The following is a 56,948-nucleotide window of genomic DNA, read 5'->3' as shown; positions in this document are numbered from 1 at the left end:
TTCCGCGCGTGATTTACCGTTCGTTTACCCGGGTCGCTAAGAGATAGACGGGCACCAGAGAGTCGAAAGAGCGAGGACTGGGTCAGCCGTTGATTCATTTCGAAAACGTTGGTCTGCGCTATGGGATGGGTCCGGAGATCCTGAGGGATATGACCTTCGACATCCCCAAGCGCTCGTTCCAGTTCCTCACGGGCCCATCGGGCGCTGGGAAGACCACACTGTTGCGCCTGCTGTTCATGTCGCTGCACCCCACCCGCGGCATCATCCACATGTTCGGCCGCGACCTGTCGCAGATCCCGCGCGCCGAACTGCCGATGCTGCGCCGCCGGGTCGGCATCGTCTTCCAGGATTTCCGACTGCTCGACCACCTGACTACCTATGAGAACGTCGCGCTGCCGCTGCGCGTGCGCGGCAAGGAGGAGAGCTCCTACCGCAACGACGTGATCGAGCTTCTGAAATGGGTCGGGCTCGGCGAGCGCATCAACGTCCTGCCGGCCGTCCTGTCCGGCGGCGAGAAGCAGCGCGCAGCGATTGCCCGCGCGCTGATGGACCAGCCCGAAATCCTGCTCGCCGACGAGCCGACCGGCAATGTCGATCCGCCGATGGCCCGCAGGCTCCTCAATCTCTTCCTCGAACTCAACCGGCTCGGCACCGCCGTCGTCATCGCCACCCATGATCTGGCCTTGATGGACCAGGTAGACGCACGGCGAATGATCCTCACCGAAGGGCGGCTCGATATTTATGAATGAGCTGAGCCGCCCGAAAGCGACGAAGAGCGTCCAACCGCAAAAGCCAGAGAACGAGCAGCAGCCCTCGCCTGCCGGCCACAAGCAGGCACGCCGCGTCGAGATGCGGGTGCGGCCAACGGCCCCTATCCTGCCGCCCTCCAACATCCAGGGCAATGCGCTGATGGTGGTGATTGCCATCATGGCCTTCCTCGCCTGCCTGACGCTCGGCGCTGTCAGCATGGTGAGGGCGACGGCATCGAGCTGGCAGAGCCAGATTTCCCGCGAGATCACCATCCAGATCAAACCGGACGACGGGCTCGACATGGATGCGGCCTTGAAGAAAGCCCGCGACCTGGCGCTCACCTTCGTCGGCACCCGCGAGGGCACGATCATGGACGAAAGCGCAACCGCAAGGCTTCTCGAACCGTGGCTTGGCACCGGACTGAACCTCGCCGACCTGCCCGTTCCGCGCCTCGTCATCGTCACCATAGACGAGCAGAACCCACCCGATTTCGCCGGGATGCGCGATCTCCTGAAGACCGAAATCCCGCAGGCCTTTCTCGATGATCACCGCACCTGGGTGGATCGCCTGGTGTCGATGGCGCACACGACAGTGCTGATCGGCATGGGCGTCCTCGTTCTCGTCTTCACGGCGATGATCCTGACGGTGATCTTTGCGACCCGCGGGGCGCTGTCCGGCAATCGCCATATCGTCGAGGTCCTGCATTTCGTCGGCGCCGAAAGCTCTTTCGTGGCCGGTGAATTCCAGAAACATTTCCTGAAGATCAGCATCAAGGGATCGGCCGCCGGCGGGGCGCTCGCAGCCGTGATGTTTGCGATCGCCAACATGTGGCAGGCGAATTCGCTGGCGACGCCGGAGAGCGACCAGGCGAGCGCCCTGTTCGGTTCCTTCACCATCGGCGTTGGCGGTTATCTCGGCATCTTCGCGACAATGATCGTGATCGCGCTGCTGACGACGCTGACCGCCCGGTTCACGGTCATGCGCACGATCGACGAAATCGACCTGATCCGCTCCGATCCGGCGCGATCCGACGGATTGTCAGCTTCTTGAAACGGGCCACTTCCCTCTGTAGGTTGGCCCTGTTCTCGCCACGAATCTCCGGCTATGGACAATCATGACACCGGCCCCGACCACACCCGAAAATGGAGCAGACCGCCACCCGCGGCGGTGGCTCGGCGGAGTGTTTTCGCGCAACAGCCGGCTGCGATGGGCCGCGCGTCGCATCATCATGGCCTGCGTGCTCGGATTGGCCCTGCTTTTCGGCGGTTTTTTGTGGTTTGCAAATGCCGTGACCTCGCTGAAGGCGCCTGACGGCATCAAGGCGGATGCGATCGTCGTCCTGACCGGCGGCTATCAGCGCATCGAGCAGGCGCTCGGGCTTCTGCGGGACGGAGCCGGCCAGCGACTGCTGATCTCCGGCGCGCATCCATCCACCAGCCCTACCCAGATCCGCAAGGTCACGCAGGCCTCACCCGACCTCTTCGCCTGTTGCGTCGATATCGGCTACGATGCGATCGACACGATCGGCAATGCCAACGAAATCACCCGCTGGATCCACGACCACGGCTACAAGTCCGTGCTGGTCGTCACCAACAACTATCACATGCTGCGCAGCCTGCACGAACTGCGCCGCGCCGACCCGGTGACGGAGTTCATTCCCTATCCCGTGGTCAGTTCCGATCTCACCCGAAAAGCCTGGTTCGCCGAGCCGGACGTGTTGCGCACCATGCTTTCCGAATACGGCAAGGTCGTGCTGGCCACCGGCCGCGACTGGTTCGGCATCGAGCGCGGCAGCGGACTGCGCAACGATGACCCGCCGAAGACCGCGGCAAAGCCCGCGCCCTGACACTTTTCCCTCCGTATGAGGCCCTGGCGCTTTTTTCGTGGCGCGATCTCGTGTAGGCAACGCCTGTCCAAGAGGAAGCCTTTCATGCTGCTGGTGCGTTCGGTTCTTTTCAATATCGCCTTCTACACAAACCTGATCGTCCGCATGATCGTGCTGAGCCCGATCTATTTTCTGATGCCGCGCAAGGCGGCCTACCGCATCCCAAAAGCCTGGGCCGCCTCCTGCAACTGGCTGATGGCAAAGATCGTCGGCGCCACGTTCGAGATCGAGGGGCTGGAAAACGTGCCCGAAGGCGGCTGCATCTTCGCCCCCAAGCATCAATCCGCCTGGGATACCGTCGCCCTCCTGCCCTGGCAGCGGGACCCGGTCTACATCCTCAAGCGCGAGCTGATGTGGATCCCGCTGTTCGGCTGGTACGCCGCCAAGCAGAAGATGATCCCGGTCAACCGCGGCGCACGCGGCAAGGTCATGGTCGACGTCATGGTCCGCACCAAGGAGGAGATGGCCAACAACCGCCAGCTCATCATCTATCCGGAAGGTACGCGCCGACCGCCGGGCGCCGAGCCGCAATACCGCTACGGCATCGCCCGCATCTATCGCGACGTGGAAGTGCCCGTCGTGCCGATCGTCGCTCATTGGGGCCTGTTCTGGGGCCGCCGCAAGCTCATCAAATATCCCGGCCATTTCAAGGTCCGCATCCTGCCGCCGATCGCACCGGGCATGGATCCGGATGCCTTCTACGCCCTTCTGGTCGAAACGCTGGAACGGGAAAGCGACAAGCTGCTGGTCGAGACCGTGGCCGCCAACCCGCACCTGCCGCTGCCACCCTCGGCGGTGAAGCGACTTACCGAGCTGAAGGCTCAGACGGCGGCCTGAGCTCGCGCTGTCACCGTCGCACCGACGCCTTCCAGCCAGTGATCACGAATGCCCATGTCCTTCAGATGCGCCAGCGTATTGAACAGGTAGGCATCGTTCGGGCCTGACTGGCCGGTCGAACGGTGGACGATCTCGGCAGCCTGCTCGATCTCGAGCGCGCCGGCATATTGGACATGGCTGCGATCGACGATATAGCCGACCGCCCTTACCTGCCGCCCATTGCTGAGCGAGACGGGCAGCATCTTTTCCAGATAGACATTGGTGACGAGTTCGCGCCGGCGCAGATAATCGAGCACGTCCGCCCGGTTCTCCCCGCTCACCCGGAAGGCGACGCCGCGGCATGAACCGCCGCGGTCGAGACCGAGGACCAGGCCCGGATGATCCGGCGTGCCGCGATGCACATGAGACCAGACGCAGAGGGAGCGGCGGAAGCCAAAGGCACGTGCGGTCAGTCTTTCCTCAAACGCAAAACCCGGATTCCACATCAGGGACCCGTAGCCAAACACCCAAAATTCGTCCATATCCCGCGCCACACCATTCCAATCGAAGCGACCCGCCCCAACTTTCCCAGCACCATTGGAGAACATCATGGCAGCGTCAAGCCGAACTGGCGTCAGCGGAAAATTATGGCTCCTCGCCTCCGGGGTGGTGCTGGTGATCGCACTTTACACGGCCGGCTGGTTCTATGGCGCCTCGGTGCTGAAGGAGCGGACGCTGAGCCTGCTGGGCAGCCAGGAAAAGCGCGGCATCTCGGCCGAATGCGCCGACGCTGACTATCGTGGCTACCCGTTCCGGATCGGCCTGTTCTGCTCGAAGGTCTCGGTCGACGACCGCACCAACGGCATTTCCGCAATGTTCGGATCCCTGCGGTCCGCCGCCCAGGTCTACAATCCCGGCCATATCGTCTGGGAACTCGATTCGCCGATCGAGATCCGCACCGGCCACGGACTTTCGGTCTCGACCACCTGGGAGAATTTCCAGTCGAGCCTGACCACCCGGTTTCGCGGGGTGGAGCGCACCTCCACCGTGATCGAGAACGCCAGGACGAACATCCTGTCGTCGGCAACGGGCCAGGCCTTCAATATCAGCGCCGGTCACACCGAGATTCATCTGCGCCAGAACGGCAATGACCTCGACGCGGCCATGACGCTGCAAAACACCGACATAGTGATGAAGGACCTGCCGCAGCTTCTGCCACGGTTCACGGCCAATCTCGACCTGACCCTGACCGGCCGCGCCGGCATGATAGACGGATCCGATCCGAACGGAACCGTTCTTTATGGCACTCAGGGCCAGATGCGCAGCATTTCGGCTGATCTCGGTGATGGCAAGCTGATCACCGTTTCCGGTCCCTTCTCCTTCGACGAGCAGGGCTACCTGTCAGGCAAGCTGAAACTCCGGGTCGAGCAGATCGATGCCTGGCGCGACAGCCTGAGCCAGGCGTTTCCGCAGATCGCACCGACGCTGAAGACCGCCGCCAACATGCTGTCCGCCCTCGGCCGCGGCAAGAGCGCATCGCTGGACCTGACCATCAACCGCGGCAAGGTGTTCGCCGGCGGCTTCATCCAGATCGGCGAAATCCCGCCGATCTGAGCGGGATCACTTCTTGACGTCGAGCGCGTGGCGGCCGAAATCCGGCGCGTCGACGTCCTGGCCGGCCTGGACGATCGAGCGGCGGATGGCGCGGGTGCGGGTGAAGAGTTCGAACAGCTTGTCGCCCTCGCCCCAGCGGATCGCCCGCTGCAGGTAGGCGAGGTCTTCCGAAAACCGCGCCAGCATTTCCAGGATCGCATCCTTGTTGTGCAGGCAGACGTCCCGCCACATGGTGGGATCGGACGCGGCAAGGCGGGTGAAATCGCGAAAACCGGAGGCGGAATATTTGATGACTTCCGCGTCGGTCACCGTCTCGAGATCGTCCGCCGTGCCGACGATATTGTAGGCGATGATGTGCGGCAGGTGGGAGACGATCGCCAACACCTTGTCATGGTGCTGCGGATCCATCTCGTCGATGCGCGAGCCGAGCGCCATCCAGAATGATTTCAGCGTGTCGAGCGCGACCGGATCCGTATCCGGGAGCGGCGTGAAGATGCACCAGCGGTCCCGGAACAGGCCTACGAAGCCGGCATCCGGGCCGGATTTTTCGGTGCCCGCCAGCGGATGGCCCGGGATGAAATGTACGCCTTCCGGCATATGCGGCGCCATCTGCGCGATAACGGACGCCTTGGTGGAACCGACATCGGTGACGATGGCGCCGGGCTTCAGGCTGCCGGCAATCTGCTTTGCAACCGCTTCCGATGCGCCGACCGGCACCGAGACGATGATCAGATCGGCATCCTTCACCGCATCGGCCGCGGACGCGACATAATGCGTGCCGAGCGCCAGCTCCTCGGCGCGTTTCAGGGTTTCGGCACTGCGGCTGGAGATCACCACCTCGCCGGCCAGGCCCAGCTCCTTGACGTCACGGGCGATCGACGAACCGATCAGGCCGATGCCGATCAGCGCGATCTTGTCGAAATGCGGCGTGCTCATGCGCTTTTGCCCATGAATTCGCCGAGCGTCTCGATGACGCCGCGATTGGCCTCTTCCGAGCCGATCGTCATGCGCAACGCGTTCGAGAAACCGTAGCCCCGGACGGCGCGCAGGATGTAGCCGCGGCTGGTGAGGAAGGCATCCGCTTCCGGCGCCCGCTTGCCGTCGACATCCGGGAAATGGATGAGCACGAAATTGGCGACCGACGGCGTCACCTTGAGGCCGATCGCCTCCAGCGCATGGGTGAGCTTGTCCTGCCAGAGAGAATTGTGCTCAACGGCCTTTTCGACGAAGGCCTGGTCGCGGATGGCCGCGGCACCAGCGGCGATCGCCGGAGCGTTCATATTGAACGGGCCACGCACCCGGTTCAGCGCGTCGAGAATGCCGGCCGGGCCGTACATCCAGCCGATGCGCAGTGCCGCAAGGCCGTAGACCTTCGAGAAGGTGCGGGTCATCACCACGTTCTTGTTGGAGGACACCAGTTCAAGGCCGGCCTCGTAGTCGTTCTTGCGCACATATTCCGCGTAAGCAGCGTCGAGCACCAGGATGACGCTCTTCGGCAGGCCGGCATGCAGGCGGCGGATATCAGCGACCGGGACATAGGTGCCGGTCGGATTGCCCGGATTGGCGATGAACACCATCTTCGTCTTGTCGGTGACGGCAGCGAGGATCGCGTCGACATCGACGGTGCAATCCTTCTCCTTCACCTCGACCACCGTGGCGCCGGCGCCCATGATCTGGATCTTGTAGACGAGGAAACCGTGCTCGGTGATGATGGCCTCGTCGCCGGCGCCCAGATAGACGTGGCAGAGCAGGCCCAGCAGCTCGTCGGAACCGTTGCCGCACATGATGTTCGCGATATTGAGGCCATGCACCGAGGCGATCGCCTCGCGCAGCGCTATCGCCTGGCCGTCCGGATAAAGTTCGAGATGGCCGGCCGCCTGCTTGAAGGCCTCGATCGCCCTGGGGCTCGCGCCGAGCGGCGTCTCGTTGGAGGAAAGCTTGAAGACGCGCGCCACACCCGGAGCATGTTCCTTGCCGGGCACATAGGCGGCGATATCCAGGATGCCTGGACGCGGAACGGGCTCACTCGTGACGATGCTCATCGGATCAACCTTTTTGGAAAGCCTGAATGGCGGGTGTGATCCAGTGGGATTAATGCCGAAAAACGCCTTTGTCGAGGGTGTGCTTGACGGGTGCCCCTCACCCTAACCCTCTCCCAGCAAGCGGGGCGAGGGGACTTGCCTCGATCGTCGTCAGAGAGGGACTGGGCGGGCGCGGCATATCCCTTCTCCCCGTCAAAACGGGGAGAAGGTGCCCGGCAGGGCGGATGAGGGGCGCCGGCGAAGCCCGTTCACCGCGTCCGCGTCGTCGGCACGCCCTGCGGCGCCAGCACCGGCACGAAGACGCGCCGGGAAGCACGAGCGGCGACCGGCAGGCCCTGGTAGAGCCGCTTCTGGGCCTCCAGCACGATGACCCCGGAAAAGACCGGCCAGAAGCGACGGCCCAAGCGCTCGAAGGCCTGGCGCAGCTTCAGCACGGCGCGGATCTTGGACGGCGGAAAGAACAGCGCCTCGGCGCTGGCGCCCGGCGTGAAATTGGTCTCGCGCAGCAGCGAGGTGAGCTGGCCGCGCGAATAAGGCCGGCCGGAACCGAACGGCGTGTGTTCCATGCGGGCCCAGACGCCGCGCCGGTTGGGCACGACGATGACCAGCCGCCCGCCGGGCGCCAGCACCCGCCAGAGTTCCTTCAAGGTCTCCCGCGGGTTTTCGGCAAATTCCAGCGAATGCACCATCAGCACGCGGTCGACGGAAGAGTCCGGCAGCGGTAGTTCCTCGTCGAAGACGAGAGCGGTCGAGGAAAGCTCGCTGACCGGCCAGTTCACCGCCCCCTGGCCCGCCGGCATGAAGGCGAAGGTGCGTTCCGTATCGGCGCGGAAACGGTCGAGATAGGGCACCGCATAACCAAGGCCCACCAGCCGCTCTTCCGGCAGCCGCGCCCAGAGCGAAGACAGCGCGAACGTGATCGACTGCTCGGCAAGGTGGCCGAGGGGCGAGTGATAGAATTCGCGGAGATCGACGATATCTGCATGCATGCGTAATTTGGTACCAGACGGCGGTTGGACTTCAAGGGACCAGTCTCTACATTGGGACGCAAAACACTTTCAGCAATGGGGTTATGTTATGAGACCACTGGAACTCGAAGTTTTTTCATGCCGCAGCGATAATTACGGCGTTCTCGTGCACGATCCGGAAAGCGGCCTGACGGCTACGATCGATGCGCCTGAGGAAAAGCCTATCCTCGAAGCGGCGGCCCGCCGCGGCTGGAAGATCACCCATATCTTCACCACCCATCACCATGGCGATCACGTCGAAGCCAACCTCGCGCTCAAGGAAAAATTCGGGCTGGAAATCATTGGCCCGTTCAACGAGGCGATTGCTATCCCCGGCCTCGACAAGACCATGGCGGACGGTGACGAATTCCAGTTTGGCGAGCATCTCGTGCGCGTTATCGAGACGCCTGGCCACACCGCCGGTCATATCTGTTACCACTTCCCCGACGACAAGATCCTGTTTGCGGCAGACACCCTGTTCGCGCTCGGCTGCGGGCGGCTGTTCGAACGCCCGGCTGCCGACATGTGGCATTCGCTGCAGAAACTCGCCGTTCTCCCGGACGAGACGGCCGTCTATTTCGGCCACGAATATACGCTTGCGAATGCCAAGTTCGCGTTGAGCGTCGATCCGGACAACGAACGTCTGCAGGCCCGCGCGAGCGAGATCGAGGCGCAGCGCGCGGCCGGCCGGTTCACCATTCCGACGACGATCGGGCTGGAGAAGGAAACCAATCCCTTCCTGCGCGCATCAGACCCGGCCATCCGCCGAAACCTTTTGATGGAGAGCAAATCCAACGAGGACGTGTTTGCCGAAATCCGCAAGCGCAAGGACAATTTCTGAATGACGCCCAAGGAAATCATCGCCACGCTCGGCATGCAGCGGCATCCGGAGGGCGGCTGGTATGTCGAGACATTTCGGGACGCTGCAGGCGGCACGCGCGGCCATTCGACGGCGATTTATTACCTGCTGGAAGCCGGCGAACGCTCCCATTGGCATCGGGTTCGGGACGCGGCGGAGACCTGGCACTTCTATGCCGGCGATCCGCTGCTGCTGCGGATTTCCAACGGCGAGACGGTCGAAGAGGTGAGGCTCGGAACGGACCTTGCCACAGGAGAACGGCCGCAGGCCGTGGTCCCGGCCGACGCCTGGCAGGCAGCGGAACCGCTTGGCCGCTTCACGCTGGTGGGCTGCACGGTCGCGCCGGGCTTTCAGTTTTCAAGCTTCGAGATGGCGCCGCCCGGCTGGGAGCCGTCAAGCTAGGCCGAGGGAAGCCCGGCAATCGCCAACGCAAAGATCAGCTGTGCCGTGAAGTAAGTGCCCCACACGAACGGCTTCAACCTCGCCGTAACCGGCGCGTCCGGCTTGACCAGGAATTTCTGGATTGCCAGCGCCGTATCGGACATGACGAACAGCGCAGCACCGGCCGCGGGCAGGATCGGCTTCACCGCCAGCGCCGAAAGCGCCATGGCGACGATCGCGATCCCATAGGCGGCAACGGGGATGGCAAGCCGTCCGGCAGGCCGCCACAGCATGAAAAGCGTCATGCCGGTGAGCACCACGAAGATCCACGCCACCGTATAACGCCAAGCGGACGCGACGAGCAGGCCCGGTTCCATCGATGGCCAGAACAGCGCCGCATAGGCAATATGCGAAGCGAGGAAGGCCGCAAGCCCGGCGACGAAGGCTGGCTCTCCCTCGTAGGCGAGGCAGGCGTCTCCGAGTGCACCGAGCGCCAGCGCTGCAACGAGCAGCCCCGGGGCGCCGGAAAGACCGGCGTAGAGCACAAGCAGCAAGACCGGTGCGGTCTTCAGCACCGCGCGAAGATGGCTCGCCGGCCTTTTTAGCCAGCGGAAATAATGGATCGCAAGCGCGATCGAGGCGGCAAGCACCGCCCATGACAACAGATACATCTCTTCCCCCACGTCCCCGACCCTTTCAGGAACGCCTATTCGGCCACGGCTTCCACAATCGGCTTCGGCCGGAACATATCCCGCGCCGCCAGCACCGCCCCTCCGGTGATCAGCAGGCAGGCAAGCAAAATGCGCCAGTCCGGCTCGGCAAAGCCCGATGCGACCAGGATCAGCGTCGACAGCAGCGGCGCCGCATAGCTGGCCGCGCCGATGATCTGGATGTCGCCGTTCTTGACCCCGTAGTCCCAGGCATAGAAGGCCGCGCCGACCGGCAGCAGGCCAAGCCCGACGACCGCCGCCCACTCGCCGCCATCAGCCGGCCAGACGGTCGTCTCGAGCGCCAGATGGCAGATCAGCGAAAGAAGCGAGGTCCCGAGGCAGAAGCCGGTGACCACATCGGTCGAAACCCGGTCGAAGCGCCGGGTGAGCAACGAATAACCCGACCAGGTGAAAGCACAGAGAAAGGCCGCACCGTAACCCAAGAGATAGGCGTCGTCGAAAGCAAGCCCGTTTCGGGAAACGATGGCGATCGTGCCGCAAAGCCCGGCGACCGCGCCGAGCACATGATACCAGCGCAACCTCTCGCCCGGCAGCAGGGCAGAACCCACGACGATGAACAGCGGCCAGAGATAGGCGATCAGCCCGGCCTCGACGGCCGGCGCATTGCGAAGCGCCGTGAAATAGAGAAAATGATAGCCAAACAGGCCGCCGATCCCGGTGATCCAGACCTTGGCCGGCTGTTTCAGGAGGGCGATCCGCTCCGGTTTGACGATGAACAGAACGATGCCCGGCAGGCTGCCGATCGCAAACGTGATCGCATTCATCTGGAAGGGCGGCACCTTTCCGGATGCAGCCGTCATCAGGGCCAGCAACGACCACATCAGGATCGCCGTAAAACCGATCAACGTCCCCCGGATTTTCACCCCTGCCCCCTTGGGCGCCCGACGGGCGCTTTATTCAGCCGCCATATTTGACGGCCGTCACGTAAACCTGCCCCATCCTGGTCGGGATGACGGCATAGACCGGAGCATATACATTTACCGACTGCGCCTTGGCAAACCAGATTTCCATCGGTGTCTTGCGCAGGTATTCGATATCGCTGCGGCCGCGCTTGAAGCCCGATCTCGGAAGGTAGCGGATCGAACAGACGATCGCCTCGCCCTTGAAACCATCCGTGGAAAACGGCCTGGTGCCCTTCGGCGTCAGCACCAGGTCCATGCGCGACTCACCGTCATAGATCGGCAGCCGGCTGGGGCAGACCTTGGCGTCGCCCGGGAAGATAAGGCCGCTCAAGGGATCGAGCACAGCGCGCAGATCCTTGTCGGTCACCGGAATCCAGGTTTCCGGATTGCGGGTAGGCTCGGGTTTGACAGTCGTCTCGGTGACATTGCCGTTGCGGTACTCGACATCATAGATGCGCGTGCGTTTTCCGCTGCTGTAGACGAGGTTGTAGCGGTCCGCCTGCAGTTTGTCGGCCTGCATGCGCCCGCTGACGCTGGTCTCGGCGGAGATGCGGTTGATGATGTTGACGATCCCGGCCGATTTGAACGTTCCGGTGATCTTGTAGTCGCTGCTGTTGAATTCGCTGGCAAAAGACGCCTTGGCGATCGGCAGTATCCCGAGCGAGATATCATATTCGCTGACATGCCGGATTTCCGCCGAGCCGAGCGGATTGGCCGTGAACCCGAAGACGAGCACGAAGGCACTGACGAAACTGCCGCGAAGGTTCATGATTTTGCCCTGACCGATGAGGACGCCGAAAAGCGTCTTCCCGCAGACATATAGACGGTGCATCATGGCAAGAAAATAGCGGCTTCGCGGCACGGGCGGCGGATTCTCTTAGGGTGAGGCCAAGGTTTTGGCTTGACGCGACGAGCCCCACTGACTATAGAACCGCAACTTTCCACTCAGGACCAGTTGGATCGGCGCACCGGCATTGTCCGGAAGTACCATCCGATTGCAGAAGAACAAAGGTGTATCCATGTCTCGTGTGTGCGAACTGACCGGCAAGGGCGTTCAGACCGGCAACAACGTAAGCCACGCCAACAACAAGACCCGCCGTCGGTTCCTGCCGAACCTGTGCCAGGTTACGTTGATCTCCGACGCTCTCGGCCAGCGTTATCGCCTGCGCGTCTCCGCACACGCTCTGCGCTCCGTCGAACATCGTGGCGGCCTCGATGCCTTCCTGTTGAAGTCCGACGAGACCGAACTGTCGATGCGCGCTCGCCTGCTGCGCCGCCAGATCGTCAAGAAGACCGCCGAAGTCGCTGCTGCGGCTTAATCGGCCCGACGACAAATCATCCGGCTTTGAACAAGGCTTGAACGGGTAATACCGGCCAGGCCTTTTCTCTTGGCCTTCATAACTCCAACTGGTGGCATCACCCAGGATAAAAAAATGCTGAGCTCACGCTATACCTTCATCTATGCCCTGCTGATGGCAGCCGTTGTCGTCGCGTCGAACTTCCTGGTCCAGTTCCCGGTCGTCGGCACGTTCTGGGGCATCGCCCTCGGCGATCTTCTGACCTGGGGCGCCTTTATCTATCCCTTTGCCTTCTTGGTGACGGATCTCGCCAACCGGCAGTTCGGGCCTTCGATTGCCCGACGCGTCGTTCTCGCAGGCTTCGTCGTCGGCGTGACGCTGTCGTTCCTGGCCTCCTCCCCGCGCATCGCCGTTGCCTCGGGCACCGCCTATCTGGTTGGCCAGCTTCTCGACATCTCCGTGTTCAATCGGCTCCGCCGCCAGACCTGGTGGCGCGCGCCGCTCGCCGGCTCCCTGCTCGGTTCAGCACTCGACACGCTGCTGTTCTTCTCGCTCGCCTTCGCTCCGCTCTTCGCCTTCATCGGCCCCAATGAGGACTTCGCGATCCAGTCCGCACCGCTCCTCGGCGCCTTTGCCGCAGAAGCCCCGCGCTGGATCTCCTGGGCGCTCGGCGACCTTGTGGTCAAGATCCTGGTCGGCGTCGTGCTGCTGCTGCCCTATGGCGCTCTGATGAACGTGCTGAAGCCGATGCCGCAGGTCGCCCCGGCCCGCTGAGCTCAACTAGCGTTCCGCCTGGCATCACGGCGTCAGGCGGAATTCCAGCATCACGTTCCGCTGCAGCAGATTGCCGTTGTCGTCCGAGATCAGGATCAGATGCGGCTTGCCCTCCGGCCCGGCGATGACGTCGAGCCCTTCCATGTTGTCGATGGCATAACCCATGTCGGCGTCGAGAAGCACCTCGCCATCGACGACGGCGCCGGGGCGGATACTGTCGCCCTTGATGAGGCGGATGCGCATGCCGAGGCCGCCGAGGAAGCTGAACCGGCGCTCCAGCAGCAGGAAATCGCCGTTTGGCAGGAAGGCCCCGTCGGTCGCGTCGAACGGATCGTGCCGCACCACCGTGAACACGCCCTTGAGCGGCCCTTCCAGGATCGCGGCGAAAAGGTTTCCCCGATCATCGAGACTATGCTCGGTGACCACGATGGGGGCCCCCTTGAGCGGACTGGTCGGAGGCGAGATAGCCACCGTCTCCATGCCCGCATTCATCCGGAACTCGTGGCGGGGAATCGGAAGGTCGAGGCTCTTCAGGGGCGCCGATGTTTCGAACCCGGGATCGGGATAGACATCGACGCGGTGCAACTGCTCGAAGCTGACGATTGCCTGCCCATCCCTCAGCGCCAGCCCCTCGGCGTCCGAATTGTATTTCGAGCCGACCCGGCCGCCACGGATGAGGATCGGGCTGATGGCGAGATCGGCAAGGTTGGCGAGACGCCCCTTCGCATCCCGTTCAACGCGGCCGGTCAGCCACGAACCGGTATCGAGCACCGACACGAAACTTTCACCATCGGCGCGAAAGCGGATGCTCGACAGCGACTGAAGCCGGCTGTCAGGTGACGAAAATTCCATCCCGCCGAGAAAATCGAGCGATCCGAAGCGCGTTTCCGCCGAGCCGCGCTTGAATTCCGTGATGGCCCGCGCCCTGACCGAGACATTGTCGGTGGCAGGCGCCACCGGGGAAGCGATGGCGCCGAAAAGGCCGGCCCAGACGACGAGGCGGGAAAGTTTCAAGCGGCGGGCCTCAGCTGGCCCGTCGCATGCGGCCTTGCTGCCTGCCATTTTCCGCAAACAGTTCGGCAAGCTGCTCGGTCATCGCCCCGGCAAGCTCGTCCGCATCGACGATCGTCACGGCCTTGCGATAATAGCGCGTCACGTCGTGGCCGATGCCGATCGCCAGGAGTTCGACCGGAGAACGCGTCTCGATCTGTTCGATCACCGCGCGCAGATGCCGTTCGAGATAATTGCCCGGATTGACCGACAGCGTCGAATCATCGACCGGCGCACCATCCGAAATCATCATCAGGATCTTGCGCTGTTCGCGGCGGGCGATCAGGCGGTTATGCGCCCACATCAGCGCCTCGCCGTCGATGTTTTCCTTGAGCAGGCCTTCGCGCATCATCAGGCCGAGATTGCGGCGCGAACGGCGCCACGGCGCATCGGCGGACTTGTAGACGATATGGCGCAGGTCGTTGAGACGGCCGGGCGTCGGCGGCTTGCCGCTTGCCAGCCATTTTTCGCGCGCCTGACCGCCCTTCCAGGCCTTGGTGGTGAAGCCGAGGATCTCGACCTTGACGCCGCAGCGTTCCAACGTGCGGGCAAGTATATCGGCGCAGGTGGCGGCGACCGTGATCGGCCGGCCGCGCATCGAGCCGGAATTGTCGATGACCAAGGTGACGACCGTATCGCGGAACTGCGTGTCGCGCTCCTTCTTGAAGGAGAGCGGCTGCATCGGGTCGATGATCAGGCGCACGAGGCGGGCGGGATCGAGATAACCCTCTTCGAGATCGAAGTCCCAGGAACGGTTCTGCTGCGCCATCAGGCGGCGCTGCAGGCGGTTCGCAAGCCGGCCGACGGCGCCCTGGAGATGGGCAAGCTGCTTGTCGAGGAAGGCCCGCAGCCGGTCGAGTTCCGCTTCGTCGCAAAGCTCTTCGGCCGTGATTTCCTCGTCGAACTCCTGGGTGAAGATCTTGTAGTCGACCTTCTCGTTGAAATCGTCGAAGGGGCTGTTGGGCCGCCGCGTTTCGCCGGGTGTTTCCGAATGTTCGTCGCTGTCGTCCGACATGTCGTCGTCGGACATTTCCGCGCCGTCCATCTCGCCGTCGTCCATTTCCTCGTCGGAAGCGTCGCTCTGCTCGGCAGGGGCGGCATCGGAGCCGGCCTCTTCCTCGACCTCGTCGTTCTCGGTCTCGTTGCTGCGCGGCTGGTCTTCCTGATCCGGGTTCTCCATCTCCTCCGGATCGGTATCGTCGTCGGCAAACTCCTCCGCCATCTGCATGGAGGTGAGCATGTGCCGCACCAGCTTGGCGAACGCCTGCTGGTCTTCGATCACATTGCGGAGATTGTCGAGATCGCCGGCAGCCTTGTCCTCGATGAACGGGCGCCAGAGATCCAGCACCTTGCCCGCACTCGGCGGAGGCTTGATGCCGGTCAGCTTTTCGCGCACCAGCATGGCGACCGCTTCGCCGATCGGTGCGTCTTCCTGCCGTTCAACGCCGGAGAAATTCGCCTTCGAGTATTTTTCCGCATGCATCGAACTGAGGTTCGACGCCATGCCGGCCATCCGCAATGCACCGATCGATTCGACGCGTGCCTGCTCGACCGCATCGAAGACGACGCGTGCGTCAGCACCCTGCGGCGACATGCTGGCATGCACGCCCGTATCGTGGCAGGCAATCCGCAGCGCCATGGAATCGCCGAGCCCGCGGGTCACCGCGAGCTCGTGTGCTGTCGGTCGCTTGGAGATTTCCGGCAGGCGGATGCGCTCGCCGGCGAGGCCCGGACGTTCGTTCGCGAACGTGACCTCGACTTCCGCGTCACCGGCGATCGACCTCACGCAGCCGGTAATCGCCCGCCGCAACGGTTCCGTATCCACGGGACCGCCGGATTTGGCTTTCGAATTGTCTCCGCGACCTGCCATGATCTCGTCTCCGCTTAAGCTCCGAGAACGATGTTGGCGGCACTTTCCTTCAGCTCGACACCGAAGGCGCGCTGGTACTGTTCGGCGACCAGCGTGCGTTCCAACTCGTCGCACTTGTTGAGGAAGGTGATGCGGAAGGCGAACGCGACATCACCGAAAATCTCGGCGTTTTCCGCCCAGGTGATGACGGTACGCGGGCTCATGACGGTCGAGAGATCGCCGTTGATGAAGGCCGAACGGGTGAGATCCGCGACGCGGACCATCTTCGACACCGTCTCGCGGCCCTCGGCCGTGCTGCCGAAGGATTTTACCTTGGCGGCGACGATATCGACTTCCTTCTGGTGCGGCAGATAGTTCAGCGTCGTCACGATCGACCAGCGGTCCATCTGCGCCTGGTTGATCTGCTGCGTGCCGTGATAGAGGCCCGTCGTATCGCCGAGACCCACCGTGTTGGCGGTCGCGAAGATGCGGAACGCCGGGTGAGGACGGATGACGCGGCTCTGGTCGAGCAGGGTCAGGCGGCCGGAGGATTCGAGCACGCGCTGGATGACGAACATCACGTCCGGGCGGCCGGCATCGTATTCGTCGAAGACGAGCGCGACATTGTGCTGGTAGGCCCAGGGCAGGATGCCGTCCTTGAATTCGGTGACCTGCTTGCCGTCCTTCAGCACGATCGCGTCCTTGCCGACGAGATCGATGCGGCTGACATGGCTGTCGAGGTTGATACGCACGCACGGCCAGTTGAGGCGGGCTGCGACCTGCTCGATATGGGTGGACTTGCCGGTGCCGTGGAAGCCGGACACCATGACGCGTCGGTTATGCGCAAAGCCTGCGAGAATGGCGAGCGTCGTATCGCGGTCGAAAAGATAGTCCGGGTCGAGATCCGGAACGTAAGGGTCGCCGCTGCTATAGGCCGGAACCCTGATATCGCTGTCGATGCCGAAGACTTCCCTGACCGAAACGGTGGTATCGGGAAGGTTGGAAATATCTAGATCAATCTTACTCATCGTCTCTCCAAGGCGCGAGCCGCCGCCCGGCCGTCATCCTCACTGCCATAATTTTTACGGCTTAGCAGAAACCCGCCTGCTTCAACAACTGATATGCTTGAATGACGGCACGAAAACGTTCTTCCGAGCCACGGTCGCCGCCATTCGCATCCGGGTGGTGTTTCTTGACCAGTTCCTTGTAGCGGGTCTTGATCTCCGCCGCGGTCGCATTCGCCGCCAACTCCATCGTATCGAAGGCTTTGGCTTCCAATGTCTTCAGCTTGCGCCCCTGCGTCTGGAAACGGGGGCCGGCCGCCCGCGCACTCGACACGAAGCCGAACGGATCCCTGAAGCGCTGTTGGGTGCCCGTAGCGCCGGCAGCACCTGAGCGCGCCGTGGAATGAAGCGGCGCATCCTTGGCGGCCTTGTTGACGCCGACAGTCCAGGTCGGCCGATGGCCGGTGATCGCCTCTTTCTGATACCGGGCGATCTCACTGTCCGACAGGCCGGAGAAGTAATTGTAGCCCTTGTTGTATTCCCTGACGTGTTCGAAGCAGAACAGGAAGAACTGGCCTTCCGCATTGCGGCCCACGGGAGCGCGGTGGGCACCGGGCTTGTCGCATCCGTCCCATTGGCAAGTCGGCGCTTCAGGCACAGCTTCCTGCTGCCTGTTCTTGCGCGTCCGGATGCGGTCGAAATATTTGGAATCTAGTTTCATAAGGCCCTCATTATGGGGCGACGAACAGGGCGCGGCAAGAATTGACAAAGTCCTTTCTTACTGGTTTGTGGGATGCCCCTTTTGCGTCGCAACGGAGACCGAAATGTCCGTCAAATCCCGGATCGAAATCACGCTCACCGACAATCTCGAACCGGAACGGCTGGTCGTCATCGATGAAAGCCATCAGCACGCCGGCCACCAGCCCGACATCACCGGAACCGGCGAAACCCATATGCGGGTCCGCATCGTTTCGAAAAAGTTTTCCGGAATGAGCCGGCTCGACCGGCATCGGACGGTGAATGCGCTGCTGAAGCCGGAGCTCGACGCCGGCCTCCACGCGCTGGCGGTGGAAGCCTCGGCACCGGGCGAGCCGACGCGCTGGTAGCTGAGCTTAGATAGGAAGGGCGGGGTGAGAGGCCAAGGTCGGGCTCACTTATTGTGGGATATCGCTTTTGCCGGCCTGCCGCAATTTCCCAATGGCTAACGGCGTAGCGGCAGCTTGGCGCTCAAAAAGGGGACATAGTTACGGAAAGCAAAAATTGGTTTTAAACTTGGAAAGGGCACTGGTGATTTTAAATTCGAACAGCACTAATTCCGAAGCAGCGTGCTCATAGCTATTCAGATCACCGGGTCTCGCCTCTGTCGAAAAAACCTTTGAACATGCATAGCGTGATGTATACGAGCCAACTAATGCTCCCGTAGAAAACTACGATGCCCACCCCGCTTTTGAAGGAAGCGATTCCCCACCACTCATTGATGCCAATCTGGTAAAAGCTATTACCAGCTACCACAGGGAATCCAGAGGTCCAATAACAAAGAACGGCTAATCCAAGGCAAGCGGCCCAAAATTGGGGATCGCAGCGTCTCGATAAATACTGTCCCATTTTCACCATGGCAAACAATAGCCAGACGAATAGTGAAACACTCAAGCAGGATCGCACGATAACTGTCATACAGATTTGTTCATTCCCGAGTTGCTCGACGAAAACAAACTGTTTGTTGGGTGGCCAAAGTAGACGGACTTGATCCAGACGGGCTACTGAACACACGTCAGACACGCTCAGCGAGATCAGAAACGCAACAAGCAGATTGGCGATTAAAAAAACACCTAAAAGCTTCATGCATTGAGCGTAAACCGGCCCGAGCTTAGGATTGGGCGCGAGTTTAGGATTAGGTGCCAAAATTAAGTTCCACGGCTTCAACGTTCGATGCGTATACCTGAGACAGTAATGTCCGCAAAGGGTCGAAGCCGACAATTTTAGCGCCGGACTGAAAGGCTTTCGTTTCACGAAAGATCACTCCGCCGGCAGCGTCACATCGTCCGCAGGCCGTATCCTCAGCCTCGTAATGCGGTTCTTCTCCCGCTTCAACACGACGAACCGTTTGCCGTAGAACGTAAACGCCTGCCGCTCCTGCGGAATGAGCTTCGATTCGTGGATGACGAGGCCCGCGATCGTCGTTGCTTCCGCATCCGGCAGGCTCCAGTCGAGTGCGCGGTTCAGATCGCGGATCGGCACGGAACCATCGACGACGATCGACCCGTCCGCCTCCTGGCGGACACCCTGGATCTCGATATCGTGCTCGTCGGCGATATCGCCGACGATTTCCTCCAGGATATCTTCCAGCGTGACGATGCCCTGGACCTCGCCATATTCGTCGACGACGACCGCAAAATGGCCCTTGCGGCGCAGGAAGGCGCTGAGCTGGTCCTTGAGGCTGGTGCTGTCGGGCACGAACCAGGGTTTCTGGGCGATCTTGACGATATCGAGGTTTTCCGGCTCGACATTCGGCTCGGCAAGCGCCCGCAGCAGGTCCTTGGCGTGGACGACGCCGATGATGTTCTCGGTCGAATGTCGCCAGAGCGGCATGCGCGTATAGGGGCTTTCGAGCACGGTGCGGACCGCCACTTCCGGCGGATCGTCGGCGTTTACCGCCCGCATGACCGTGCGATGCCGCATCACGTCGGAGACTTCGAGCTCTTCGAGTTCGAAGAGACCGCTCAGCCGGTCGCGATCCTGCTTGTCGAAATTCCCCTCGCGATGAACCAGGTCGAGAGCGGCATGCAGATCGTCATGGCTGGAAAGCGCCAGGGTCTGCTCGGACAGGGAAGCGCCGAACGCGCGAAGAAGCCCGCGGATCACCGCGTTGACAGCACGCGATTTGAGGCCCTGTTTGGACGTCATTTCGGCCGCTTTTCCTCCAGGAAGCTCAAGACTTCGGACGACGGCACGTCGTTGGCGACGAAGGACCGGCCAATGCCGTGGGTCAGGATGAAGGTGAGCTTGCCGCTCTGTACCTTCTTGTCCTGCGCGATCGCGTCCAGCAGCTTTTCCGTCGGCGGCAGCTTTCCGGGAATATCGCTCATCGACGTCGGCAGGCCGACGGCTTTCAGATGGGCCGTGACCCGCGCCGCGTCGTCCGGGCTTGCAAGGTTCATGCGCGCCGAGAACTGATGCGCCAGCACCATACCGATCGCCACGCCCTCGCCGTGCACCAGGCGGCTGCTGTCATATTCGGTTGCGGCCTCCAGCGCATGGCCGAACGTGTGGCCGAGATTGAGCAGCGCCCGGCGGCCAGTCTCGCGCTCGTCCTCGACGACGACGTCGGATTTCGCCTGGCAGCTGATCGCGATCGCCTCGATCCGCTCCGGGCCGCCGGCAAATACCTGCTTCCAGTTCTTTTCGAGCCAGGCGAAGAAATCCGGCTGGTCGATCAGGCCGTATTTCGCCACCTCCGCATAACCAGCCCTGAATTCCCGCTCCGAGAGCGAATCAAGCGCCGCCGTGTCGGCCAGCACGAGGTCCGGCTGGTGGAAGACGCCGAGCAGGTTCTTGCCGTGGCGGGTGTTGATGCCGGTCTTGCCGCCGACCGACGAATCGACCTGCGCCAGGAGCGAGGTCGGGATCTGCACGAACCGGACGCCGCGCCTGACGATGCCGGCTGCAAAACCGGCCAGATCGCCGATCACGCCGCCGCCGAGCGCGATCACCGCGTCGTTGCGTTCGATGCGGGCCGACAGCACCATGTCGCAGACGGTCGCCAGGTGATCGAAACTCTTGGTCTTCTCACCGGCCGGCAGCGTCAGCGAAACGGCTTCGATCCCGTCGGTCTGCAGGCTGTCCATCAGTGCTTCGAGATAAAGCGGCGCGACGTGCTCGTCGGTGACGATAGCGGCCTTGCGGCCCTTCAGCCGCGCTGTGATCTCGCCGCCTGCGCGGGTGATCAGACCAGGACCAATCAGGATGTCATAGGCCCGTTCGCCGAGCGGCACATGCACCAGGCGCTCCGGGGAGCGATCCTCGGATCGGCCATCGGATCGGGAAGACATGTTCATTGCAATTCACCTTCGCTGGGCAATTCACTTTCGCCGGACAGATTGGCCACCGCGGAAAGCACCTCGTTGACCATCACGTCCTTGCGGACATTTTCGGAGAGTACCGTCACATCTGCCTCGGCATAGATCGGATAACGCTGGATCATCAGATTTTCGAGCGTCTGCCTGGGGTTCTCGGTCTTCAGCAACGGCCGGTGGTCGCGCTTGTTCACCCGCTCCCACAAAACGTCGATATCCGCCTTCAACCAGATGGAAATGCCGCCGATCTTGATCTGGTGGCGGGTGTTCTCGTTGATGAAGGCACCGCCGCCGGTCGAAACCACGCGGGGGCCGCCCCTGAGCAGGCGCTCGATGACACGGGTTTCCAGCGCCCGGAACTCCACCTCGCCGTAGGCGGCGAAGAGTTCGCTGATGGTCATGCGCGAAACCTTTTCGATCTCCGCATCCGTATCGATGAAGGGAATCGAAAGGGCTTGGGCCACCATGCGGCCGATCGCCGATTTGCCGGCCCCCATCAGCCCGACGAAGATCAGGTTCCGCGTGCCGAGGACGGCGCGCGCCTTTTCGCTGAGTGGAGTTGCGACTTCTGTCATTGTCAGGTCCGTTTCGAAAAACGGTATCGACAAATGCGTCGGCAGCGTCAAGCCGTCGCAACCCTCAAAGAATGCGGGGGATTGTTTGTTCTTGCCGATATGTAAACCTTTATCGATATATTGCGGCGCAACTCCGGGAGTCCTTTATGCCCACCCTTTTCCGTTTCCTCTTCGTGCTGGCGGCGATCGCAGGCATCGTTTATGGAAGCATGGTGGCTCTCGTCATGCTGGTGGATCCGCGCGAGCGCGACGTGACCGTGCGCATTCCTTCCGAGCGGTTGAACCCGGCAACGCCGCAACAATAACGGCAGGTAGATGGCCGACCTTTCCCGAGCCCATATCGAAGCCTTTCTCGAAATGATGAGCGCCGAACGAGGTGCCGCCGGCAACACGCTCACATCCTACGAACGCGATCTCGAAGATCTGCAATCTTTCCTCGCCGCAGCCAACGCTTCCGCCCTGACGGCGCAAAGCGCCAATCTCTCCGCCTATCTCGCCCATCTCGGCGCCCAGGGCTTTGCTGCCTCGTCCCAGGCGAGAAAACTGTCGGCCATGCGGCAGTTCTACAAGTTCCTTTATGCCGAGGGCCTGCGCGGCGACGACCCGACAGCTATCCTTGACGCACCGAAAAAAGGCCGCTCGCTGCCGAAGATCATGAGCGAGGCCGATGTGACGCGGCTCCTGGACCTGGCCGCGAAGGAAGCCGCCGAACCCGGGCCGGACCAGCTTGCGCGTCTCAGGATGCTGGCGCTGCTCGAACTTCTCTACGCAACCGGCATGCGCGTCAGCGAACTCGTGTCGTTGCCGGTCAAGGTTCTCGACCAGGAAGGACGTTTCCTGGTCATCCGCGGCAAGGGCAACAAGGAACGGCTGGTGCCGCTATCCAGGTCGGCGATCGCGGCTCTTGGCCCCTATGGCCAGGCCCGCCAGGCCTCGCTCGCCAAGACAGGCGACAGTCCATGGCTCTTCCCATCGGCCGGCAAGGAGGGGTATTTGCCAAGGCAGGTGTTTGCCCGCGACCTCAAGGGCCTGGCGGCGCGCGCCGGACTTCGCACGGCCGCAATCTCTCCGCATGTGATGCGCCACGCCTTCGCAAGCCACCTCCTCCAAAACGGCGCGGACCTTCGCGTCGTGCAGGAATTGCTCGGCCATTCGGACATTTCCACTACACAAATCTATACGCATGTACTGGAAGAACGGCTGCGAGAGCTGGTTCAAACACACCACCCTCTTGCAAAACAGGCCAAAAACCCGGATTAGAGGCCCCAAACAGAAAATGGGAACTGCGTGTTCCTGAGATAAAACAACCGGAAACCGGCTCTCATGCAGACTTATCTCGATTTCGAAAAGCCCATCTCGGACCTCGAGGGCAAGATCCACGAGCTCAAGAAGCTCGCCTCCGAGGACGAAAGCATCGATACGTCCGAGGAAATCGGCAGGTTGGAGACCCGGGTCAGGGAAGCGACCCGGGAAATCTATTCCAAGCTCGGTGCCTGGGAAAAGACGCAGGTCGCGCGCCATCCGCAGCGCCCGCATTTCGTCGACTACTCCGCCCATCTCTTCACCGATTTCACGCCGCTCGCCGGCGACCGCAATTTCGGCGAGGATGCCGCCATCCAGGCGGGCCTTGCCCGCTTCAACGGCATGCCGGTTGCCGTCATCGGCCAGGAAAAGGGCCATGACACCAAGACCCGCCTGAAGCACAATTTCGGCAGCCCGCGTCCGGAAGGTTACCGCAAGGCGATCCGGATCATGGAAATGGCCGATCGTTTCCACCTGCCCGTCATCACCCTCATCGATACAGCGGGCGCCTATCCGGGCGTCGGCGCGGAGGAGCGCGGCCAGGCGGAGGCTATCGCCCGCTCGACCGAAATGTGCCTCGGCCTGAAAGTGCCGATGGTTTCCGTCGTGATCGGCGAAGGCGGCTCCGGCGGTGCGATCGCGATCGCCACCGGCAACCGGGTCTACATGCTCGAACATTCGATCTACTCGGTCATCTCGCCAGAAGGCGCGGCATCGATCCTCTGGCGCGATTCGACCCGCGCCCGCGAGGCGGCGACCAACATGAAGATCACCGCCGAAGACCTGAAGGGCCTCGGCATCATCGACGACATTATCCCGGAACCGGTCGGCGGTGCGCATCGCGAACCCGAAACCGTCATCGCCGCGACGGGCAAGATCATCGCTTCGGCGCTGGAAGATCTTGGGCGGCTGTCCGGTGACGAAGTGCGGGCTGCGCGCCGGCAAAAATTCCTCGATATCGGCCGCAATCTCTGATCTTCGGCCCTCCGACACACCAATAGCCAAATTTGGCCATATTGCTGATAACATTGGGTGCCGGGCGGTTTTGCTGGACAGGCCGGCGCAAGCGGTTAAGAATATGTAAAGATTACCGCTTTATTCATAGAAGTCCTGTACCGAATTCGTTCGTCGTTCCAAGTCTATGTGGTCCGTACCGATGCGCCTGAAACACATCGCTTTCGCTCTCTTCGTCGCAACGGCCCTGACGGGCTGCAACGATACGCTCGATTCCGCGAGCATCGACCTGAAGAGCGTCAAGAACAAGGTCGAGCAGCCTCTGCCTTCGAGCATTCTCGCCGAGATGCAGAAGAAGAACATGCCTCGCAATTCGCCGATCATGATCCGCATCCTCAAGGAAGAGGGCAAGCTGGAAGTATGGAAGGCAAGGGCCGACAACCGCTTCGAGGTGATCAAGAGCTACGACATCTGCGCCTGGTCCGGAAAGCTCGGCCCGAAGGTCAAGGAAGGCGACCGCCAGGCTCCGGAAGGTTTCTACAACCTGACGCCGGCGCACCTGAACCCGAATTCGAAATATTACCTTGCCATCAATACCGGCTTCCCGAACCGCTACGATGCAGCAAACGGCCGCACCGGCTCCAACCTGATGATCCACGGCGCCTGCTCGTCATCCGGCTGTTATTCGATGACCGACGAACAGGTCCTGGAAATCTACGCCTTCGCCCGCGACGCCTTCAAGGGCGGCCAGACCTCCGTGCAGCTCCAGGCTCTCCCCTTCCGCATGACGGCGGAGAACATGGCGCGCCACCGCGACAGCCAGAATCATGATTTCTGGAAGATGCTGAAGACCGGCTACGACCATTTCGAAGTCACCAAGCGCCCGCCGGAAGTCAACGTCTGCGAAAAGAAGTATGTCTTCAACCAGCAGGTCGATAGCAACGGTACATTCGCGCCTGCCTCCGCCTGCCCGCCCATGTCGACGCCGCCGGCTCTCTCGGCTGTACTCACCTCCTATGAAAAGACCTACCAGGTCGCCTACACCAAGGCGCTCGAGAAATTCGACGGCAAGGTCTGGTATGAGCCGACCGAAGCCGAGCGCAAGGCCGTGGTCGCCGACAAGCGCAAGGGCCGCGATATCGCCTATGCGCCGACGGGAACCTCGCTCGAGGCCGGCAAGCTGCTGAGCCAGTCGGAATTCCAGGAGATGATGGAAAAGCGGATGGCCTCCCAGAACAAGCCGGCCAATACCGTGCTTGCTTCCGCCTCTCCCGTCACGTTTCGTGCCGGCTCCGCCGCCGACCGCATGAAGCAGGACCGCCTGCCGGCCGCCGCAACGACTGCTCCCGTCGCACAGAGCACCGGTACGGTCCCGACCATCGCCACGGCCCAGGGCACGACCACCACGGTTCCGATCCCTGCCCAGAACCCGCTCGCCTATGCGGCACCGCCGATCAGCGAAGAAAAGAAGAAGCCGTTCTGGAAGTTCTGGAGCCAGGAATGACCCCGGTCACCGACGGCCTCTACGACTTGAGAGGCCTGAAGTGTCCCCTGCCCGTGCTGAAGACGCGCCGCCGGCTGAAAACTATGCCAAGCGGCACGGAGCTTGCGATCGAGACCACCGATCCCCTGGCCGGCATCGACATCCCGCATTTCTGCAACCAGGAAGGCCACGAACTGGTCCGCTCGGAAAAGACCGAGACGGGCCATCGATTTCTGATCCGCAAGGGATAGCCGAGCCCTCCGATTAGCCCCTCATCCGCCTGCCGGCACCTTCTCCCCGCACGCGGGGCGAAGAGCGTATGCCGCACCGACCGCCTCAACCACCAACCGCGAATGGGGCACGTCCCATCTCCCCGTCCTTACGGGGAGAGGGTCAGGGTGAGGGGCAAATCCTTGAGAGTCACATCCGCAGGCCGGGAACGGCGAGGGGATTGTCTTCCAGCGCCGCGCGATCCGGCCGGTCGACACGCGGCTGGCCTGTGAACGCCGCGAAAAGATCCGAGACGAAAGCTTCCTCCAGCCCTTGCGTGATCAGCACCATGCGGGTGCGCCGGTCCGAGCCGTCAGGCCATTTCGGCAGGCGCTGCGGCGGATGAAAGACGCTCTGCACCCCATGCAGCACCAGCGGCCGATCCGGGTTGCCGGAGAGCGCCACGATCGCCTTCATCCTGAGCAGCTTTTCGCCGTGGGCCGAGCGCAGCAGGTCGATGAACATCTCGATCGCCATCGGATCGATCGGCTTGTCGTGGATGATCGAGAAGGAGCGGATGTCGTCGCCATGGCGGTTCACGTCATGATGATGGCCATGCCCGTGGTGCTCATGGCTATGTTCATGGCCATGGTGATGATCGTCGTGTTCATGCCCGTGATCATGGTGGTGATGGGCCGCGGCATCGTTCGCCAGTTCGTCGTGCAGCCAGCGATCCACGTCGGCGATCTTCGTCGCCGGATCGTAGAGGCCGTTCACCAGAATGGCCGCCGTGCCGGCAGCTTCGCTGTCCCCATCGACGATCGGCGCCCGGGGGTTGAGCGCCGCAAGTCGGCTTTTCAGCGCCGCAAGCTGGGAAGCGTCCGCCATCGAAAGCTTGGAAATGATCAGCCGGTCGGCCACCGCCACCTGCTTCACGGCCTCCTGATGACGGTCCAGCGTCGAGACGCCGTTGACCGCATCGACCACGGTGATGACGCCGTCGAGCTCGAAATTCTGCGCGATGACCGGATTGCCCATCACCGACTGCATGACCGGCGCCGGATCGGCAAGGCCCGTCGTTTCGATGACGATGCGGCGGATCGGCCTCAGGCGGCCGGTCTGGATGCCATCCATGATCGAGGCGAGCGAATCCACCAGCTCGCCGCGCACCGTGCAGCAGAGGCAGCCATTGGCGATCTCCAGCAAAGCGTCGCCCGAAGCTTCGACCAGGAAATTGTCGATCCCGACTTCGCCGAACTCGTTGATGATCACGGCCGTATCGCTGGTGCCCGGATCCTTGAGGATGCGGTTCAGCAGCGTCGATTTTCCAGCGCCGAGAAACCCGGTGAGGATGGAAACCGGAATCCGGCTGCGGACAGAAGACATGGCTTGGTCTCGTTCAGAATGTCGGGCGCGGCTGCGGGATCGGCACGTTGGCGATCTCGTTCTTGCCCTTGGTTGAAGCGATCTGCTCGCTGCCGGGAATAAGGCCGGCGAAGCTGTAGATGGGCGGGCGGTCCATCTCGTGGATATAGGGCGAATGCTGGACAGTCCGGCCGGCATCGTCACGGGTTTCGCTACGCACCTTGGCGGCCTGCGGATTGCAGATCGTGGCGCTGACGTCGTTGACCTCGGCCATGTCTCCATAGGGCTGCAGCGATGTCAGCGGAATACCCTGGTTTGCCGGCGAGGTCAGTCCCTGCTGCAGAAGGTTGGCCGTATCGTCGGCGCGGCCGGCAAGGCTGTCGGAGCCCAGCACCACGGAGATCACCGTGCGGCCGTCGCGCGTCGCCGAACCGACCTGATTGAAGCCGGAGGCACAGATGAAGCCGGTCTTCATCCCGTCGGCGCCATCGAAACGGCCGATCAGCGTATTGAAGTTCGGATATTGCTTGGCGCCGGTATCGATGCCCTCGAGCGAAAAATAACTCTGGTATTCCGGAAAATCCTGCTTCAGGCGGAGCGTTAGCAGCGCAAGATCGCGCGCCGTCGAATACTGGCCCTTGCCGGGCAGACCGTGGGGATTGATATAGCGCGTCGAGGTCATGCCGAGCGACTGGGCCTGGCTGTTCATCATCGCCACGAACTGGTCGAGCGAGCCCCCGACCGTCTCGGCGACCGCGACCGCCACGTCGTTGGCCGACTTGACGAGCAGGATTTTCAAGGCGCTGTCCATGGTGAGCTTGGAGCCCGGCTTGAAATACATCTTGCTGGCCGGCTGGTCGGTCGCCTTCTTGCTCATGACCACAGGCGTATCGAGCGTAAGCCTGCCGGACTTCAGCGCCTTGAAGGTGACGTATGCGGTCATCAGCTTGGTGAGCGACGCCGGATACCATTTCAGGAACGCATCCTCATGGGCAATCACCCTGCCGGTCCTGGCGTCGATCACCATCTTGGGATTGGCGGCAACGCTTCCTGCGGATAGGAAAAGCCCAATGGCCGTAACGGCAGAAATCAGCCGGGTTGCGGACACGGATCGGAGGCTTGAAGTCGGCAAGGGTGTCCCTCGTTGTTGCGGCTTTAACGAGTGTGGCGCATATGCGGCCTATGTGGCCAACCAATGGCAAAGAAGATTGATTACGTCAATCATGACAGGCACACTCCGGGCGGGAGGACTTGTCATAACCGCGTGACCAGCCAGCAACAGGGAATAGTATGCCGATTTTGAACCGAGCCGCCGAACTTCAGGGCGAAGTCAGCGAGTGGCGACGATATCTTCATGAAAATCCTGAGATTCTTTACGAGGTCGAGAACACGGCCTCCTTCGTGGAACAGAAACTGAAGGAATTCGGCGTCGACGAAGTCGTGCCCGGCATCGGCCGCACCGGCGTCGTCGGCATCATCCGTGGAAAAGGTCGGGGAGGCCGCACGATCGGCCTTCGCGCCGACATGGACGCGCTGCCCCTCACCGAAATCACCGGCAAACCCTGGGCTTCGAAGATCACCGGCAAGATGCATGCCTGCGGCCATGACGGCCACACGTCGATGCTCCTGGGTGCGGCGAAATACCTCGCGGAGACCCGCAATTTCAACGGCACGGTCGCCCTGATCTTCCAGCCCGCCGAAGAGGGCGGCGCCGGCGCGCTGGCGATGGTCGACGACGGCATGATGGAGCGTTTCGGCATCGACGAGGTCTACGGCATGCACAACATGCCGGGCATTCCGCTCGGCCAGTTCGCCATCCGCAAGGGCGGCATCATGGCGGCTCCCGACCGCTTCACCATCACCATCAAGGGCCGCGGCGGCCATGCCGCCCAGCCGCACAGGACCATCGACCCGATCTTCATCGGCTCGCAGCTGGTGGGCAGCCTGCAGGCGATCGCCGCCCGCAACGCCGACCCGGTCCACTCGATCGTCATCTCGGTGACCCGCTTCGACGCCGGCACGGCGTATAACATCATCCCCGACCAGGCGACGCTCTGGGGCACGGTGCGGACGCTCAGCGAGGAGACCCGCGATCTTGCCGAGAACCGTATCCGCCAGATCGTCGAAGGCATCGTCAGCGCCCACGGCGCCACGTCTGAGATCGATTATTACCGCCAGTGCCCGGTTACCTTCAACCATGACCTCGAAACCGATCACGCGATCGGCGTCGCGGCAGAGGTGGTCGGCGCCTCGAACGTAGACACCAATGTCGAGCCGACCATGGCCGGCGAGGATTTTGCCTTCATGCTGAAACGCCGCCCCGGCGCCTTCATCTTCATAGGCAACGGCGATACGGCCGCCCTCCACAACCCGCACTACGATTTCGACGACGAGGCGATTTCCTACGGCATTTCCTACTGGGTGCGGCTGGCCGAACAGCGATTGACGGAATGAGGGAGAGGAAAAGGCTTGGCTAAACGCCTCGCCTTTTGTATGGAATTCCTCATGTGGTCCCATAGCTCAGCAGGATAGAGCGCAGGATTCCTAATCCTGAGGCCGATGGTTCGAATCCATCTGGGATCACCACTCTCGTCTATCGGGCAATCGTCGGCGTCTGGTCCATCCGTTTCGGTCGCCTTACCGAGCGGACGACGCCGCGGCGGGCAGCGCCGAGAAGCGCTGCAATCAGCCAGCCGCAGAAAAGCCCGCCCGCCGCCCAGGTGAGGCCTGCGAAATCCACCGGCACGCCCGGCACGAAATCACGCCAAGCATTGGCAAACGTCGTCGAATCGGGATTGCGCATCACCACGAACGGCTTGGTGAAAGGCGGCGCCAGGGTCAGATCCTTCTGCTGCTCGGCGAGCATCTCATAACGCGAAAAGGTCCGCCGCATCGCTTCACCCTGATTGCGCAGGAAGGTCTGCGGCGAGACGGAATAGATGTTGAGCGCCTCCTGGCGATCGAGGCCGTTGTGATTGGCCTGGGCGTCGAATTCCGAGATCAGGATCTTCAACTCGTCGAGCGCGCCGCCGATCCGCTGGCGGTATTGCTGTGCGAATTCCGGCGCCTGCGAAAAGAAGATCCCTCCCAGCAGCGCCATCGCCATCGTCAGCATTCTTCCGAGCATGAGCATGGCAAAACCTCGGTTGTTTTGCCGATCAACGACGCGGGGCGGTCAAAGGTTGCCTTGTTTTCCCCGCACATGCTCCATGCGGAAGCCGAGGCCGATCAGCCGGCCGGCGAGATGGGCGAGCAGCGGAAAGCGGGCAATGCCCCGAATGAAGGCCGGTGGGCCCTTGCGCTGACGGTCGTCTCCCTCATCGGTGCGCCGGCTGCTCCTCATCATCAACTGCAGCTTCTGCGTCGCCCTGGTCGGGAAACTGCGCCGCTTTTCGACGGCGGCGAGGTCGGCATCGGCGAGGCGCTTTTCGCGGAGCGGCGCGGCCAGGATATTGGCGGCCGCCACCGCATCCTGGATCGCCAGGTTGACGCCGACGCCGCCGATCGGCGACATCGCATGTGCCGCGTCACCGATGCAAATCAGCCCCGTCCGCCACCATTGCTTCAGTCGGTCGATGCGCACCGTCAGCAGGCTGGTATCGTCGAAACTGCGGATCTCCTGCATGCGCTCGGCCGGCAGGGGCGAAACCTCAACCACCATCCGCCGGAAAGCCTCGATGCCCTTTTCGCGGATGTCGGCGAACGTCGTGCGGCGGATCACATAACCGCATTGCCAATAGTCGCCGCGGTCGATCAGCACGAAACCCTGGCGCGGGCCGGCATGGCCCATCACCTCGTTCGGATCGCCCTTCTGTTTCGACAGTTTCATCCAGACGACTTCGCTCGGCATGCCGAAACTCTCCACATCGAGGCCAGCCTTTTCCCGCACGACCGAATTGCGGCCGTCGGCGCCGACGACAAGCGTCGAGCGGATGGTAAACTCTCCTTCCGGCGTCTCCAGGACGAGGCCGGAGATTGCGCCCTGATCCTCCAGCACGTCCAACACCTTCGCCCGCATGATCAGCCGGAAGTTCGGATAACCCTGTCCCTTTTCAGCGAGAAAGCTCAGAAAGTCCCATTGCGGCATGAAGGCGATGAAGCGGTTCCTCACCGGCAACCGCGAAAAATCCGCGATAGTGATCGTCTTGCCGCCCATTTCGGCCGAAAGTTTTGGCGCCCGCGTGTGAGGCAATTTGAGGAATTCGTCGATCAGGCCGAGCTCGTGCATCACCTCCAACGTCGAGGGATGGATCGTATCGCCGCGGAAATCGCGCAGAAAATCGGCGTGCTTTTCGACGACCACGACATCGACGCCGGCGCGCGCCAGCAGGAGGCCGAGCATCAGGCCTGCCGGACCGGCGCCGGCGATCACGCAAGTCGTCTGGATTTCAAGGCGTTCGCTCATCATCCCACTTCGCGCCAAGAGCATCCGTTGTGCAAGCTGCACTTGGTCGCAGGCGGGCCGAATTCAAGCCCGCTCTTGTGAGCCGTGGCTTTCGCTTGTAGACCGAAGGGAGCTTTAGGAAATGGAAGACAGCATGGCCGACACCGGCAAGCGCCGCATCAGCATCCTCGGTTCCACCGGCTCGATCGGCGTCAATACATTGGATGTGGTGAACCAGCTCGGCGGCCGCGAGGCCTTCGAGGTCGTCGCCATCACAGGCAACAGCAATATTGCGCTTCTGGCAGACCAGGCGAAGGCAAGCGGTGCAAGACTGGCCGTCACCGCCGACGACCGACAGTATGCAGCCCTGAAAGATGCACTCGCTGGAAGCGGTATCGAGGTCGCCGCCGGCCGCGAGGCGCTGATCGAGGCGGGCGCGCGCCCGTCCGACTGGGTGATGGCAGCGATCGTCGGCACCGCCGGCCTCGCCCCGACGCTGGCCGCCGCAGAGCGCGGCGCCGATATCGCGCTCGCCAACAAGGAATGCCTGGTCTCCGCCGGCGAACTCTTCGTCAGGGCGGTCGCGGAAGGCGGTGGACGGCTGATCCCGGTCGACAGCGAACACAGCGCCATCTTCCAGTCGCTCGAAGACGACCAGCACCACGCGGTCGAACGCATCGTGCTCACCGCCTCCGGCGGACCCTTCCGCACCTGGACCCGCGAGCAGATGGCGGGCGTCACCGCGGATATCGCCCGCGCCCACCCCAACTGGTCGATGGGCCTGAAAATCTCGATCGGCAGCGCCTCGATGTTCAACAAGGCGCTGGAGATGATCGAGGCGAAACATCTCTTTAATCTGCGCCCGGACCAGATCGAGGTGATCGTCCATCCGCAATCGGTCATCCATTCCATGGTCGGTTATGCCGACGGCTCGGTGCTGGCCCAGCTCGGCTGTCCGGACATGCGCACCGCGATCGGTTATGCGCTGACCTACCCGAACCGCACCAGGCTCGATGTCGAACGCCTGGATTTCGCCAAGCTCGCAAGGCTCGATTTCGAGGCGCCGGACGAGGTGCGTTTCCCGGCGCTCCGGCTGGCGCGAACCGCGCTCGAACGCGGGGGCGTGCAGGGCGCGGTGATGAACGCTGCCGAAGAGATCGCCTTCCACGCCTTCTGCGCCGGCCGCATCGGCTTCCTCAACATGGCGGATGTCGCCGAAAAGGTGATGGACGAGATGGTGGGCCATGGTGCGGCCACGACCATGGAAGAGGTGTTTGCGGCCGATGCCGAGGCCCGGCGCCGCGCTGGCGAGATTATCGCGCAAAAAGAAATGGCCGCGTAAGGCGTTAGCCTGTCAAAAGCACCGGTTACCTGCCGAGGCGGTAACTCCAAACTCTCCTCATTCCTGTGCTTGTCACAGGAATCCAGTCAGCCCAAGTCCTTGGGCTGAAAAGACTCTTGCGCACCGCAGACGCTGTGCTGCTGGATCCCTGTGACAAGCACAGGGATGAGGGCGGAGGGTTGGTCGGTTCAAGCCACGTGCCGCGCCAGCGCGCAGCGCGACCAGAGCTGGTGCAGCGAGCCGACCAGGTGCTCGATATCCGCATCGCTATGCAGCGGCGTCGGGGTGATACGCAGGCGTTCGGTCTTGCGCGGCACGGTCGGATAGTTGATCGGCTGCACATAGACGTTGCACGTGTCGAGCAGGATATCCGAGATCCACTTGCACTTGGCCGCATCGCCGACAATGACCGGCACGATATGGCTGGGGTTGTGCATGTGAGGGATGCCCTGCTGATCCAGCATGGTGCGCAGCTTCTTGACACGGTCCTGATGGCGGACCCGCTCGAACGGGCTTGCCTTCAGATGCCGGATCGAGGCGATCGCCCCGGCTGCCAGCGTCGGCGGCAGCGCCGTCGTGAAGATGAAGCCGGAGGCGAAGGAACGGATGAAGTCGCAGAGCGCGCTGGAAGCGGCGATATAACCGCCCATCACGCCGAAGGACTTGCCGAGCGTGCCTTCGATGATCGTTAGACGGTCCATCAGACCTTCGCGCTCGGCAATGCCGCCGCCGCGCGGGCCGTACATGCCGACCGCATGCACTTCGTCGAGATAGGTCATCGCGCCGTATTTGTCGGCGAGGTCGCAGATTTCCCTGATCGGCGAAATGTCGCCATCCATCGAATAGACACTCTCGAAGGCGATCAGCTTCGGCGCGTTCGGGTCGGCTGCCGCCAGCTTTGCCTCGAGGTCGTTGAGGTCGTTATGTTTCCAGATCACCCGCTCGCACTTGGCATAACGAATACCCTCGATCATCGAGGCGTGGTTCAGCGCGTCGGAGAAAATGATCAGGCCGGGGATTTTCTGGCCGAGCGTGCCGAGCGTCGCCCAGTTCGACATATAGCCGGAATTGAAGATCAGCGCCGCTTCCTTGCCGTGCAGGTCCGCGAGTTCCTGCTCGAGAACCACGTGGTAGTGCGTCGTGCCAGAAATATTCCGGGTGCCTCCCGCACCCGCGCCACAGTGATCGATGGCCTCTTTCATCGCCTCGATCACGGCGGGGTGCTGGCCCATGCCGAGATAATCGTTGGAACACCAGACGGTCACTTCCTTCGGACCCTCGGGAGTATGACGCGTGGCGCGAGGAAAATTGCCGCGATGTCTCTCGAGATCGGCGAACACCCGGTAACGGCCTTCGCCGTGAAGTCCGTCCAGTTCGCCCTTGAAAAATGCCTCGAAGTCCATGCTCACACTCCAGAACCTGCCTTGGTTTTGGTTTCAGCCGCGCTTTTCGTCAACCCCGAACGACGCGAATAGAACCAACCTGCGGCAAAAAGGCCCGCTTTTTTGAATTATTCCAATAAAAAGGTAAGCGATTCCGAAAATGTGATAATTGATCCAGGTCAAGCAATAAAAAGAAGAGCGGTTTGCGCCGCTCTTCCGGCCTTTCTTCAGCGATCTCGATTCGCCTCAACCGGCAGAGGCGACCGCCCTTTTCGCCATGACCTTCACGAGATTGGCGCGGTATTCCGCGTTCGCGTGCATATCCGACATCAGGTTGGAGGCATCGACGGCAACATTGGCGAGCGCATCCGGCGACCAGTTGGAGGCCAGCGCCTGCTCGAAGCCGGGATGACGGAAGACACCTGACGCGCCGGCGCCGGTCACCGCGACACGCACGCCGCCGGCGGTTTTGGCCACGAACACGCCGGTCATCGCAAACCGCGAGGCCGGATTGTTGAACTTGGCGTAACCCGCCTTTTCCGGCGCATCGAAGGTGACCGACGTCACCATCTCGCCCTCGTCAAGCGCGGTCTCGAAAAGACCGGTGAAGAAATCGTCGGCCGAAATCGAACGGCGGTCGGTGACGATGGTCGCGCCAAGCCCGAGCAGGCCGGCGGGATAATCCGCCGCCGGGTCGTTGTTGGCGATCGAACCGCCGACCGTGCCCATGTGGCGCACATGCGGATCGCCGATATGGCCGGCAAGCTTGCAGATCGCCGGACAGATGGCCGCAAGCTCGCGCGAAGCCGCCACATCCGCATGCGGCGTGGCGGCGCCGATCGTCACCTTGCGGCCGTCGATCGAAATCCCGCGCAGCGTCGGGATATGACGAAGGTCGATCAGATCGCTCGGTGCGGCGAGCCGCTGTTTCATGGTTGCGATCAGGGTCATGCCGCCGGACAGGTATTTGCCCTCCTCGTTGGCGGACTTGAGCTTGACGGCATCTTCCACCGAGGATGCACGATGATAGCTGGTAGCGTACATGTCTGTTCTCCTCAGTGAGCCGTCTGCAATGCCTGCCAGACCTTCATCGGGGTCGCCGGCATGGTGAGCTTGTTGTGGCCGATCGCATCGGTGATGGCGTTGATCAGCGCCGGTGGCGAACCGATGGCGCCCGCCTCGCCGCAGCCCTTGATCCCGAGCGGATTGCTTGGGCAAGGCGTGTTCTGGTGCGACAGCTTGAACGACGGCAGGTCGTCGGCGCGCGGCATGGCATAGTCCATGTAGCTTGCAGTCAGAAGCTGGCCGTTCTCGTCATACTGCACGTTTTCGAGCAGAGCCTGGCCGATGCCCTGGGCAATGCCGCCATGCACCTGGCCCTCGACGATCATCGGGTTGATGATATTGCCGAAATCGTCGGCCGCGACGAACTGGACGATGTCCGTCTCGCCGGTATCCGGATCGATCTCCACCTCGGCAATGTAGCAGCCGGCCGGGAAGGTGAAGTTGGAGGGATCGTAGAAGGCGGTTTCCTTCAGGCCCGGCTCCATGCCCGAAGGCAGGTTGTGGGCGGTATAGGAGGCGAGCGCCACCTGGAACCACGGCACCGACTTGTCGGTGCCTGCGACCTTCAGTTCGCCGTTTTCGATGACGATATCCTCTTCGGACGCCTCCATCAGATGCGCGGCGATCTTCTTCGCCTTGGCCTCGACCTTGTCGAGCGCCTTGACGATTGCCGACATGCCGACCGCGCCGGAACGCGAACCGTAGGTGCCCATGCCCATCTGCACCTTGTCAGTATCGCCGTGCACGATGTTGATGCTCTCGATCGGTACGCCGAGACGCCCGGCGACAAGCTGGGCGAAGGTCGTTTCATGACCCTGGCCATGGCTGTGCGAACCGGTGAGCACCTCGATCGTGCCGACGGCGTTCACCCGCACTTCCGCGGATTCCCACAGACCGACACCGGCCCCGAGCGAACCGACCGCGGCGGACGGTGCGATGCCGCAGGCCTCGATATAGCAGCTCATGCCGATGCCGCGCTTCTTGCCCTTCGCTTCGGATTGTGTGCGGCGGGCAGCAAAACCATTCCAGTCAGCGGCCTGCATCGCGGCATTCAGCGAGGCTTCGTAGTCGCCCGCGTCATAGTTCATGATGACCGGCGTCTGGTAGGGGAAGGTGCGGATGAAGTTCGTCCGACGCAGTTCGGCCGGCGAGACGCCGAGTTCGCGGGCCGCCGTCTCCATTGTCCGCTCCAGAAGATAGGTCGCTTCCGGACGGCCGGCGCCGCGATAGGCATCGACCGGAACCGTATTGGTATAGACGGTGCGGACGTTCGCATGGATCGCCGGGATCGCATACTGGCCGGACAGCAGCGTCGCATAGAGATAGGTCGGCACGGCCGAGGAGAACAGCGACATATAGGCGCCGAGGTTGGCGATCGTATCGACCTTCAGCGCCGTGATCCGGTTGTTCGCGTCGAAAGCCATCTTCACTTTCGAGACGTGGTCGCGGCCATGCGCGTCGGTCAGGAAGGCTTCGGTGCGATCCGAGGTCCATTTCACCGGCACGCCGGTCTTCTTGGACGCCCAGAGACAGATGATCTCTTCCGGGTAGATATAGATCTTCGAGCCGAAACCGCCGCCGACATCCGGCGCGATGACGCGCAGCTTGTTTTCCGGCGCGACGTTATAGAAAGCGCTCATCACCAGCCGCGCCACATGCGGGTTCTGGCTGGTCGTGTAGCAAGTGTAGTGATCTTCCGCCGTATCGTAGATGCCGAGCGTGGCGCGCGGCTCCATCGGGTTGGGCGAGAGGCGGTTGTTGAGGATCTCGATCTCGGTGACATGCGCCGCCGCCGCAATCGCCTTGTCCACCGCATCCGGTTCGCCGATCTGCCAGTCGAAGATCAGGTTGCCGGGCGCTTCCGGATGGATCTGCGGCGCGCCGGAGGCAAGTGCCGCGACGGCTTCGGTTACCACCGGGAGCTGTTCGTAATCGATGACCACGGCTTCCGCAGCATCGCGCGCCTCACCGGAGGAGTCCGCAACCACGATCGCGACCGCGTCGCCCACATAACGCACGGTATCGACCGCGAGCGGATGCCAGGCGCCCATCTTCATCGGCGTCCCGTCCTTGGAATGGATCATCCAGCCACAGATGAGATTGCCGATGCCGTCTGCCTGAAGCTGCTTGCCGTCGAGCACGTCGATGACGCCCGGCATGGCTTTCGCCGCGGTCGCATCGATATTGCTGATCTTCGCATGCCCATAGGGACTGCGGACGAAACAGGCATATTTCATGCCGGGGACAGTCATGTCGTCCGTGTAGCGGCCCTTGCCGGTCAGAAAACGCTTGTCTTCCTTGCGGGTAACGCGTGCACCGATTCCTTCAACACCCATGTTCATCTCCTCCCGAGATGGTGATTGGTTTTGGTTAGTGAGCAGGAATGAGTCGGTAGTGGGTGGTTCAGGTGCCAAAGCGCCGTGTGAACCGCTGCTCACCAACGACTAGCCTACTCACTCAGCGGCCTGCCGGCCGCCAGCCATTTCGGCATCGGCGGCAAGGATCGCCTTGACGATGTTGTGGTAGCCCGTGCACCGACAGATATTGCCTTCGAGCCCGGCGCGGACCGTCTCCTCGGTCAGCGTCCCGCCTTCGCGGTTGATCAGGTCGACCGCCGTCATCACCATGCCCGGCGTGCAGAAGCCGCATTGCAGGCCATGATGCTCCTTGAAAGCAGCTTGAACCGGATGCAATTCGCCCTGGCCGGCGAGGCCCTCGATCGTCGTGATCGTCGAGCCGGATGCCTGCACCGCTAGGATCGAACAGCTCTTCACCGAATGGCCGTCCATATGAACGACGCAGGCGCCGCACTGGGTCGTATCGCAACCCACATGCGTTCCCGTCAGACCAAGCTTTTCGCGGATGAAATGCACGAGCAGGGTGCGGTCCTCGCACTCGCCGCTCATCGCGCGGCCGTTCACGGTCAGCGTCACTTTCGTCATATGATCCTCCTCATGTCCCTCCCGGACACGCCCGTCATCATTTGCTTTTTTACCTAAGGGATCAACCGCTACTTTCTAGGGAAACCGCAATATTTTGGCCGCCAGCAAGGCGAGCGTCCGCCGTCCGCTTCCACCGAATGCCGAGTAACTATCGGCAAACCAAAACAAAAATCGGTGCGCAAAATATTGAGGTCATATGGACTCTTTAACCTCGCGACCTATTGTTCCCTGTGATGGCTGCCTGATTGACCCGCGAAAACATCGGAGCTTGGGAGGCGGCCGGGCAAAATGAAGAACAAACAGGAGGATCTCATGAAGAAAGCCTTGGTGCTTTTGATAGTCGGCGCTTCGCTCGCGAGCTGCACGGCAACTGAACAGGGCGCCGGCATCGGCGCAGCATCCGGCGCCGTGATCGGCGGCCTGGCTACCGGCAACGTCCGCGGCGCGGCCGTTGGTGCTGCGATCGGCGGCGTTTCCGGCGCATTGATCGGCTCCGTCGCCGAACAGCCGGGACAGTGCTACTACCGCGACCGTTATGGCCGTCGCTATATCGACAGCTGCCCGCGCCGTTACTGATTGACGTGTGGATTGCAGGAAGAACTGTGGCCCCGGAGCACATTCCGGGGCTTTTTCTTTCATGAAATCATCACGCAGGGGTACCCGGCCCCGTCTTTTGCAGTTAGATAGTTCGCTTCGTCGGATGCTATGAGGGCTTCCAGCCGGGGGATCCACAGCAGTTTGCGTATGCGGAACGAAAACATTGTGCGGACAGAAAAGCGGAGGTTGAGGGGGTCAGGCACGGCCGCGATGCTCGCCGCTGCACTTCTCGTTTCCCCGCCGCTTTCCGCCAACGCTTACGCTTTCAAACTCTTTGGCATTACGCTGTTCGGCGACGACGAAGACAAGGTCGAAGTCATCGATCCCGTCCGTTATGACGCGACGCTGGAAGCGGGCAATGCGGACAAGGACCTCAAGAAGCGTCTCGAATCCGCCGCCTCCCTGATCACCGACGAGAAGCAGCCGGTCTCAGGTGACCTCGGCGTCATCATCAAGGCGCGCGAAGACCGCGACCGGCTCATCGCCGTGCTCTACGAAGAAGCCCGTTACGGCGGCACCGTGCATATCTCCGTCGCCGGAACCGATATCGACCGCCTGCCGCCCAACCCAACATTCGACCACGCGGCACCCGTGCCGGTCACGGTCCGCATCGATCCCGGCCCGGTTTTCAAACTCGGCTCGGTCCGTTTCGAAGGGGACGCCGTCGGCCGCGATCCGGAAAAATACGATCTCGTTGCCGGCGGCGCGGCGGGTTCGCGGCTGATCCTGAAGGCCAGCCAGCAGCTTCTCGTCGACTTGAAGGACGAGGGCCGCCCGCTCGCAAAGCTGACGGAGCGGCAGGTGACGGCCGATCACCGCACCAACACGATCAACGTGGTGCTCGGGGCGGTCGGCGGGCCTGTTGCCCCGTTCGGAGCCGTCGCCGTGAAAGGATCGCGCACTGTCGATGCCGCCTTCATCAGCCGCTATTCGCGGCTCGACAAACACGGACAGTATTCGCCGGGACAGGTGAAGAAGGCGAACGACCGCCTGCGCGAGCTCGGCGTCTTCTCGAGCGTGACGATCCACGAGGCGGACAAGCTGGCGCCGGACGGTTCGTTGCCGCTGACGATCGAGGTTTCGGAAGGCAAGCATCGCTATTTCGGCGTGGGCGCCGAATATTCCTCGATCGACGGAGCCGGCCTCGAAGGCTACTGGGGCCACCGCAACCTCTTCGGGGAAGCCGAATCCCTACGAATCGAAGGCAAGGTTTCCGGCATCGGCGCCACCACCGACGTCACCACCTTCGATTATTCCGCGGGCATCATCTTCACCAAGCCGGGCGCTTTCGTGCCCGAAGCGACCTTCGAATCCCGCCTGGAAGCCAAAAGCGAGACGCCCGACGTCTACGAGGCGCAGACCATCATCTATTCGGCCGGCATCACCTACGAGCTGAACGAGACCGACAAGCTCAAGGGCGGCGGCGAGATTGCCTATATCGACGCCGACGATGCGTTCGGCAACAACCAGTACCTCACGCTCAGCCTGCCGGTCAGCTTCGAGCGCGACGCGCGGGACAACAAGCTCGACCCGACCAAGGGATATTACGCGACCCTCTCCGCCAAGCCGAGCTACGAGCTGATGGATGGCACGATCTTCTCGTCCTTCGAGGGCTCGATCTCGGGCTATCTCGGCCTTGGGCAGGAGGACAAGGTCGTGCTGGCGGCCCGTCTTGCGGCCGGAACGCTGATCGGCGGAAGCGATCTTGAAAGAATTCCCGCGACACGCAGATTCTTCGCCGGCGGCGGCGGATCGGTGCGCGGTTATGCCTATCGGGAAATTTCGCCCTATAACAGCGCCGATGACGCCACCGGCGGGCGGTCCTATACGCTAGGATCTTTCGAGGTGAGGGTAAAAGTGTCAGAAAACATAGGCATTGTACCTTTTGTCGACGTTGGTACGGTATCGACCGGAATCGTGCCCGATTTTTCTGATATACGTGCTGGCGCGGGGATCGGCGTACGATATGCCACGCCTTTTGGACCGCTGAGACTGGACGTTGCAATTCCCTTGCAGCGCTATGACGGCGGTAGCCAGTACGGTATCTATGCGGGCATAGGACAGGCATTCTGAAAGGCAGTGAAGGGTAGCGTTTAAAGCATGATGCTGATGGTACGCCTGTTGAAATGGGTCTTGAAGGCTGCGCTTGGCGTGGTCGCGATCCTGTTCGTCATGGCCTTGGGCGTCGTCCTTTTTGTCGCCCTCACCCCGGTCGGCGGACGCGTCGCCGCGGACCGCATTTCCGCAATCGTCTCCACGCCTGATCGCAGCATCTCCTTCACGCGCCCGGAAGGCCTTCTGACCGGCGACCTGCGTATCGATGCCCTTACGCTTTCCGACGACGCAGGCCCCTATGCCCAGATCGGCGGAATCAAGATCGACTGGTCGCCGACATCCCTGGTGACCGGGGTGTTCCGCGCCGAGCACATTTCGGCCGACACCGTCAACTTCATCCGTGCGCCGCGGCCGCCGAAAGCGTCCGCCGCGACACAAGCGACATCGTCGGGCTCTTCCGGATCGCCCTTGCCGGTCGGCATCCGCGTTGCCCAGATCGACCTGCCGGATATCAATCTCTCCCAGGCGTTTTCGGGACGGGACTTCTCTCTCTCGGTGAAGGGATCGATCGACGCGACCGGGCCTGATATTGCGCTCGACCTGCAGGCGACCCGCAAGGACGAGCCGAATGCCAGGGCATCCGCCGACGTGGTTTATGCGCCGTCCGAAAATCGCCTGACACTCAAGGCGGCCGTCTCCGAGCCGCAGGGCGGCCTGCTCGCCCGCCTTCTGCGTCTGCCCGGCACCCCGGCAGTCGAGCTGGCGCTCGATGGCGAAGGCCCCCTTTCCGACTGGGCCGGCAAGTTGCAGGGCAGCGTCGGCGGCACTCCCGTCATCGCGGTCGACGGCAAGCATGTTCTGGTCGAAAACGGCAGGCACAGGGTGGAGGTGACCGGCGGCGGCCAGCTGTCGACGCTTCTTCCGCCCGCCTTCCGCCCGCTGTTCGGCGGTACGACGGATATCAACATCGCCGCGATCTACGCGCCCTCCGGCCGGGTGGATATCGAACGCGGCGAGCTCACCTCCGGCGCCGTGAAGATCGCCGCCAAGGGGGCATGGGACCAGACGGGCGACAACAGCCTCACGGCGAGCCTCAACGGCGTGAAGGGCCCGGTCGACTTCGTCTGGCCGATCAGCGGCCAGGAGAGCCGCTTCTCCTTCGAGAGCATCAATTTCACGCTGACGGGCGCGGCCACCTCCGCCCGCTTCAACGCCACCGCAGCCTTGAGCGCCGCCGAACTGCCGCAGGGGCGCTTCGGCCAGATCCGCCTGCAGGCGGAAAGCGAAGACCTCAACCTGATCAGCCGTTCGGGCAGCATCCGCAGCCGCTTCACCGTCGCCCGCACGGATTTCACCAATGACGACCTCGACCGGGTGATCCGCGGGCCGGTGACATTGGATGCGCCGCTCAGGCTCGCACCACCGGCGATCGGCCTGGATGCGGCGACCTTCGACAGCGGCAACGTGAACGGCACGCTTTCCGGGGCCTATGACATGTCGAAACAGGCGGTCACGGGCAATTTCCGGGTTTTCGCCAATCCTGCCGTCCTGCCGCCGGGGCTGGTCTCGAAATTCGAGGGCAAGCTTTCTGCCGAAGGCTACGTCAACATTGTGAACGGCGGTCGCGTCAGCCTCGAGAACTTCGTGATGCGCTCGAACGCCATCGAAGCGCACGGCAACATGCTGCTCGACAATCGGACTGTCACCGGGCGCCTCGCCGGCCGCGTGCCGGATCTGAAGCGTTGGCTGCCGGAGGCCGAGGGGGCTGCCGGTTTCGACATCTCCGCCAAGGGGCCGTTGACTGCAATGGGCGTCAGGGCCGTGGTCAATTCCGCCGACGCTCGGCTGGTCGGCCGCAAGCTCCAGGACATGAGCTTCATCCTGGAAGGCACCGCCGATCCGAACGCACCCAAGGGCAAGCTGACCGGTACGGGTTCGCTCGACGGCCAGCCGATCCGCGTCAATGCCGACGTCGCCTCCATCCAGGGCCGTACCACCGCGCCGGCGATCACTGCCGAGATCGGTCCGAACAAGCTGACCGGTGCCCTGAACTTCTCTCCCGCCTTCCTGCCGGAAGGCCAGCTCACGTTCGACTTCCCGGATGTCTCCCTGCTTGCGGCTCTTGCAGCCCAGCAGGCTCAGGGCGATCTGAAGGGAACGGTGATGTTCAGCAATACCGGCGGCAAGGCCGGCGCGGTGATCCGGGCTTCCGGCAAGGCGCTTCGCCGCGGCACGATCGAGATCGCCCAGCCGAATATCGACCTCGCCATCCCCGACATCAAGGCGATCGCAGCCCAGGGCACGGTTCGTGCCGCTCGCATCGGCGCGGGTTCGGTCGGCGTCAGCGACGTCAACCTCGGCGTCACCCAGGGCGGCAACCGGACCAACTTCAATCTCGCCGCGCAGTATGACAACGCGCCGCTCACGGCGGTCGGCGATATCCAGACCGGCGCCGATATCTCGGTCGGCATCGAGAGCTTCGCTGCGGCGCCACGCAACATCCCGGTCCGGCTTGCCGCGCCAACCCGCGTCGCGGTCGCCAATGGCGGTGCACGTCTTGCCGACCTTACCATCGCAACCGGAACCGGCAGTGTCACCGTCAACGGCACGGCCGGCTCGGCGCTCGATCTCACCGCCAATATCAAGGCGCTGCCCGCCAATCTCATCAACGCGTTCGTCCCCGCGATCAACGCTGCCGGCACGATTACCGGCACGATCAACGCCACCGGCGCCGCGTCTGCCCCAGCCATACGCTATGACCTAGAATGGAGTGATGCACAGCTTCGCCAGTCGCGCGATGCTGGCATCAGTCCGTTTCGAGTCCAGGCAAGCGGCAGCTTCGCCAACGGAACAGTCACGTTAGACAAGACCCGCCTGACGGGCTCCGGCGGTCTCGATCTCTCGGCTGCCGGCAAGGTCATTCTGAAGGACGGCATCCCCGCCCTCGACATCAACGCCCGCGCCAACGCCGTGCCCGCCAGCCTGGTCAACGCGTTTGCGCCGAGCCTCGGCGCCCGCGGCACGATCTCCGGCACGGTTACCGCGACGGGTACGCCGCAAGCCCCCGCTGTCCGTTATGATCTCCGCTGGGCCGATGCCGGCGTTGCGCAGACCGCGTCCGCCGGGGTCGCGGCCTTCAACATCACCGCCGGCGGCACGTTTCAGAACGGCACCGTCACCGTCGATACTCGCCTTTCGGGTGGCGGCGGCGTCTCCTTGTCGGGTGGCGGCTCCATCTCGCTCGCAGGCGAAAAGCCGCTCAATCTGAAATTCAGCGGGAAACTGCCCTTCTCGATCCTCGCCGGGCAGATGGCCGCGCAAGGGTTCGTTCTGGAAGGCACCGGCAATGTCGATCTTGCGGTCAGTGGCACGGCGGCGGCGCCGGCGATCACCGGCACCGCATCCTCGTCCGGCGCAAGGCTGGTGGATGTCCGGCGCAATCTCGCCCTGACGGATCTTGCCGCCAATGTCGCCTTCGATGGCAAAAGCGCCAATATCTCCAGCCTCACGGGCAAGCTCTCGGGTGGCGGCACGGTTTCGGTCCAGGGCTCGGTCGGCATCACGCCGGGCTCCGGCTTCCCGGCCGACCTCAGGATCACTCTGGCTAAGGCATCCTACGCCGATGGCGCGCTTTTCGCCGCTACCGCCGACGGCGCCCTGACCATCACCGGCCCTCTGACCTCGGGCCCCGTCCTCGGCGGCCGCGTGACACTGACCAAGGCGGCGATCACCGTGCCCGCCCGCCTGCCGACCTCGCTATCCGCCATCGATATCCGCCATCGCAACGCGCCGCCCGACGTGCTGCGGCAGATGGAGAAGCTGCGGCCGAAGGGCGCCAGTGGCAGTTCGAACCCGATCGCGCTCAATCTTCAGATCAGCGCACCGAATGGCATCTTCGTTCGTGGACGCGGAATCGACGCCGAACTCGGCGGCGAGCTGACCGTGACGGGCACGGCCATCGCGCCGGTCGTTGCCGGCGGTTTCCAGATGCGCCGCGGCCGTATCGTCATCCTCGCCAAGCGAATGGATTTCACCGATGGCGACATCACCTTCGGCGGCGGCCTGATCCCCGTTCTCAACATGGAGGCGAACACGACCTCCGCCTCGACGACGATCACGGTGAAAGTCACCGGCGTCGCCAACGATCCGACGATCGCCTTCTCCTCCTCGCCCTCCCTGCCCCAGGACGAGGTTCTGGCCCGACTGATCTTCGGCCAGTCGATGTCGCGGCTGTCGCCGCTGCAGATCGCCCAGCTGGCCGATGCCGTCACCCAGCTGGCCGGCGGTGGCTCCACATCGCTGCTCGAAACATTGCGCAGCAATCTCGGTGTCGACGACCTCGACATCAACACCGATGCGACCGGTCAGACCACCGTGTCGGTCGGCCGCTACATCAACAACCGCACCTATATCCAGGTCGAACAGGGCGGCGAGAGCGGCGCGGAAGCGACGATCAACCTTGATGTCGGCCGCGGTGTGAAGCTCAAGGCCGGCGCCGGCACCGAAGGTGGCAAGGCCGGCATCTTTTATGAGCGCGAATACTGATCTCGCATGTTTCGTTTCATTCCTGCTTGCTCCTGGATCCGTTCCTCGACGAGCGCCCGGATCATGGTCGGTTGACGGCAAGTCTTTTCGGTCGGCGCCTTCTTGATCGTCCAACCCGCTCGGCATAACCAGAGGCGCAAGTCCAGATCTGAAATACAGATTTCGGTTACTTGCGAGGTATTTCAATATAGAATTTATATCTAATGACTAAAATATGGGCCTACTTCCCATCCGGAAATTTGACGATAAACAAGTGCATACGTAATTTCCACAATTCGTCAGAACGGAACTTTTGACCTTCCGTTAATTCCTGAATGCTATTTTTGGCGACACTCAGTGTCTTGGCGGCGAGATGGTTATCTCATTGGGCTGCTGGCAAATTGAGCCAGTTCGGGAACCTACAGACGGGGGCAGGCAAGCCAGATGTCCATACTTTCACTTCCAGGCGCTGACGCGAAAGCAGTACTTGCTGCGCTCAACAAGTCTCAGGCCATTATCGAGTTTGATTTATCCGGAAAGGTTCTCACGGCCAATGAGAACTTCTGCAAGACGCTTGGCTACACACTGACTGAAATCGTCGGCAAGCATCACAGCATGTTTTGCGACCCGGATTACGTGAAGTCGCAGGCCTACAAGGACTTCTGGGCAAACCTCGGCAATGGCAAGTATGATGCAGCCGCCTACAAGCGCATCGGCAAGGGTGGCCGCGAGATCTGGATCCAGGCCTCTTACAATCCGGTGACGTCCGGCGGCAAGCCTTACAAGGTGGTCAAGTTCGCAACCGACATCACTGCCGCCAGGCTTAAATCCGCCGAGGACGAAGGCAAGATCAACGCCATCTCGCGCACCCAGGCCATTATCGAGTTCACGCCCGGCGGCGACATCCTGACCGCCAACGAAAATTTCCTCGCCTGTCTCGGCTATCAGCTTTCGGACATCGTCGGCAAACATCACAGCATGTTCTGCGAGGCATCCTTCCGCAACAGTGCCGAATATCCTGAATTCTGGAAGAAGCTCGCCAGCGGTGAAGCGATTGCCGCCGAGTTCAAGCGCATCGGCAAGGGCGGCAAGGCGGTCTGGATCCAGGCATCCTACAACCCGATCTTCGACGCCGACGGCCGGGTCTTCAAGGTGGTCAAGTTTGCGACCGACATCACCGAACGCGTCCGCGCCGTCGATGACATCGCCGAGGGCCTGACGTCTCTTTCAAACGGCGACCTGACGTTCCGGATCGAAAAGCCCTTCATTTCGACGCTCGAACAGATCCGGGTCGATTTCAACGAAGCCATCGGGAAACTGGCCGAGGCCATGCGCACCGTCGGCGAGAATGCCGAGGGGATCGCAGGAGGCTCCAGCGAAATCCGCCAGGCTTCCGACAGCCTTGCCAAACGCACCGAACAGCAGGCTGCGGCAGTCGAGGAGACCGCTGCGGCGCTTGAAGAAATCAGCCGCACCGTCACCGATAGCGCCAAACGCGCGGAAGAAGCAGGGACCCTCGTCTCGCATGCCAAGAAAAGCGCCGAGCATTCCGGCGCCGTGGTCCGCAACGCCGTAAACGCGATGGGCCAGATCGAGACGTCGTCGCGGGAAATCTCCAATATCATCGGCGTGATCGACGAGATCGCCTTCCAGACAAACCTTCTGGCACTCAATGCGGGTGTCGAGGCGGCCCGCGCCGGCGAAGCAGGCAAGGGTTTTGCCGTCGTCGCCCAGGAAGTCCGCGAACTAGCTCAGCGTTCCGCCAGTGCGGCCAAGGAGATCAAGACGCTGATCTCGACCTCTTCCGAACAGGTCAAGCGTGGCGTCGCGCTCGTCGGTGAAACCGGCAAGGCGCTCGACGAGATCATGTCTCAGGTGGACGAGATCAACGGCAATGTCACAGCGATCGTCGAGGCAGCCCGAGAACAGTCGACGGGCATCAAGGAGATCAGCAAGGCCGTCAACTCGATGGACCAGAACACGCAGCAGAATGCTGCCATGGTCGAGGAAACGACCGCTGCCAGCCACAGCCTGGCACGCGAAGCCGAAACCCTGCGCGATCTCCTGTCACGATTTAGATTTGCGCAACATTCTTCGCATAAGATTGCAATAGCGCGACCTGATGCACGACCCGTTGCATCGCCGGCACGCAAACTCATGGCAACGGTCGCGCGGACCACAACGGGTGCCGCCGCTGCCGCTCAGGCAACGGATAGTTGGGAAGAATTCTGATGGCTACGACGATCAACTCCACAAGCTACAGCGGCGAAACGCTGGAAATCATCGCCTTCCGTCTCCATGACCAGGAATTCTGCGTCAAGACGACGACGATCCGCGAAATCCGGGGATGGGCGCCTTCGACGCCGATCCCGCACGCCCCGGCCGATGTCATCGGCGTCATGAACCTTCGTGGTTCCGTGATCCCGATCATCGACCTTGCCTACAAGCTCGGCATGAAGAGCACGGTTGCCAACGAGCGCAGCGCGATCGTGGTCGCCGAAGTCCACAACATGGTCATCGGCATGCTCGTCGACCGCGTCTCGGACATCCTGACGATCCCTTCGAGCCAGGTTCAGCCTGTTCCGGAAATCTCCGCCTCCTTCGACAAGTCCTTCTCCGAAGGCATCATCGCCAACGAGAACGGCATGATCTGCTTCCTGAACCTCGCCAAGATGTTCAAGGGCACCGAAGCCGACGACCTGGCTGCCTGATTTGCGATAGCGGGGCCTATGGAAGGGCCCCGCGCATTCGACCTCAAGGCCAAGGCGGTTGGCTGGAAAGACCCCTAAGCCGCTATTCGATTATGGAGCCCGCAGCGTTGAACCGCCGCGGGCTTTTTTCACGACTATTCCTTCGGCTCGAACGGAGCCGGGCGGCGTCCGGCACCCTGGCGGGCCAGCATCCAGCCCGGATATTCCGGAGCAAGCGCGCTGACCTCGTCGAGCTTTGTCATGTCCTCCGTGTCGAGCTTCAGCTTAACAGCCTTCAGATTCTCCTCAAGCTGTTCCAGCCGCTTGGCGCCGATGATGACGCTCGTGACGAACGGTTTGGCCAGGATATAAGCCAGCGCCACTTCCGCGACGCTCGCGCCGTGCCTGGCGGCGACCTCACGCATGGCCGCGACGCAGGCCCAGGCGCGATCCTTGTCGATCGGCGGGAAATCGAAATTGGCACGGCGGCCTTCGCCGTTGCCCGGCGCACCCGGGCCGTATTTGCCGGATAGCAACCCGCCGGCAAGCGGCGACCAGACCATCAGGCCGAGCTTTTCCTCCTGCATCAGCGGCACGATATCGCGCTCGAGGTCGCGGCCGGCGATCGAATAATAGGCCTGCACCGTCTCGAAACGGGCATAACCCTTGCGCTCGGAAATGCCGAGCGCCTTCGCCATCCGCCAGGCAGCCCAGTTGGAAAGGCCGATGTAACGGACGAGACCGCGCGACACGAGATCGTCGAGCGCCCGTAGCGTCTCGTCGATCGGCGTCACCGTATCTGTGCCGTGGATCTGGTAGAGGTCGATATGGTCCATCTGCAGTCGTTCAAGGCTCTGCTCGACCGAATCCATGATGTGTCCGCGAGAGGCGCCGCGGTCGTTCGGCTTGTCGCCCATCTGTCCATAGAATTTTGTGGCGATGACCACATCCTTGCGCGGCACGCCGAGGTTCTTGATCGCCTGGCCGAGGATGATCTCCGACCGGCCCTCGGAATAGACATTCGCCGTGTCGATGAAGTTGACGCCGGCAGCGAGCGACCCTTCGACGATCTTGTCGGCGGCGTCCTGGTCGAGACCGGCTACGGCACTCCAGACGGCGCCCGTCTGGTTCTCGCCGAAGGTCATCGTGCCGAGGCAGAGTTCGGAGACGAAAAGACCGGTATTGCCCAATTGATTGTAGCGCATGGAAAGCTCCCGTGTGCACTGAAGATATGAAGAGATAAAAACAGTCGTTCGGAGCCGGACCTGACACGCGGGCGCGTGCGTCCCGTACGAGAAAACGGCTTCGGGCTCCGGAACGCAATCTAGTCCGGAATCCGCCGCCGTCAATCGGAGCCGCCTCCGTTTTTATCCTCACATTTCCGTGCGGAGCATTCTATCCCCCTCCGGCCCCTGACCTGCCGGATGGACGAATTCAGGCGGCGCTCTCCGGAATGCTTGGTTCGGACAGCGATTCTCCTTCGGCAGGCCCCTTGCCGCCCGGCGCACCTTGCGCCGCATCCTGGCCGACGCCGACGCCCGTTCCGACCTTGGCCTCCGGCCGGCGGATCAGCGCCGAAGCCTCGACGACGAGCGGCAGCAGCCCCGCCCCGCCCCTGTCGAGATGCTCGAAAAGGTGCCGGCGCATGCGCGGCTCCCAGAACTTGTTGATATGCGTCGCGACGCCTTCGGCGCGCACCTTTTCCGGCTGCGACAGGAAGAAGGTGGCGATCTGGTTGGCCATCCGGACCAGTTTGTCGAGCACCAGTTGCTCGGGGCTTTGGTCATGCGACATCGGCGACAACTCCAGTGGTTATGCGATCGGTACGCGTAAAAATCTCGAAATCCTCGCCGCGCGTCAGCGCGATCAGCGTCATGCCCGCCTCTTGCGCGGTGCGGATGGCAAGCGCCGTCGGCGCGGATATCGCGATCAGCACCGGGCTTCCAAGGATCGCCGTCTTCTGCACCATCTCGACCGAGATGCGGCTGGTGACGACCACGACGCCATCCGAACCCTTGATGCCCTCGCGGATGACCGCTCCGGCAAGCTTGTCGAGCGCATTGTGCCGCCCGACATCCTCGCGCACTGCAGCCAACCCCTTGCCCGGCCGGTAGAAACCGGCGCCATGAACCGCATGGGTTTCCCGATGCAGCGGTTGCGCGCTGTTGAGTGCGGCGACCGCCTCGCTCACCTCTTTCGGGCTCAAGGCCATCGCCACCGCGGAAACATCCGGCACCGGGCGCATGGCCTGCTCGATCGACTCGATGCCGCAGAGCCCGCAACCGACCGGCCCCGCCATATGCCGCCGGCGGGCGCGCAGCGCATCTTCCTTGTCTTCGAGAAGCGTCACCTGGACGTCGAGACCGGCACCTTCCTCGACAACGGAAATGCTCTCGATCTCCGCCATCGACGTTATGATGCCTTCCGTGAGGCTGAAGCCAACCGCGAAATCCTCAAGATCAGCCGGAGAGCCCATCATCACGGCATGGGTCGATCCACCATAGGAAAAGGCGATCGGCACCTCCTCCGGCACCACTCGCGAGCCGGCGCGGGTCACGCCGTTACGGCGCGCGATCTCGGGGGCTATGGCGGTGGTGGGGAATTCAGCCATTGGACGTTGGAGCAAGGATACCCCCCTCTGCCCTGCCGGGCATCTCCCCCTCAAGGGGGGAGATTGGCAAGAAGCACCGTCTTCGCCCAATTCTCTGCACTCGTCGAAGGCGAGGCGTTGCCGCGAGTCGATCTCCCCCCTTGAGGGGGAGATGCCCGGCAGGGCAGAGGGGGGTATGGCGCGCGCCGACAGCCTGCCCTTCGCTATGGCTCCGGGCGTTCGTCGATCGAAAAGCCAAATCGTTGGCTTTTCGTCTGCTTTGCAGAACGCTCCTCACTCAGCCGCCTCCAGCTTCCCCGCAATCCGCCGGGACCGCCGCGACAGTTCGTCGTAGTCGCTCTGCCACTCGGTCGGGCCGTTGGAGGGAGACACCTGCACCGCCGTCACCTTGTATTCCGGGCAATTGGTCGCCCAGTCGGAGAAGTCGGTGGTGATGACGTTCGCCTGCGTGTTCGGATGGTGGAAGGTCGTGTAGACCACGCCCGGCGCGACGCGATCGGTGATCAGGGCGCGCAGCGTCGTATCGCCCGAACGGCTGGCGAGCTTGATCCAGTCGCCTTCCTTGATGCCGCGCTGTTCGGCATCGTGCGGATGGATTTCCAGCCGGTCTTCCGCATGCCAGGTAACGTTCTCGGTGCGCCGCGTCTGGGCGCCGACATTGTATTGGGAGAGGATGCGGCCGGTGGTCAGCAGCAGCGGGAAGCGGGGACCGGTGCGTTCGTCGGTCGCCACATATTCGGTGCGGATGAACTTACCCTTGCCGCGCACGAAACCATCGACATGCATGATCGGCGAACCGACCGGATGCGCCTCGTTGCATGGCCACTGAACTGAGCCCAGCGTGTCGAGATAGTCGTAGGAAACCAGCGCGAAGCTCGGCGTTGACGCGGCGATCTCGTCCATGATCTCAGACGGATGCGCATAATTCCAGTTCAATCCCATCGACTGCGCCAGCTTCTGGGTGACTTCCCAGTCACCATAACCGTTCTTCGGGCTCATCACCTTGCGCACGCGGTTGATGCGGCGTTCCGCATTGGTGAACGTGCCGTCCTTTTCGAGGAAGGTCGAACCCGGCAGGAAGACATGCGCGTAATTGGCGGTCTCGTTGAGGAAGAGATCGTGGACCACGACGCATTCCATCGCAGCAAGGCCGGCCGAGACATGCTTGGTGTCCGGGTCGGACTGGAGTATGTCCTCGCCCTGGATGTAGATGCCCTTGAACGTGCCTTCGACGGCCGCATCCAGCATGTTCGGGATGCGCAGGCCCGGCTCGTTGTTGAGCGTCACGCCCCACAGCTTTTCGAAAATGTCGCGGGTGGCATCGTCCGAGATATGGCGATAGCCCGGCAGTTCGTGCGGGAACGAACCCATGTCGCAGGCGCCCTGGACATTGTTCTGGCCGCGCAGCGGATTGACGCCCACACCCGGGCGACCGAGATTGCCGGTCACCATGGCAAGGTTGGCGATCGCCATGACGGTGGTCGAACCCTGGCTGTGCTCGGTGACGCCGAGGCCGTAATAGATCGCGCCATTGCCGCCCTTGGCGTAAAGCCGGGCCGCGCCGCGAACGAGATCCGCCGGCACGCCGGTATATGTCTCGGTCGCCTCCGGGCTGTGTGCGTCTTCCGAAACGAAACCTGCCCAGTCCTCGAATTCGGACCAGTCGCAGCGTTCGCGGATGAACTTTTCGTCGAACAGGCCTTCGGTGACGATGACATGGGCGAGCGCCGTCAGCACGGCCACGTTGGTGCCCGGCTGCAGGGGCAGGTGATAATCGGCCTCCACATGCGGCGTGCGCACGAGATCGATGCGGCGCGGATCGATGACGATCAGTTTTGCGCCCTGACGGAGCCGCTTCTTGAGCCGCGAGCCGAACACCGGATGGCCATCGGTCGGGTTGGCGCCGATGACGATGACGACGTCGGTATGCTCGACCGAGTCGAAATTCTGCGTACCGGCAGACGTGCCGAACGCCTGGCCGAGACCGTAACCGGTCGGCGAGTGGCAGACGCGGGCGCAGGTATCGACATTGTTGTTGCCGAAGCCGGCGCGGATCAGCTTCTGGACGAGGAAGGTCTCCTCGTTTGTGCAGCGCGACGAGGTAATGCCACCGATCGATTCCCGGCCGTATTGATACTGGATGCGTCGAAACTCGGAAGCCACGTGCGAAAAGGCCTCGTCCCAGGTCACTTCCCGCCACGGATCGGAAATCTTCTCGCGGATCATCGGGTTGAGGATGCGATCCTTGTGGGTCGCATAACCGTAAGCGAAGCGGCCCTTGACGCAGGAATGGCCGCGGTTCGCCTGGCCATCCTTCCACGGCACCATGCGCACGAGCTCTTCGCCGCGCATTTCCGCCTTGAACGAACAGCCGACGCCGCAATAGGCGCAGGTGGTGACTTCCGAATGTTCCGGCTGGCCGATCGCGATGACCGACTTTTCGGTGAGCGTCGCCGTCGGGCAGGCCTGCACGCAGGCGCCGCAGGAAACGCATTCGGAATCGAGGAAAAGTTCGTGGGCGCCGGGCGAAACGCGGCTGCCGAAGCCGCGGCCCTCGATCGTCAGCGCGAACGTGCCCTGCACTTCCTCGCAGGCACGCACGCAGCGGGAGCAGACGATGCATTTCGACGGGTCGTAGGTAAAATAAGGGTTCGACTCGTCCTTCGGCATCCACTTGGCGTTGATTGCGCCGTCGTTGCGGGCTCTGACGTGGTTGTCACCTTCATAGCCGTAACGCACGTCGCGAAGGCCCACGGCACCCGCCATGTCCTGCAATTCGCAGTCCCCATTGGCGGCACAGGTGAGACAGTCGAGCGGGTGGTCGGAGATATAGAGCTCCATGACCCCCTTGCGGATGTCCTTCAGCCGCCCGGTCTGGGTATGCACGACCATGCCCGGCATGACCGGCGTGGTGCAGGATGCGGGCGTTCCGTTGCGGCCCTCGATCTCGACGAGACAGAGGCGGCAGGACCCGAAGGCGTCGACCATGTCGGTGGCGCAGAGTTTCGGAACCTTGATGCCGGCTTCCATCGAAGCGCGCATGATCGACGTGCCTTCCGGCACGGTAATGGCGCGGCCGTCGATGGTGAGGGTCACCTGCGCTTCGGAGCGCGAGGCCGGTGTGCCGTAGTCGATTTCATGAACGAGGGACATTGTGTGTCTCCTGTACGAAAATGGAATTGAATCTTTGACCTCGGAGCAAGTCACCCCCCTCTGCCCTGCCGGGCATCTCCCCCTCAGGTGGGGAGATCACAAAAGGCGGAACCGCCGCTTCAACAGAGCCGACACGGAGGATGCGAGGTACAATGGAAAGCGGAGAGCAAGCCTCCAGCCGATCTCCCCCCTTGAGGGGGAGATGCCCGGCAGGGTAGAGGGGGGTGCTCCGGAGTTCAACCGGAACTGACGCGCGCAGGGCCATCATTCAGCCGCCTCCACCACCGGAGCCGGCTCAAAGTCCTCCGGAAAATGGTTCATCGCGCTCATCACCGGATAGGGCGTAAACCCACCGAGCGCACAGAGCGACCCGAACTTCATCGTGTTGCAGAGGTCGGCGAGCAGCGCCTTGTTCTTCTCCGGCTCGATGCCTTGCCTGATCTTGTCAGCCGTTTCCACCCCGCGCGTCGAACCGATGCGGCAGGGCGTGCACTTGCCGCAGCTCTCGATGGCGCAGAATTCCATCGCGAACCGCGCCTGCTTCAGCATGTCGGCCGAATCGTCGAACACGGTGATGCCGGCATGGCCGATCAGACCGTCCCGGGCTGCGAAAGCTTCATAGTCGAACGGGGTATCGAAGAGAGCGCGGGGGAAATAGGCGCCGAGCGGTCCACCCACCTGCACCGCCTTCACCGGACGCCCGGTCGCCGTGCCGCCGCCGATATGGTCGACGATCTCGCCGAGCGACAGGCCGAAGGCCGTCTCGTAGAGACCGCCGTATTTGACATTGCCGGCGATCTGGATCGGGATCGTGCCGCGCGAACGGCCCATGCCGAAATCGCGGTAGAAGGCAGCCCCGCGATCCATGATGACCGGCACGGAAGCGAGCGAGATGACGTTGTTGACCACGGTCGGACGGCCGAGAAAGCCCTGCAGCGCCGGCAGCGGCGGCTTGGCGCGCACGATACCGCGCTTGCCTTCCAGCGAATTCAGCAGCGAGGTCTCCTCGCCGCAGACATAGGCGCCGGCGCCGGAACGGATCTCCATGTCGAAGGCATGTACCGAGCCCATCACCGACGGTCCGAGAATGCCGGCGGCGCGGGCGATCTCAACGGCTTGGCGCATCGTCGCGATCGCATGCGGATATTCCGAGCGGGTATAGACATAACCCTTGGTGGCGCCCGTCGCGATGCCGGCAATGATCATGCCTTCGATCAGCACGAAGGGATCGCCCTCCATGATCATCCGGTCGGCGAACGTGGCACTGTCGCCCTCGTCCGCATTGCAGACGATGTATTTTTGGCTGGCCGCCGCATCCATCACCGTCTTCCATTTGATGCCGGTCGGGAAGCCGGCGCCGCCGCGACCGCGAAGGCCGCTATCGGTCACCTGGGCGACGATCTGCGCCTGCGTCATGGCAATCGCGTTTTCGAGCCCCTTGAGGCCCTGATAGTGGCGATAGTCGTCGAGCGACAGCGGATCGGTGACGCCGCAGCGCGAGAAGGTCAGCCGCGTCTGCTGGCGCAGGAACGGAATGTCGTGGGTCGGCCCGAGATGCAAAGTATGCTGTCCACCTTCCAGGAAACCCGCGTCGAACAGGCCCTTAACGTCGCCGGCCTTGACCGGCCCGTAGGCGATACGCTCATGCTCCGTGCGCACCTCGACCAGCGGCTCCAGCCAGAACATGCCGCGCGAGCCGTTGCGCACGACTTTTGCATCGAGGCCGCGGGCTGCGATCTCCTGGGTAATCGCATTTGCCACCTTTTCGGCTCCGAGCGCGAGCGCTGCGGCATCGCGCGGCACGTAGATCGTCACCGTCATCGACATGCCTCCGCAACGATTTCGGAAAGACAGTGCTCGTCGACGCGGCCGTAGACTTCGTCGTCCAGCATCGCGGCGGGTGCGCAGGCGCAGAGCCCGAGACAGTAGACGGGTTCCAGCGTCACCGCGCCGTCGAGTGTCGTCTGGTGAAAGTCGATGCCGAGAAGCTGCCGGGCGCGATCCGCGATGCGGTCGCTGCCCATCGACTGGCAGGCTTCGGCGCGACAGAGTTTCAGCACATGCCGGCCGGCCGGGTGGTCGCGGAACTCGTGATAGAAGGTGACGACGCCATGCACTTCGGCGCGCGAAAGATTGAGTTCGCTGGCGATGACCGGCTTCACCTCATCCGGCACATAACCGAACTCCGCCTGGATCGCATGCAGGATCGGCAGCATCGGGCCTTCCAGATGCTTCAGGTCCCTGATGATCTGAAGCGACCGCTCGGTGAATTCACCGGCGGAAATTCGCATATTCATAGTCTGTAGCCTCCCGGGCTGATCCGTTTCCGGTTTCGGGCGTCGGCGCCACTACGACCGTATGGGATCAGAAAGCTGGCGAAATTGTCCGACAATCGTACCTCGCCTACTGGGAATGGAATGTCGCAACCGGGGCCTCCACCGTCAATAAAGCAGATCGGTTACACGATAGACAAAAGCTATCAAGCCATGGCAGCGGGAGCGAGGCTGCGAGCCTCGTGAAGCAGGGCCGACACCAGCGGCGTAAACGGCTCGCGGTGTGTCGCAACCAGTCCGACGATATGCGTGGCTTCCGGATCGACGAGCGGGATCGTCCTGATTTCTTTTGTAAACCCGAATGATCGCGCCACGTTGCGTGGCATGATGCTCGCCCAGCGCCCGGTCCCCACATGCGAGAGAAGCACCACCATGGAGTTCGATTCGAGCATCGGCCTCACCGTCACCCCCGCTTCCGCGAGGTGCTGGTTGATGATCCGGCGGTTCTGCATGTCGGGCGTCAATAGACAGAGCCTAAGATCGGCCATCTCCTTCCAGGTCACGCTTTCCCGGTCGGCATAAGGCGCCCCTTCGGCCGTCACCAGATTGTAGCGCTCCGAATAGAGCGGCACGCTCGTCACCCGTCCCAGCGGCTCGTTGTCGAGATAGGTGATGCCCGCGTCGATTTCGAAATTGTCGAGCTGCGAAAGCACCTGCAGGGAATTGCGCGAGACGACGGAAAAGGTAACCTCCGGGTGCTTGGCCTGGAAGGGTTCGGTCAATCTGGGGATCATCGCCAGCGCCGTCGGGATCGACGCCAGCCTGATATGACCGACAAGCCCCTTGCGGGCGGCGCGCATTTCCTCGCGCATGGTGCGCGCATCGCCGACGATGCGTTTTGCCCATTCCAGCACGCGCTGGCCTTCCGGCGTCAGTCCCTGGTAGCGCGAGCCGCGCACCACGAGCTGCACGCCGAGCTGTTCTTCGAGCTGACGGATCGCGGCCG

The 56,948-nt window shown here is 62.5% G+C and carries 50 protein-coding genes, 1 tRNA gene and 2 pseudogenes (1 of these 53 cut by a window edge); 24 read left to right on the top strand and 29 right to left on the bottom strand.

Going from position 1 to position 56,948, the window contains the following annotated elements; genetic code table 11:
• Window positions 1-89 precede the first annotated feature (89 nt).
• The 4 genes from ftsE to ACZ9EJ_RS21065 all read left to right on the top strand — a co-directional run bounded on the left by ftsE (window position 90) and on the right by ACZ9EJ_RS21065 (window position 3,472).
• Entirely contained in the window at window positions 90-749 is a 660-nt protein-coding gene (gene ftsE / locus ACZ9EJ_RS21080; RefSeq protein ID WP_007770735.1) for a cell division ATP-binding protein FtsE, read from the top strand.
• Window positions 750-849: 100 nt separating this feature from the next.
• A complete protein-coding gene (locus tag ACZ9EJ_RS21075; RefSeq protein ID WP_251089910.1) occupies window positions 850-1,800 on the top strand; it encodes a cell division protein FtsX in 951 nt (316 codons plus the stop codon).
• Between the two features lie 64 nt (window positions 1,801-1,864).
• Entirely contained in the window at window positions 1,865-2,596 is a 732-nt protein-coding gene (locus ACZ9EJ_RS21070; protein ID WP_080955718.1) for a YdcF family protein, read from the top strand.
• A gap of 84 nt (window positions 2,597-2,680) precedes the next feature.
• Window positions 2,681-3,472: a lysophospholipid acyltransferase family protein gene (locus ACZ9EJ_RS21065; RefSeq protein WP_046640082.1), complete on the top strand. Its 792-nt coding sequence runs from the start codon at window positions 2,681-2,683 to the stop codon at window positions 3,470-3,472.
• Here the strand turns inward: ACZ9EJ_RS21065 and ACZ9EJ_RS21060 are convergent.
• Window positions 3,457-4,005: a gamma-glutamylcyclotransferase gene (locus tag ACZ9EJ_RS21060; protein ID WP_046640083.1), complete on the bottom strand. Its 549-nt coding sequence runs from the start codon at window positions 4,003-4,005 to the stop codon at window positions 3,457-3,459. The genes ACZ9EJ_RS21065 and ACZ9EJ_RS21060 overlap by 16 nt on opposite strands.
• A gap of 55 nt (window positions 4,006-4,060) precedes the next feature.
• On the opposite strand from ACZ9EJ_RS21060, the gene ACZ9EJ_RS21055 reads away from it, so the two are divergent.
• Window positions 4,061-5,065, top strand: coding sequence for a DUF2125 domain-containing protein (locus ACZ9EJ_RS21055; protein ID WP_046640084.1), 1,005 nt, complete (start codon window positions 4,061-4,063; stop codon window positions 5,063-5,065).
• A 6-nt stretch (window positions 5,066-5,071) separates the two neighbouring features.
• Here the strand turns inward: ACZ9EJ_RS21055 and ACZ9EJ_RS21050 are convergent, their stop codons facing one another.
• The 3 genes from ACZ9EJ_RS21050 to ACZ9EJ_RS21040 form a co-directional block, all read right to left on the bottom strand.
• Window positions 5,072-6,001, bottom strand: coding sequence for a prephenate/arogenate dehydrogenase family protein (locus tag ACZ9EJ_RS21050; RefSeq protein WP_046640085.1), 930 nt, complete (start codon window positions 5,999-6,001; stop codon window positions 5,072-5,074).
• Window positions 5,998-7,107, bottom strand: coding sequence for a histidinol-phosphate transaminase (gene hisC / locus ACZ9EJ_RS21045; protein WP_046640086.1), 1,110 nt, complete (start codon window positions 7,105-7,107; stop codon window positions 5,998-6,000). The genes ACZ9EJ_RS21050 and hisC overlap by 4 nt, the downstream gene beginning before the upstream one ends.
• 248 nt (window positions 7,108-7,355) lie before the next feature.
• On the bottom strand, window positions 7,356-8,096 hold the full coding sequence (locus ACZ9EJ_RS21040; RefSeq protein WP_037081691.1) for a class I SAM-dependent methyltransferase: 741 nt from the start codon (window positions 8,094-8,096) through the stop codon (window positions 7,356-7,358).
• An 88-nt stretch (window positions 8,097-8,184) separates the two neighbouring features.
• On the opposite strand from ACZ9EJ_RS21040, the gene gloB reads away from it, so the two are divergent.
• Both gloB and ACZ9EJ_RS21030 read left to right on the top strand, forming a co-directional pair.
• Window positions 8,185-8,955 (top strand): hydroxyacylglutathione hydrolase, encoded by a 771-nt coding sequence (gene gloB, locus ACZ9EJ_RS21035; protein WP_046640087.1) that lies wholly within the window; start codon window positions 8,185-8,187, stop codon window positions 8,953-8,955.
• Window positions 8,956-9,375 (top strand): cupin domain-containing protein, encoded by a 420-nt coding sequence (locus ACZ9EJ_RS21030; protein WP_046640088.1) that lies wholly within the window; start codon window positions 8,956-8,958, stop codon window positions 9,373-9,375. It abuts the gene before it with no gap.
• Here ACZ9EJ_RS21030 and ACZ9EJ_RS21025 read toward each other — a convergent pair.
• The 3 genes from ACZ9EJ_RS21025 to ACZ9EJ_RS21015 are packed head-to-tail and all read right to left on the bottom strand — an operon-like array spanning window position 9,372 to window position 11,756.
• On the bottom strand, window positions 9,372-10,025 hold the full coding sequence (locus tag ACZ9EJ_RS21025) for a lysoplasmalogenase family protein (RefSeq protein WP_046640089.1): 654 nt from the start codon (window positions 10,023-10,025) through the stop codon (window positions 9,372-9,374). The genes ACZ9EJ_RS21030 and ACZ9EJ_RS21025 overlap by 4 nt on opposite strands.
• A gap of 35 nt (window positions 10,026-10,060) precedes the next feature.
• Complete coding sequence (gene yddG, locus ACZ9EJ_RS21020) at window positions 10,061-10,948, bottom strand: aromatic amino acid exporter YddG (protein ID WP_046640090.1); 888 nt, start codon at window positions 10,946-10,948, stop codon at window positions 10,061-10,063.
• Window positions 10,949-10,982: 34 nt separating this feature from the next.
• The gene (locus ACZ9EJ_RS21015) at window positions 10,983-11,756 is read right to left on the bottom strand and encodes a DUF3108 domain-containing protein (protein ID WP_046640200.1); all 774 of its coding nucleotides are present in this window, start codon (window positions 11,754-11,756) and stop codon (window positions 10,983-10,985) included.
• Between the two features lie 250 nt (window positions 11,757-12,006).
• On the opposite strand from ACZ9EJ_RS21015, the gene rpmB reads away from it, so the two are divergent.
• Window positions 12,007-12,306 (top strand): 50S ribosomal protein L28, encoded by a 300-nt coding sequence (gene rpmB / locus ACZ9EJ_RS21010; RefSeq protein ID WP_037081685.1) that lies wholly within the window; start codon window positions 12,007-12,009, stop codon window positions 12,304-12,306.
• Between the two features lie 114 nt (window positions 12,307-12,420).
• Complete coding sequence (locus ACZ9EJ_RS21005) at window positions 12,421-13,059, top strand: queuosine precursor transporter (protein WP_046640091.1); 639 nt, start codon at window positions 12,421-12,423, stop codon at window positions 13,057-13,059.
• A 24-nt stretch (window positions 13,060-13,083) separates the two neighbouring features.
• On the opposite strand, the gene ACZ9EJ_RS21000 is transcribed toward ACZ9EJ_RS21005, so the two are convergent.
• From ACZ9EJ_RS21000 to ACZ9EJ_RS20985, 4 genes are all read right to left on the bottom strand, one after another.
• Window positions 13,084-14,073 carry an esterase-like activity of phytase family protein gene (locus ACZ9EJ_RS21000; protein ID WP_251089905.1) on the bottom strand — a complete coding sequence of 330 codons (990 nt, stop codon included), beginning with the start codon at window positions 14,071-14,073 and terminating at the stop codon, window positions 13,084-13,086.
• Window positions 14,074-14,083: 10 nt separating this feature from the next.
• Window positions 14,084-15,979 (bottom strand): cobaltochelatase subunit CobT, encoded by a 1,896-nt coding sequence (gene cobT, locus ACZ9EJ_RS20995; protein WP_046633784.1) that lies wholly within the window; start codon window positions 15,977-15,979, stop codon window positions 14,084-14,086.
• A 14-nt stretch (window positions 15,980-15,993) separates the two neighbouring features.
• Window positions 15,994-16,986, bottom strand: coding sequence for a cobaltochelatase subunit CobS (gene cobS / locus ACZ9EJ_RS20990; RefSeq protein ID WP_046633782.1), 993 nt, complete (start codon window positions 16,984-16,986; stop codon window positions 15,994-15,996).
• Window positions 16,987-17,047: 61 nt separating this feature from the next.
• Window positions 17,048-17,683 carry a J domain-containing protein gene (locus ACZ9EJ_RS20985; RefSeq protein WP_046633780.1) on the bottom strand — a complete coding sequence of 212 codons (636 nt, stop codon included), beginning with the start codon at window positions 17,681-17,683 and terminating at the stop codon, window positions 17,048-17,050.
• Window positions 17,684-17,786: 103 nt separating this feature from the next.
• Between ACZ9EJ_RS20985 and ACZ9EJ_RS20980 the strand changes: the two genes are divergently transcribed.
• The gene (locus tag ACZ9EJ_RS20980; protein WP_007753730.1) at window positions 17,787-18,068 is read left to right on the top strand and encodes a BolA family protein; all 282 of its coding nucleotides are present in this window, start codon (window positions 17,787-17,789) and stop codon (window positions 18,066-18,068) included.
• A 910-nt stretch (window positions 18,069-18,978) separates the two neighbouring features.
• Here the strand turns inward: ACZ9EJ_RS20980 and ACZ9EJ_RS20975 are convergent.
• The 3 genes and pseudogenes from ACZ9EJ_RS20975 to ACZ9EJ_RS20965 all read right to left on the bottom strand — a co-directional run.
• Window positions 18,979-19,842, bottom strand: a pseudogene (locus ACZ9EJ_RS20975) (HlyC/CorC family transporter); the annotation flags it as partial.
• 20 nt (window positions 19,843-19,862) lie between these two features.
• A complete protein-coding gene (gene aroB, locus ACZ9EJ_RS20970) occupies window positions 19,863-21,017 on the bottom strand; it encodes a 3-dehydroquinate synthase (protein WP_251089906.1) in 1,155 nt (384 codons plus the stop codon).
• Window positions 21,014-21,610 (bottom strand): shikimate kinase, encoded by a 597-nt coding sequence (locus ACZ9EJ_RS20965; protein ID WP_046633919.1) that lies wholly within the window; start codon window positions 21,608-21,610, stop codon window positions 21,014-21,016. Before ACZ9EJ_RS20965 ends, aroB begins: the two co-directional genes overlap by 4 nt.
• 146 nt (window positions 21,611-21,756) lie before the next feature.
• Between ACZ9EJ_RS20965 and ACZ9EJ_RS20960 the strand changes: the two genes are divergently transcribed.
• From ACZ9EJ_RS20960 to ACZ9EJ_RS20940, 5 genes are all read left to right on the top strand, one after another.
• The gene (locus tag ACZ9EJ_RS20960) at window positions 21,757-21,915 is read left to right on the top strand and encodes a hypothetical protein (protein ID WP_037081678.1); all 159 of its coding nucleotides are present in this window, start codon (window positions 21,757-21,759) and stop codon (window positions 21,913-21,915) included.
• A 10-nt stretch (window positions 21,916-21,925) separates the two neighbouring features.
• A complete protein-coding gene (gene xerD / locus ACZ9EJ_RS20955; RefSeq protein WP_046640093.1) occupies window positions 21,926-22,870 on the top strand; it encodes a site-specific tyrosine recombinase XerD in 945 nt (314 codons plus the stop codon).
• A gap of 63 nt (window positions 22,871-22,933) precedes the next feature.
• Window positions 22,934-23,887, top strand: a complete 954-nt coding sequence (locus ACZ9EJ_RS20950; protein ID WP_046633771.1) for an acetyl-CoA carboxylase carboxyltransferase subunit alpha — start codon at window positions 22,934-22,936, stop codon at window positions 23,885-23,887.
• Window positions 23,888-24,068: 181 nt separating this feature from the next.
• Entirely contained in the window at window positions 24,069-25,370 is a 1,302-nt protein-coding gene (locus tag ACZ9EJ_RS20945; protein ID WP_046640094.1) for a L,D-transpeptidase family protein, read from the top strand.
• A complete protein-coding gene (locus ACZ9EJ_RS20940; RefSeq protein WP_046640095.1) occupies window positions 25,367-25,600 on the top strand; it encodes a sulfurtransferase TusA family protein in 234 nt (77 codons plus the stop codon). Before ACZ9EJ_RS20945 ends, ACZ9EJ_RS20940 begins: the two co-directional genes overlap by 4 nt.
• Before the next feature lie 169 nt (window positions 25,601-25,769).
• Here the strand turns inward: ACZ9EJ_RS20940 and ACZ9EJ_RS20935 are convergent, their stop codons facing one another.
• Both ACZ9EJ_RS20935 and ACZ9EJ_RS20930 read right to left on the bottom strand, forming a co-directional pair.
• Entirely contained in the window at window positions 25,770-26,945 is a 1,176-nt protein-coding gene (locus tag ACZ9EJ_RS20935) for a CobW family GTP-binding protein (RefSeq protein WP_046640096.1), read from the bottom strand.
• 13 nt (window positions 26,946-26,958) lie between these two features.
• Window positions 26,959-28,056 (bottom strand): D-alanyl-D-alanine carboxypeptidase family protein, encoded by a 1,098-nt coding sequence (locus ACZ9EJ_RS20930; protein ID WP_046640097.1) that lies wholly within the window; start codon window positions 28,054-28,056, stop codon window positions 26,959-26,961.
• 158 nt (window positions 28,057-28,214) lie between these two features.
• Here ACZ9EJ_RS20930 and ACZ9EJ_RS20925 point away from each other — a divergent pair, with 158 nt between their 5' ends.
• A complete protein-coding gene (locus ACZ9EJ_RS20925; RefSeq protein ID WP_046640098.1) occupies window positions 28,215-29,378 on the top strand; it encodes a M20 aminoacylase family protein in 1,164 nt (387 codons plus the stop codon).
• Between the two features lie 55 nt (window positions 29,379-29,433).
• Window positions 29,434-29,510 (top strand) — tRNA-Arg (locus tag ACZ9EJ_RS20920).
• Window positions 29,511-29,517: 7 nt separating this feature from the next.
• On the opposite strand, the gene ACZ9EJ_RS20915 is transcribed toward ACZ9EJ_RS20920, so the two are convergent.
• Together ACZ9EJ_RS20915 and ACZ9EJ_RS20910 are read right to left on the bottom strand one after the other, a co-directional pair.
• Window positions 29,518-30,057 carry a DUF2937 family protein gene (locus ACZ9EJ_RS20915; RefSeq protein ID WP_046633758.1) on the bottom strand — a complete coding sequence of 180 codons (540 nt, stop codon included), beginning with the start codon at window positions 30,055-30,057 and terminating at the stop codon, window positions 29,518-29,520.
• Between the two features lie 42 nt (window positions 30,058-30,099).
• Window positions 30,100-31,332, bottom strand: coding sequence for an FAD-dependent oxidoreductase (locus ACZ9EJ_RS20910; RefSeq protein ID WP_476099630.1), 1,233 nt, complete (start codon window positions 31,330-31,332; stop codon window positions 30,100-30,102).
• Between the two features lie 118 nt (window positions 31,333-31,450).
• Between ACZ9EJ_RS20910 and dxr the strand changes: the two genes are divergently transcribed.
• Window positions 31,451-32,650 (top strand): 1-deoxy-D-xylulose-5-phosphate reductoisomerase, encoded by a 1,200-nt coding sequence (gene dxr, locus ACZ9EJ_RS20905; RefSeq protein WP_251089907.1) that lies wholly within the window; start codon window positions 31,451-31,453, stop codon window positions 32,648-32,650.
• A gap of 188 nt (window positions 32,651-32,838) precedes the next feature.
• Here the strand turns inward: dxr and hemA are convergent, their stop codons facing one another.
• The 4 genes from hemA to ACZ9EJ_RS20885 form a co-directional block, all read right to left on the bottom strand.
• Window positions 32,839-34,053 carry a 5-aminolevulinate synthase gene (gene hemA / locus ACZ9EJ_RS20900; RefSeq protein ID WP_046640100.1) on the bottom strand — a complete coding sequence of 405 codons (1,215 nt, stop codon included), beginning with the start codon at window positions 34,051-34,053 and terminating at the stop codon, window positions 32,839-32,841.
• 225 nt (window positions 34,054-34,278) lie between these two features.
• Window positions 34,279-35,076, bottom strand: coding sequence for an FAD binding domain-containing protein (locus ACZ9EJ_RS20895; protein ID WP_046640101.1), 798 nt, complete (start codon window positions 35,074-35,076; stop codon window positions 34,279-34,281).
• An 11-nt stretch (window positions 35,077-35,087) separates the two neighbouring features.
• Window positions 35,088-37,433 (bottom strand): xanthine dehydrogenase family protein molybdopterin-binding subunit, encoded by a 2,346-nt coding sequence (locus ACZ9EJ_RS20890; protein ID WP_046640102.1) that lies wholly within the window; start codon window positions 37,431-37,433, stop codon window positions 35,088-35,090.
• Between the two features lie 117 nt (window positions 37,434-37,550).
• On the bottom strand, window positions 37,551-38,039 hold the full coding sequence (locus ACZ9EJ_RS20885) for a (2Fe-2S)-binding protein (protein ID WP_046633750.1): 489 nt from the start codon (window positions 38,037-38,039) through the stop codon (window positions 37,551-37,553).
• Between the two features lie 312 nt (window positions 38,040-38,351).
• Between ACZ9EJ_RS20885 and ACZ9EJ_RS20880 the strand changes: the two genes are divergently transcribed.
• The 6 genes and pseudogenes from ACZ9EJ_RS20880 (at window position 38,352) to ACZ9EJ_RS20855 (ending at window position 47,926) form a co-directional block, all read left to right on the top strand.
• Window positions 38,352-38,615, top strand: a complete 264-nt coding sequence (locus tag ACZ9EJ_RS20880; protein ID WP_046633911.1) for a YMGG-like glycine zipper-containing protein — start codon at window positions 38,352-38,354, stop codon at window positions 38,613-38,615.
• A gap of 168 nt (window positions 38,616-38,783) precedes the next feature.
• Complete coding sequence (locus ACZ9EJ_RS20875) at window positions 38,784-40,709, top strand: autotransporter assembly complex protein TamA (RefSeq protein ID WP_441932017.1); 1,926 nt, start codon at window positions 38,784-38,786, stop codon at window positions 40,707-40,709.
• A gap of 27 nt (window positions 40,710-40,736) precedes the next feature.
• Complete coding sequence (locus ACZ9EJ_RS20870) at window positions 40,737-45,236, top strand: translocation/assembly module TamB domain-containing protein (RefSeq protein WP_046640104.1); 4,500 nt, start codon at window positions 40,737-40,739, stop codon at window positions 45,234-45,236.
• A gap of 32 nt (window positions 45,237-45,268) precedes the next feature.
• Window positions 45,269-45,364: pseudogene (locus ACZ9EJ_RS20865) on the top strand (arginase); the annotation flags it as partial.
• A gap of 295 nt (window positions 45,365-45,659) precedes the next feature.
• On the top strand, window positions 45,660-47,447 hold the full coding sequence (locus ACZ9EJ_RS20860) for a methyl-accepting chemotaxis protein (RefSeq protein WP_046640105.1): 1,788 nt from the start codon (window positions 45,660-45,662) through the stop codon (window positions 47,445-47,447).
• The gene (locus ACZ9EJ_RS20855; RefSeq protein WP_038546443.1) at window positions 47,447-47,926 is read left to right on the top strand and encodes a chemotaxis protein CheW; all 480 of its coding nucleotides are present in this window, start codon (window positions 47,447-47,449) and stop codon (window positions 47,924-47,926) included. Before ACZ9EJ_RS20860 ends, ACZ9EJ_RS20855 begins: the two co-directional genes overlap by 1 nt.
• 134 nt (window positions 47,927-48,060) lie before the next feature.
• Here ACZ9EJ_RS20855 and ACZ9EJ_RS20850 read toward each other — a convergent pair whose 3' ends face one another.
• The 7 genes from ACZ9EJ_RS20850 to ACZ9EJ_RS20820 all read right to left on the bottom strand — a co-directional run.
• Window positions 48,061-49,110, bottom strand: coding sequence for an aldo/keto reductase (locus tag ACZ9EJ_RS20850; protein ID WP_046640106.1), 1,050 nt, complete (start codon window positions 49,108-49,110; stop codon window positions 48,061-48,063).
• 229 nt (window positions 49,111-49,339) lie between these two features.
• Entirely contained in the window at window positions 49,340-49,699 is a 360-nt protein-coding gene (locus tag ACZ9EJ_RS20845; protein WP_251089908.1) for a formate dehydrogenase subunit delta, read from the bottom strand.
• Entirely contained in the window at window positions 49,689-50,516 is an 828-nt protein-coding gene (fdhD, locus tag ACZ9EJ_RS20840; RefSeq protein WP_046640107.1) for a formate dehydrogenase accessory sulfurtransferase FdhD, read from the bottom strand. The genes ACZ9EJ_RS20845 and fdhD overlap by 11 nt, the downstream gene beginning before the upstream one ends.
• 273 nt (window positions 50,517-50,789) lie before the next feature.
• Window positions 50,790-53,669, bottom strand: coding sequence for a formate dehydrogenase subunit alpha (gene fdhF / locus ACZ9EJ_RS20835; RefSeq protein ID WP_046640108.1), 2,880 nt, complete (start codon window positions 53,667-53,669; stop codon window positions 50,790-50,792).
• A 264-nt stretch (window positions 53,670-53,933) separates the two neighbouring features.
• Window positions 53,934-55,490 carry a formate dehydrogenase beta subunit gene (locus ACZ9EJ_RS20830; protein ID WP_046640204.1) on the bottom strand — a complete coding sequence of 519 codons (1,557 nt, stop codon included), beginning with the start codon at window positions 55,488-55,490 and terminating at the stop codon, window positions 53,934-53,936.
• Window positions 55,487-55,966 (bottom strand): formate dehydrogenase subunit gamma, encoded by a 480-nt coding sequence (locus tag ACZ9EJ_RS20825; RefSeq protein ID WP_046640109.1) that lies wholly within the window; start codon window positions 55,964-55,966, stop codon window positions 55,487-55,489. The genes ACZ9EJ_RS20830 and ACZ9EJ_RS20825 overlap by 4 nt, the downstream gene beginning before the upstream one ends.
• Window positions 55,967-56,148: 182 nt before the next feature.
• Window positions 56,149-56,948 carry the 3' portion of a LysR family transcriptional regulator gene (locus ACZ9EJ_RS20820; protein ID WP_046640110.1) on the bottom strand. The gene runs 94 nt beyond the window's last position, so the window shows 800 of its 894 coding nt (coding positions 95-894); the start codon falls outside the window, past its right edge — the gene reads right to left on this strand; the stop codon is at window positions 56,149-56,151.

This window comes from Neorhizobium sp. USDA 3394 (assembly GCF_056280385.1).
Note: the sequence above shows the minus strand (reverse complement) of the source record. Positions and strands in the feature narration are given on the sequence as shown.

Coding starts and splice junctions, on each gene's coding strand:
- ACZ9EJ_RS20855 (WP_038546443.1), top strand. CDS start 47,447: ATGGCTACGACGATCAACTCCACAAGCTACAGCGGCGAAACGCTGGAA.
- ACZ9EJ_RS20950 (WP_046633771.1), top strand. CDS start 22,934: ATGCAGACTTATCTCGATTTCGAAAAGCCCATCTCGGACCTCGAGGGC.
- ACZ9EJ_RS20915 (WP_046633758.1), bottom strand. CDS start 30,057: ATGCTCATGCTCGGAAGAATGCTGACGATGGCGATGGCGCTGCTGGGA.
- cobT (WP_046633784.1), bottom strand. CDS start 15,979: ATGGCAGGTCGCGGAGACAATTCGAAAGCCAAATCCGGCGGTCCCGTG.
- xerD (WP_046640093.1), top strand. CDS start 21,926: ATGGCCGACCTTTCCCGAGCCCATATCGAAGCCTTTCTCGAAATGATG.
- ACZ9EJ_RS21005 (WP_046640091.1), top strand. CDS start 12,421: ATGCTGAGCTCACGCTATACCTTCATCTATGCCCTGCTGATGGCAGCC.
- ACZ9EJ_RS21075 (WP_251089910.1), top strand. CDS start 850: ATGCGGGTGCGGCCAACGGCCCCTATCCTGCCGCCCTCCAACATCCAG.
- ACZ9EJ_RS20940 (WP_046640095.1), top strand. CDS start 25,367: ATGACCCCGGTCACCGACGGCCTCTACGACTTGAGAGGCCTGAAGTGT.
- ACZ9EJ_RS21065 (WP_046640082.1), top strand. CDS start 2,681: ATGCTGCTGGTGCGTTCGGTTCTTTTCAATATCGCCTTCTACACAAAC.
- ACZ9EJ_RS21050 (WP_046640085.1), bottom strand. CDS start 6,001: ATGAGCACGCCGCATTTCGACAAGATCGCGCTGATCGGCATCGGCCTG.
- hisC (WP_046640086.1), bottom strand. CDS start 7,107: ATGAGCATCGTCACGAGTGAGCCCGTTCCGCGTCCAGGCATCCTGGAT.
- ACZ9EJ_RS21015 (WP_046640200.1), bottom strand. CDS start 11,756: ATGAACCTTCGCGGCAGTTTCGTCAGTGCCTTCGTGCTCGTCTTCGGG.
- ACZ9EJ_RS20960 (WP_037081678.1), top strand. CDS start 21,757: ATGCCCACCCTTTTCCGTTTCCTCTTCGTGCTGGCGGCGATCGCAGGC.
- ACZ9EJ_RS20875 (WP_441932017.1), top strand. CDS start 38,784: ATGCGGAACGAAAACATTGTGCGGACAGAAAAGCGGAGGTTGAGGGGG.
- ACZ9EJ_RS20910 (WP_476099630.1), bottom strand. CDS start 31,332: ATGATGAGCGAACGCCTTGAAATCCAGACGACTTGCGTGATCGCCGGC.
- ACZ9EJ_RS20890 (WP_046640102.1), bottom strand. CDS start 37,433: ATGGGTGTTGAAGGAATCGGTGCACGCGTTACCCGCAAGGAAGACAAG.
- dxr (WP_251089907.1), top strand. CDS start 31,451: ATGGAAGACAGCATGGCCGACACCGGCAAGCGCCGCATCAGCATCCTC.
- ACZ9EJ_RS20845 (WP_251089908.1), bottom strand. CDS start 49,699: ATGTCGCATGACCAAAGCCCCGAGCAACTGGTGCTCGACAAACTGGTC.
- rpmB (WP_037081685.1), top strand. CDS start 12,007: ATGTCTCGTGTGTGCGAACTGACCGGCAAGGGCGTTCAGACCGGCAAC.
- ACZ9EJ_RS21055 (WP_046640084.1), top strand. CDS start 4,061: ATGGCAGCGTCAAGCCGAACTGGCGTCAGCGGAAAATTATGGCTCCTC.
- ACZ9EJ_RS20880 (WP_046633911.1), top strand. CDS start 38,352: ATGAAGAAAGCCTTGGTGCTTTTGATAGTCGGCGCTTCGCTCGCGAGC.
- fdhF (WP_046640108.1), bottom strand. CDS start 53,669: ATGTCCCTCGTTCATGAAATCGACTACGGCACACCGGCCTCGCGCTCC.
- ACZ9EJ_RS21030 (WP_046640088.1), top strand. CDS start 8,956: ATGACGCCCAAGGAAATCATCGCCACGCTCGGCATGCAGCGGCATCCG.
- ACZ9EJ_RS20980 (WP_007753730.1), top strand. CDS start 17,787: ATGTCCGTCAAATCCCGGATCGAAATCACGCTCACCGACAATCTCGAA.
- ACZ9EJ_RS20945 (WP_046640094.1), top strand. CDS start 24,069: ATGCGCCTGAAACACATCGCTTTCGCTCTCTTCGTCGCAACGGCCCTG.
- hemA (WP_046640100.1), bottom strand. CDS start 34,053: ATGGACTTCGAGGCATTTTTCAAGGGCGAACTGGACGGACTTCACGGC.
- ACZ9EJ_RS20965 (WP_046633919.1), bottom strand. CDS start 21,610: ATGACAGAAGTCGCAACTCCACTCAGCGAAAAGGCGCGCGCCGTCCTC.
- ACZ9EJ_RS20860 (WP_046640105.1), top strand. CDS start 45,660: ATGTCCATACTTTCACTTCCAGGCGCTGACGCGAAAGCAGTACTTGCT.
- ACZ9EJ_RS20870 (WP_046640104.1), top strand. CDS start 40,737: ATGATGCTGATGGTACGCCTGTTGAAATGGGTCTTGAAGGCTGCGCTT.
- cobS (WP_046633782.1), bottom strand. CDS start 16,986: ATGAGTAAGATTGATCTAGATATTTCCAACCTTCCCGATACCACCGTT.
- ACZ9EJ_RS20935 (WP_046640096.1), bottom strand. CDS start 26,945: ATGTCTTCTGTCCGCAGCCGGATTCCGGTTTCCATCCTCACCGGGTTT.
- gloB (WP_046640087.1), top strand. CDS start 8,185: ATGAGACCACTGGAACTCGAAGTTTTTTCATGCCGCAGCGATAATTAC.
- ACZ9EJ_RS21070 (WP_080955718.1), top strand. CDS start 1,865: ATGACACCGGCCCCGACCACACCCGAAAATGGAGCAGACCGCCACCCG.
- fdhD (WP_046640107.1), bottom strand. CDS start 50,516: ATGGCTGAATTCCCCACCACCGCCATAGCCCCCGAGATCGCGCGCCGT.
- ACZ9EJ_RS20885 (WP_046633750.1), bottom strand. CDS start 38,039: ATGACGAAAGTGACGCTGACCGTGAACGGCCGCGCGATGAGCGGCGAG.
- ACZ9EJ_RS20985 (WP_046633780.1), bottom strand. CDS start 17,683: ATGAAACTAGATTCCAAATATTTCGACCGCATCCGGACGCGCAAGAAC.
- aroB (WP_251089906.1), bottom strand. CDS start 21,017: ATGAACATGTCTTCCCGATCCGATGGCCGATCCGAGGATCGCTCCCCG.
- ACZ9EJ_RS20850 (WP_046640106.1), bottom strand. CDS start 49,110: ATGCGCTACAATCAATTGGGCAATACCGGTCTTTTCGTCTCCGAACTC.
- ACZ9EJ_RS21025 (WP_046640089.1), bottom strand. CDS start 10,025: ATGTATCTGTTGTCATGGGCGGTGCTTGCCGCCTCGATCGCGCTTGCG.
- ACZ9EJ_RS21040 (WP_037081691.1), bottom strand. CDS start 8,096: ATGCATGCAGATATCGTCGATCTCCGCGAATTCTATCACTCGCCCCTC.
- ACZ9EJ_RS20825 (WP_046640109.1), bottom strand. CDS start 55,966: ATGAATATGCGAATTTCCGCCGGTGAATTCACCGAGCGGTCGCTTCAG.
- ACZ9EJ_RS20895 (WP_046640101.1), bottom strand. CDS start 35,076: ATGTACGCTACCAGCTATCATCGTGCATCCTCGGTGGAAGATGCCGTC.
- ACZ9EJ_RS20830 (WP_046640204.1), bottom strand. CDS start 55,490: ATGACGGTGACGATCTACGTGCCGCGCGATGCCGCAGCGCTCGCGCTC.
- ACZ9EJ_RS20925 (WP_046640098.1), top strand. CDS start 28,215: ATGCCGATTTTGAACCGAGCCGCCGAACTTCAGGGCGAAGTCAGCGAG.